A 57671-nucleotide genomic window follows, 5' to 3' on the forward strand; every position below is an offset into this window, starting at 1 on the left:
CCTCGACCCGCGCAGCCGCAACAACCTCTGGAACGAGGTGCGCCTGCTCGTGGCGCAGGGCACGAGTGTGCTGCTGACGACCCAGTACATGGAGGAAGCGGAGGCGCTGGCGGACTCGATCGCGGTGATCGACAGCGGTCAGATCGTCGCCACGGGCACCCCCACCGAGCTACGGGCGGCCGTCGGTGGCCAGGTGCTGCAGGTGCGGCCGGCGGATCCGGCGGACCTGGCCGCGGTGGCCGCCGTGCTGTCGACCATCGGCTCGGGCACTCCGCTGACCTTGGCCGACGACGGCCTGGTGGCGCTGCCCATCGGTGGGGAATCGGAGTTGACCGCGGCGATACACGCCCTGGCCGCGGCGGGCGTTCGGCTAGCCGGCATCGACACCCATCTGCCCAGTCTTGACGAGGTGTTCCTGTCCTTGACCAGCGACGTTCCGGATCGGACAAGCGCATGACACTGACCGCGAACGACTCGTCGCGAGCGTTGCCCGACATGGCGGTGCCGTCAGCCCGGATCGGGCCGGGCGCGACCCTGCGCCACTCGCTGGCGCTCGCCCGACGCAACCTCATCCAGCTCCGCAACGACCCCGAGCAGCTGCTCGACGCGATGCTGATGCCGTTGGTGATCACGCTCATTTTCGTCTATGTGTTCGGCGGGGCGATCGGCAACGGTTCCGCGGACTACCAGCGGTTCCTCATCCCCGGGATCATGGTGCAGATCGTCACGTTCGCCGCCCGATCCACCGGGATCGGACTGTCGTTCGACTTCTCCAACGGCCTGATGGACAGATTCATGGCCCTGCCCATCGCCCGGTCCGCGGTGCTCACCGGCCGCATCCTCTCGGACATGTGCCGCATGCTGCTCGGACTCATGGTGATGTTCCTCTTCGCCCTGATCATGGGCTTCCGGGTCGAAACCGATCCGCTCTCCGCCCTCGCGGCCGTCGCCCTGCTCATGCTCTACGGAATGGCATTCTGCTGGGTCTCCGCATTCATCGGCTTGACGATCCGGAATCCGGAGACCGTCCAGTCGATCGGGTTCCTCTGGACGCTGCCGCTGCAGTTCGGCAGCTCCATGTTCGTCGATCCGGCCACGATGCCGACCTGGTTGCGGATCTTCAGCGAGATCAATCCCACGACCTCTATCGTCGACGCGTCCCGGGCTCTGCTCACCGGCGGTCCGGCGACCGAGCCCGTGCTGCACAGCCTGGCCTGGACGGCGGGACTCGTCATCCTGTTCGCCCCGCTGTCGATCGTCCGGTATCGCCGCCGCGCCGGGTGACCCGGCGCGAGGCACTGATCTAACGGCCCGGGACCACGAGGCCGGTCTCGTACGCCAGGACGGTGGCCTGGGTGCGGTCCCGCAGGTGCAGTTTCATCAGGATGCGGCTCACGTGGGTCTTGACGGTCTGCTCGGCGACGGTCAAATGGACGGCGATCTCCGCGTTGGACATGCCGCGCGCGACCAGCCCGAGGACCTTGATCTCCTGGTTGGTCAGTGCGGCCAGGCGGCCGGACGTCGACGTGGGTGGCGCCGACCGCTGGGAGAAGTCTTCCATCAGCCGTTTCGTCACCAGCGGTGCCAGCACGGCGCCGCCGGACATGGTGGTGCGGATGGCGTCGGCGAGCTGGTGTGCCGACGAGTCCTTGAGCAGGAAGCCTTTCGCTCCGGCGCGGATCGCCTCGTGCACGTACTCGTCCTCGTCGAAGGTCGTCAGCACCAGCACGTTGATGTCGGGGGCGTGCGCCAGGATTCGCCGGGTCGCCTCCAGGCCGTCGAGGACCGGCATCCGCACGTCCATCAGCACGACGTCCGGGTGCAGGTCCCATGCCTGCCGGACGGCCTCCTCCCCGTTCGAGGCCTCGCCGACGACCTCGATATCCGGCTGGACGTTGAGCAGGACGGCGAAGCTCTCCCGCAGCATGCGTCGGTCGTCGACGACCAACACCCGGATCGGCATCGTGCTCATCCCTCCGCCACAGCCACCGACATGGTGACCTCGTACCATCCGTCGTCGCGGTGTCCGGCCCGCAGTCTTGCCCCGAGGACCGCCGCGCGTTCCCGCATGCCCGTCAGGCCGTGGCCGGTGCCGGTCAACGGCCGGCCGGCGGCGGGGGAGGGGCTGTTGGACACCCGCAGGCGCAGGTCCGCCGGACCGTATGCGACGTCGACCTCGACGTCGGCGCCGGGGGCGTGGCGGATCGCGTTGCTCAGCGCCTCCTGGATCACCCGGTAGGCGATCAGCTCGACCTGCTCCGGTAAGACTCGCACGTTTCCGTGGATGCCGGTCTTCAGGGTCAGTCCGGCGCTGCGGCAGTTGTCGAACAGCTGCTCCAGGTCGGCCAGCGTCGGCTGTGGAGCGTACCGGGTCTCGTCGGCCTGGCCGGAGCGCAGCATGCCGAGGATGTGCCGCATCTCCGTCAGCGCGGCCAGCGCGTTCTGCCGGATCGAGGCGAAGCTCTCGACCGCGGCCGGATCGAGCCCGCTGACCCGGTAGGGCGCGGCCTCCGCCTGGACCGCGATCACCGACATGTGGTGGGCGACAACGTCGTGCAGTTCGCGGGCGATCCGGGTGCGTTCTTCCAGCGCCGTCCGCTGGAGGCGTTCCCGCTCGGTGAGGTCGACCTGATGGCGGAGGTCCCGCCGGACGTCGCGCAGCCAGCGGGCGATCGCGATGCCGGCGAGCCCGACGGCGTAGAAGCCGGACAGCACCGGGCCGTTGTTGACCTGCGCCCGCTCCGGGAAGATCAGCTCCGCGGCGCCGGCCACGGCGCCCGTGATCAGCCACTGGGCCAGGTAGACCGGGGGCGGCACCTGGTAGGCCACCACCAGCCCGACGAACAGGTGCGCGACGATTCCGGCGGCGCTCCACGGCCAGAGTGTGCTGTTCGCGGCCGGATCGGTCGAGAAGCCGAGCAGGATCAGATAGGGCAGCGCGGCGAGCAGCGAGAGCCACCATGCCGCGATTGGCCGGTAGATCACCAGCACGACCGGTGCGGCCTGCGCTACCGCCAGGGTGCCGATCACCGGTGGGCTCAGCGGCAGGCTTTCGGCGAGCATGCCGGTGCCGATGACCGCCGCGTACAGGGCCACCAGCGACACCCCGATGATCCGCAGCCCCCGCAGCAGCGCGGGACGGGCCGGGGTGGCGGTGCGTTCCGGCCTGGCCGACAGAGCGAACAGCTGACGGCCGGCCCCGCGCGCGGCGCGGAGGAAAGGCGCCACCCGTACCTCCTGATCGTGGTTCGTCCTGCCGCCAGGACGCCACCAGGCATACCACCGTACCGGCCACGGCGGTGCGTGCGTCGGCCGCTGTCCGTCGAAATGGAGGAGATAACGAGAGAAAAAGGCGGCTCCCTAGCGTGTCGTCAGCCGTGCGGGATCGGCACGGCGGCGAGCGGAGGACACCTTGAGCGGTCTACTGAGGGCGGCCGATGACGAGAGTCGCCGGTTCTGGGCCGAGCTGGAGGCCGAGGGCGGCGGCATGACGCGTATTCCGGCCTGGGTGTCGGACAGGTCGGCGCAGCCGACCGGCGAGCATGTCGAACCGCTCGGGCTGACGCTGCCGGAGATCGCGCGTGGCCTTGCCGTGCAGACGTACGCCCCGTTGCTCGCCGCGCACGCCAAACTGCTGGCGATCCTCGACGGCGAGCAGTCGGTCGCGGCCGTGTTCCAGCCCGGGGCGCACGAGCCCGGCCTTCCGTTCCGGCTGACGGTCGGGGAAGGCACCTGGCGGGACCTGGTCACCGCGGCCGATCAATACCTGGCGACCGCCACCCGGTACCGCGCGGAAGCGCCGGCGGCCAGCCGGAACAGCGGGACGGTGGTCGGAGCCGAGCCGCCGGCCGATGGCCTTCCCGCTGATGTGGATCTCTGGGTGTGGTGCGACCGGGACGTCCTGCGGGTGCGATACGACACCTCGGTCGTGGACCACGGTCACGCCGCGCGGATCGGCGGCTACCTCCGGCGCGCCGTGGCCCTGATGACCACGGATGCCGACAGCGACCATCGGGACACCAACCTGCTCGGTGCCGAGGAGGTCCGGTACCAGTTGGACGGCTTGGCCGGGCGCCGCCGCAGCGTGCCGGACCTGCGATTCCACGAGCTGTTCGAGCAACGGGCCCGGGCGTTTCCCGATGAGATCGCCGCGGTCCGGGGAAGCCGGCAGTGGACCTATGGCGAACTGAACCGGCGTGCGAACGCGATCGCGCACACGTTGCTCGACTCGGGTCTCGTACCCGAGGACGTGGTCGCTGTCGTCACCGAGCGCTCACTCGAGTGGATGGCCTGCGTCATCGGGGTGCTGAAGGCCGGTGGCGTCTATCTGCCGATCGAGCCGTCCTTCCCGGCCGACCGGATGACAACCATGCTTCGCCGAAGTGACTGCCGGTTCGTGCTGGCGGAGCCGGCGATTCCGGTGACCCTGCCCGACGGTGGCCGGGTGTTGCGTACCGATGAGATTCGGGTTGGCGCGCGGGAGACCGACCCGGGTGTCGAGGTGGGTCCGCACCAGCTCGCCTACATCTACTTCACCTCCGGCTCGACCGGCGAGCCCAAGGGTGCGATGTGCGAGCACGCCGGAATGCTCAACCATCTCTTCGCGAAGATCGACGATCTGGAGATCGGCGCCGGCGACGTCGTGGCCCAGACGGCTCCGCAATGCTTCGACATCTCCCTCTGGCAGCTGCTGGCCGGTCTCGTGGTGGGTGGTCGCACCCTGTTGGTCGAGCAGGAGGTCATCCTCGACGTCGAGCGGTGTGTCCGACTCCTCGCGAGCGCCGGGGTCACCGTCGTCCAGTTCGTGCCGTCCTATCTCGACGTCGTCCTGGCCTATCTGCACCGCCACTCGACCACGCTGCCCGCCCTGCGATGCGTGTCGGCGACAGGCGAGGCGCTGAAGAAGGACCTGGTGGAGCGCTTCTTCGCGGAGGTGGCCGGGGTACGGCTGGTCAACGCGTACGGGCTCACGGAGACCTCGGACGACACCAACCACGAGGTGATGCACCGACCGCCGGAGGGCGAACGGGTGCCGCTGGGCCGCGCCGTCAACAACGTGCGGGTCTACCTCGTCGACGACCAGTTGCGCCTGGTGCCTCTGGGCTCCAGCGGTGAGATCGTCTTCTCCGGTGTGTGCGTCGGGCGCGGGTACATCAACGACGAGGCTCGGACGCGCCAGGCCTTCCTCTCGGATCCCTATCACGAGGGGGAGCGGCTCTACCGGTCCGGCGATATCGGTCGATGGTCGCCCGACGGCAAGCTCGAATTCCTGGGGCGCCGGGACGCCCAGGTCAAGATCCGTGGATTCCGCATCGAAATCGGTGAGATCGAGAATCGGATGCTGGCGGTGCCCGGCGTGCTGGAAAGCGCGGTGGTGGTCACGGAACGCACCGACGGAAGCAAGCACCTCATCGGCTTCTTCCGGGCCGCCCCCGACGTCCCGGTCGAGTCGGTGCGGGAGGAACTGGCCAAGGCGTTACCCGATTACATGGTGCCGGCGGCCCTGTACCGGCGGGACGAACTGCCACTGACCGCGAACGGCAAGGTAGACAAGAAGTCCCTCACCCGGCTGGCCGCGGTGGTCAGCGAGGACCAGGCGGGTACGGCGGCCCCGCGGACACCCACCGAGCGGCGGATCGCGGAGGCGTGGGCCGAGGTGCTCGGCCTGTCCGTGCGGCAGATCAGCCGTACGGACAACTTCTTCGACCGGGGCGGCACCTCGCTGTCGGCGGTACGACTCGCCGTCAAGCTGGACCGGGCCTTCTCCCTGGGCGACCTCACCCGGCATCCGGTGCTCGCGGACCTAGCCGGCGTGATCGACACCCCCACCGGATCCAGCGACGACCTGTTGCAGCCGCTCGCCCAACCCGCCGACCCGCGAGCGACCCTCGTCTGCTTTCCCTACGCCGGAGGCAACGCGGTCAACTTCCAGGCGATGGCCCGGGCGCTGGGCGGGCACGGCGTCGCCGTCTACGCCGTCGAGCTTCCCGGCCATGACCTGACCCGCAGCCGCACGCCTTTCCTGCCGCCGGCGGAGGTGGCCGAGCGCGTCGTCCAGGAGATCGTCCGGCTCGGAATCACCGAGGCGATGCTGTGGGGCCACTCTTCGGGGGCCGCGGTCGCGGTGGAGACGGCACACCAGCTGCGGGCGGCCGGCATCGCGGTCCGGCGGATCTTTGTGGCCGCGCAACTGCTCGGGACCGAGACCGCGCGCCGAGAGCAGTTGGCCAGGCTCGATCGGCGTACCGATCGGCAGCTCGCCATGGAGCTGGCAGCGGAGGATCACGTCTCGCTGCGCGAACTGGACGCCGAACACGCCGAGCATCTCGGCGCGGCCTACCGCCACGATTGCGGCAGCGCGCACGAGTACCTCATCGCGGCCCGATCGGCGCCGGGCCCTCGGCTCTCCGTTCCGCTGACCGTCGTCGTCGCCGAGGACAACGCCACGACCTCGGGTTATCCGACCGGCTACGCCGCCTGGCGCGAGCTGGCCGAGGAGGTCGAGCTCGTGACGCTCGCCGACGGCGGACACCACTTCTTGCGTACCTGTCCCGACGAGACGACTCAGGTCGTGCTGCGGGCAGTCGGCGCGACGGTTGCCTGAAACCTACGGAGGACTCATACGATGCCGCTGCACGTTTCCGCCGCCTTACCCATTCTCGAAGTTTCGGCACCTGACGTCACTTCCTGGCTCGCGGAACGGCGCACTGAGCTGCGCGAAGCCGTGCGCGAGCACGGTGCTCTGCTGATTCGTGGCCTCGGCCTGGACTCCGCCGACGCGGTGGCCGCTGCCTTCCGCGTGCTCGTCGACGAACTGATGCCGCACTATGAGGCATTCGCCACCCGGTCAACCTACGAGGACGGTGTCTATTCGTCCTCGAAGTGGCCGGCGGACCAGCCGATGTGTATGCATCACGAGCTCAGCTACGCGCTGCGGGTGCCCACGCTGCTGCTGTTCGCCTGCCTCACCGCGCCGCGGTCGGGCGGCGTCACGGGATTGGCCGATGCGCGGGCGGTCGCCGCGGCGCTGCCGGCCGAGCTGGTCGAGCGATTCGAGCGCGAGGGCTGGCTGCTGACCCGCAGCTACAACGGCGAGATCGGCGTGAGCTGGACGGAAGCCTTCGGCACCAGTGACCGCGCGGAGGTGGAGCGGTACTGCCGCGCCAATGACATCGAGAGCGAATGGTTGCCGGACGGCACACTACGCACGCGGCAACGCCGCCGGGCGCTGATCCCGCATCCGGCCAGCGGTGAGCGCTGCTGGTTCAACCAGGTGGCCTTCCTCAACGAGTGGACGATGGCGCCCGAAATTCGGGAGTACCTGGTCGAGGTGTACGGCCGCGAGGCGCTGCCCTTCAACACCGCGTACGGCAGCGGCGACCCGATCGGTGAAGACGTCATCCAACTGCTGAACGACGTCTACGAGGCCCACACGGTTCGTGAGCCGTGGCTGCGTGGCGACTTGATGATCGTGGACAACGTTCGTACCGCGCACAGTCGCGAGGCCTATGAGGGCACCCGTGAAGTTCTGGTGGCGATGGGCGACCCGATGCCGATGGTCGACGTCGCCCGCTGACACCGATCCCGCCGTACCCGGTGCGGGAATTCCTGCGATCCGATCATGGAGTCAACATGTCCTCTCCCGTTCAAGTGCCTTCGTTCTCAGTGGTGCCCGGTTTGCAGGTGGACGAGGTTTGCCGAGGCCGGGAGAAGGAGATCGTCGACCTCGTCGCCGCGACATACCGGCTGCACGGCGCCGGCGACTCGGTGAATCCGCCGTCCTACTTCCTGCGCTTCCCCGACCGGCCCAACGCGCGCATCATCGCGCTGCCGGCCTCGCTCGGCGGCGAGGTCCGGACCGACGGCCTCAAATGGATTTCCAGCTTCCCGGACAACATCAAGGCCGGGATCCCGAGGGCCTCGGCGGTGCTGATCCTGAACGACCACGACACCGGCTATCCCATGGCGTGCATGGAGAGCTCGATCATCAGCGCGGTGCGGACCGCGGCCTCAGCCGCTCTCGCCGCGGCCGTCCTGGGCCGCGATCGGCCCCGACCGGTGCGAGTGGGCTTCCTGGGTGTCGGACTGATCGCGCGCTACCTGCACACCTATCTCGCCGCCACGGGGCAGGACTTCGAGCGCGTCGGCATCTACGACCTCTCCGCGGAGTCGGCGCAAGGTTTCCGCTCCTACGTGGAACAAGCCGCCCCGCACAGTGAGATCGTCGTGCACGACGATCCCGGAACGCTCCTGCGCGACAGCGATCTCATCGTCCTGGCGACCGTCGCCGGTTCCCCCCACCTTTCGGACCCGGCCGCGTTCGCCCACCACCCCTTGGTCCTGCACGTGTCTCTGCGAGACATCGACCCGGCCATCATTCTGGAATCCGTGAACGTGGTCGACGACGTCGAGCACTGCCTCAAGGCCGACACGTCCGTGCACCTCGCGGAGCAACGGACCGGCAACCGCGACTTCATTACCGGCACCCTGGACGATGTGATCTCCCGCGGGCTCGAACTGCCCGGGGACCAGACCATCATCTTCTCGCCCTTCGGGCTCGGCGTGCTGGATCTCGCGGTGGCGAGATTCGTCTACGACACGCTCGCCGAGGCGGATCGACTCGCCACCGTCGACAACTTCTTCCATGAGCTGCGGCGATTCGGCTAGCCGCCGGCGCGGAATCTGCCCGGCGCCGCTCAACAGTTGGGATTGCGATGGCGGTGATTTCCGCTCCTCATGAATACAACGAGGAGCAGTTGTTCGTGGACCTGGAACCGATCATGCACCGATCCCTCTATCTAAAATGCGAGGGCTTCAATTTCGCCGGCTCCATCAAGCTCAAGCCCGCCGCCGAAATGGTCGCCGCCGCGGAGCGGGAGGGCCTGATCTCCTCTCGGTCGATACTCGTCGAGTCGTCGTCGGGCAACCTCGGTGTGGCGCTCAGCACCATCGCCGCCAGTAAGGGATACGAGTTCCTCTGCGTGACGGACTCCCGGTGCAACCTTTCCACCCGACGCCTGATGGAGTCGCTGGGCAGTCGGGTGCACGTCATCACCGACCCCCTGGCCGACGGAGGGTTGCTGGGTGCCCGGATAGCGCACATCCGGGCTCTCTGCGCGGCGGACGATCGCTACGTCTGGCTGAACCAGTATCAGAACGCGAACAACTGGATCGCGCACTACCGCAGCACCGCGCCGGCGATTGCTCGGGAATTCCCCGAGCTGGACGTGGTGTTCGTCGGCGCGGGTACGACCGGAACCCTGATGGGCTGCGCGCGATACTTCCGGGAATATCCGCGTCCCGTCCGCGTCGTCGCGGTCGACAGCGTCGGCTCCGTCACGTTCGGCGCGCCCGCCGGCCGTCGCATGATCCCGGGCCTGGGCACCAGCGTCCGCCCCGCGATTCTCGAGCCGTCATATGTGGACGCGGTGGTGCACGTCGATGAGGCCGACGCCGTCCGGGCATGTCACCGGCTCGCGCGGCGCGGATTTCTCGTCGGCGGATCCACCGGCACGGTCGTCACCGGTGCGCTGCGGTGGCTGTCGGAGAACGATCCAGACGGAAATCTGACCGCGGTAGCGATATCTCCGGACCTGGGTGAGCGATACCTGGACACCGTCTACCAGGACAGCTGGGCCCGTGATCTGTACGGCGACGACGTTCTCGACTTCCCAGAGGTCGTCGGCAACACGGCGGTGTGATGGCCCCGGCGCTCGATGTCAGCGCCGCGGGCCGCCGCGGGCCCCCGCCCGGGCGGACCGCGGCGCTCGTGATCGGTCAGTCAGCGTCCATGAGCAGCCGCTCGATGTTGCTGATGCTGTGCATGGCCTCGTCCATCCGATGCTGCAGGACGGCGTGCTGAACCTCGTTCTGCTTGATCACGTAATGCTGCATGGTCGAGATGATTCGCCGCTGCCGCGTCCGCGCGATGATCCACACCCAGGCGGTGACGGCGGTCAGCACCATAGCCGTCGACAGGAGAGCGGTGATCTCGTTTCCCATGCTCACTCCTTCGTCACACAAATTTCGTCATCCCAACGGTGGGGGCGTGATCGACGCGGATGCCAAGGCGATCAGGCTCTGCCCGCTCCCAGCCGTACCCGCGAAGGTGAGACCGACCGGCAGATCGGGGGCGAAGCCCGCGGGCGCCGTGAACGCGGGCGAGTTCGACATGCCGCCGAACGTAGTTCCCGGCAGTTTCGGGCCGTTATCGAGCGACGGATAACAGCAGCGAGGATCCGGCGGAGCGGATCGCGTGGTGGTGTCCGGCCGGGGAAGTGACCTCGGTTCGACGCCACCGGCGCGAGACGCGATCGGCAGTGGTGCCAACCACACCGACGATCCGAATCGGGTTGATAACTCGGCGATAAGTCAAATCCATAGCCTCGGCGCAGGGTTTGAGTCGAGAAGTCGAGGAGTCGAGTGATGACCAATCCGTTCGAGGACGAGAATGGCAATTACCTGGTGCTGGTCAACGATGAGGGTCAGCGCTCGCTGTGGCCGTCCTTTGTCGACGTGCCGGCCGGTTGGACGGCCAGCCACGGCCCGGACACCCGCCAGGCATGCCTGGACTACATCGAGCGCACCTGGACCGATATGCGTCCGGCGAGCCTGGTGTCGTTCATGGAATCGGCCGCGCGCAGCTGAGTCGTGTTTGTCGATGGTCCGTGGTCGGTGGTCGGCGGACGCACCGCCGAGACGAAGTAGGAGTCAGCGGCATGGAAGGTCAGGCGACATCTCCGTCACCTGCGGAACTGCGGCTGATGGTGGCCGCGTGGAATGACACGGACCGGGCTGGTCCGGCCGAGCCACTGATCGAGCTGTTCGAGCGGCACGCCGCGGAGCGTCCGGACGCCCCCGCGGTGAGCGGGCCGGTCCAGCTGAGCTACGGCGACCTCAATGCCCGGGCGAACCGCCTGGCGCGCCACCTGGTGTCGCTGGGAGTCGGCCCGGAGCAGGTGGTGGCCGTGCTGCTGCCGCACTCCGCGCAGATCATCCCGGCGCTGCTCGCGGTTCTCAAGACCGGCGCCGCCTACCTGCCGATCGACTCGGACTATCCGCCGGGCCGGACGGCGTTCATGCTCGACGACGCGGAACCGGTCGTGGTGCTGAGCGAGTCCGATGTGGCGCGGCGGTTCGACATCACCGCGCGGCTGATTCTGCTGGACGAGCCGGGCACCTCGCGTGCGCTGGCCGCCCACCCGGCGACGGACCTGTCCGACGCGGACCGGACCGCCCCGGTGTCGCCCCGCCATCCCGCGCACGTCATCTACACCTCGGGGTCGACCGGCCGGCCGAAGGCGGTGGTCATCGAGCGCGGGTCCCTCGACGACCATCTGCGCACCGCCCGCGAGCGCCACCCGAGCCTCGGCGGCACCGCGCTGTGGCACACGTCGGTGGCGTACTCGCTGTCGGTGACGGCGCTGTTCGGGCCGCTGACAGCGGGCGGTTGCGTCCGGGTCGCGGAGGATCTGGCGGGCGCCACCGAGGCTGTCGACTGCACGTTCGTCAAGGCCACCCCGAGCCACCTGCCGCTGCTGGGTGCGTTGCCGGCCGGATCCGGTCCCAGCGACGAACTGGTGCTGGGCGGTGAGGCGCTTCTCGGTGACGCGTTGTCCCGCTGGCGGAAAGAACATCCCACAACCACGGTGACCAACGGGTACGGGCCGACCGAGGTGACCATCCACTGTGCCGAGTTTCGGCTGGAGCCCGGCGCGCCCGACCCGTTCGGGGTGGTGCCGCTGGGCCGGCTGCTGCCCAACTCGCGGGCCCATGTGCTGGACGGGCAACTGCGCCCCGTCGCGCCGGGCGTGGCCGGCGAGCTGTATCTGGCCGGCAGCGGCCTGGCCCGTGGCTACCTCCGGCGGCCGGGCTACACCTCGGCGCGATTCGTCGCCAATCCGTTCGACCGGCCGGGCAGCCGGATGTACCGGACCGGCGATGTGGCCCGGTGGACCGTCGACGGCGTGCTGGAGTTCGTCGGCCGGGCCGACGACCAGGTGCAGATCCGCGGCCACCGCGTCGAGCTCGGCGAGGTCGCCGCCGCGGTGCTGGCCCAGGACACGGTGGCCGATGCCGCGGTGGTGGTCCGCGAGGACCGGCCGGGCGACGTGCGGATCGTGTGTTACGTGGTGAGCGCCGAACCGGGCCGTCCGGACCCGGTCGAGGTGCGGACGCTGCGCGACCGGCTGCCCGAGTTCATGGTGCCGGCCGCGTTCGTGGTGCTCGACGCCCTGCCGCTGACCCGGCACGGCAAGGTCGACCGGGCCGCGTTGCCGGAACCGGAGGTCGCGCGGGCCGCGGGTGGCCGGACCCCGCGTACGGTGCGGGAAACGCTGTTGTGCGAGCTGTTCGCGGATGTGCTCGGCGTGCCGGCCGTCAGTATCGACGACGACTTCTTCGCTTTGGGCGGGCATTCGCTGCTGGCCGTCCAGTTGGCCAGCCGGGTCCGTGCGGCGCTGGACGCGGAGCTCACTCCCCGCACGGTGTTCGACGCGCCGACCGTAGCCGCGTTGGCCGAACGGATCGACCCCGCGAAGGGCGTTCGTCCGGCGCTGGTCCCGGCCCCGCGACCCGAGCTGATTCCGCTCTCACCGGCCCAGCGCAGGCTGTGGTTCCTGCAACAGATCGACGGGGTCAGCTCGACCTACAACGTCGTGTGGGCGGCGCGGATCACCGGCGAGCTCAACCGCGGTGCGCTCGCCGACGCCCTCGGCGATGTGATCGCGCGGCACGAGTCGCTGCGTACCGTGTTCCCTGAGCGGGAGGGTGAGCCGCACCAGCTGGTGCTGTCCGCCGACGGAACCGGGCCCGGGATGCCGATCGTGGACATCACGGAGGACCGGCTGGAGGAGGCCGTCGCGACGGCCGCCCGGCACGCCTTCGACCTCGCCGCCGACATCCCCGTGCGGCCGACGCTGTTCCGGTTGTCCGACGACGAGCACGTGCTGTTGGTCGTGACGCACCACATCGTCGCGGACGGCGGCTCGACCGTGCCGTTGGCGCGTGACTTGTCGGTGGCGTACCAGGCGCGGTGCGACGGCCACGCGCCGGGCTGGGCCCCGCTTCCCGTGCAGTACGCGGATTTCGCGCTGTGGCAACGACAGACGCAGGACAGGGACCGGCTCGACGCGCAGGTGGAGCACTGGCGCCAGCGGCTGGCGGGGGCCCCGGAGCTGTTGGAGCTGCCCACCGACCGACCGCGGCCGATGGAGGCGAGCTATCGCGGTGACCGCGTTCGCTTCCGGGTCGACCCGGACACCCATCGCCGGCTGGCCGAGCTGGTCAGGGGCACCGGCACGACGGTGTTCATGGTGCTCCACGCCGCCCTGGCCGTGCTGCTGACGAGGATGGGCGCGGGCACCGACGTACCGGTGGGCGCGGTCACCGCGGGCCGCGACGAGGAGGCGCTGGAAGATCTGGTCGGCCTGTTCGTGAACACCCTGGTGCTGCGCACCGACACGTCGGGCGACCCCAGCTTCCGGGAGTTGCTGTCCCGGGTGCGTGAGGTCGACCTGGACGCCTACGACCACCAGGATGTGCCGTTCGAACGGCTGGTGGAGGCGCTGAACCCGGCCCGGTCGCTGGCGCACAATCCGTTGTTCCAGGTGGTGCTGACCTACGAGAACGGGGTGGACGCGCAGCTCACCGCGCCGGGGTTGGCCAGCGAGACGTACTTCGTCAGCGCGGGCTCGGCGAAGTTCGACCTGTCCTTCTTCGTCTGGGAGGTCCGGGCCGGCGCCGAGCCGGCCGGGATCGAGGGCTACCTCGATTACGCGACCGACCTGTTCGACCGGCCCACCGCCGAGTTCCTGGCCGCCGGCCTGGTCCGGTTGTTGCGGGGCGTGGCGGCCGAGCCGGATCTGCCGATCAGCGGCATCGAGCTGCTCTCCGGCGCCGAACGGCGCGAACTGCTGGCGCTGGGCAACGAATCGGTCGTCCCGGTGGCCGGCACGATGGTGCCCGAGCTGTTCGCCGAGCACGTACGGCGGGCTCCGGCCGCGCTAGCCGTGGTGTTCGGGCCGGAGCGCCTCAGCTACGCCGAACTTGACGCCAGGGCGAACAAGCTGGCCCGCGCGTTGGTGCGGTGCGGCGTCGGCCCCGAGCGGTTCGTGTGCGTGGCTCTGCCCAAGTCGGTCGACCTCGTGGTGGCCATGCTGGCGGTGCTCAAGGCCGGCGCGGCCTACCTCGCGGTCGACCTGACCTACCCGGCCGAGCGCATCGCGCTCATGATCGACGACGCCGACCCGGTCATGGTGCTGACCAGCGCCGAGGGCCGGTCCCGGTTGCCGGAGCGCGGAAACCATTTCGTACTGGACGATCCCGACACCCTGGCCGACCTCGAACGACTGCCCGCCCACGAGGTCACCGACGAGGAGCGGACCCACCCGCTGCATCCGCACCACCCGGCGTTCGTGATCTACACCTCGGGGTCGACCGGCCGGCCGAAGGGCGTCGTGGTGGAGCACTACTCGCTCAACCACTACCTGGCCTGGTCCCGACACGTCTATCCGGGCGTGGCCGGGCGCGCGCTCGTGCACTCCTCGGTGTCGTTCGACCTGACCGTCACCGGGCTGTACGCGCCGCTGACCGCGGGCGGCACGGTGGACCTGATCGAGCTCGACACCGCGTCCACGGCCAGAACGGACCCGGCGCGATCCACGTTCGTGAAGGCCACGCCCAGCCACCTGCCGTTGCTGACGAACCTGCCCGCCGGGTTCTCGCCGACCGAGCAGCTCGTTCTCGGCGGGGAGCCGCTGGTCGGCGAGGTGCTCGACGAGTGGCGGGCCAGACACCCGGGGGTGACCGTGTTCAACGAATACGGTCCCACCGAAACGACGGTCGGGTGCATGGAATGCCGCATCGAGCCGGGTCAGCGGATCCCGCCCGGCGTGCTGACCCTGGGCAAGCCGGCCTGGAACACCCAGATGTTCGTGCTGGACGCCGCCCTGCGGCCGGTGCCGTTCGGCGTGGCGGGTGAGATCTACATCGCCGGTGACCTGGTGACGCGTGGTTACCACGGCCGGCCGGGGCTGACCGCCACGCGGTTCGTGGCCAACCCGTTCGGCCCGCCCGGCTCGCGGATGTACCGGTCCGGCGATCTCGGCCGGCGCCGCCGGGACGGCGAGTACGAGTTCCTGGCCCGGGTGGACGATCAGGTGAAGGTCCGGGGCTTCCGCGTCGAGCTCGGTGAGATCGAGGCGGTCATCGGCCAGCATCCCGGGATCGACCAGGTCGCGGTGATCGTGCGCGAGGACCAGCCGGGCGACAAGCGCCTGGTCGCCTACTTCGTGCCGACCTTCGTGCCGGCCGGAGAGACCACGCCGGATACCGAGGCGCTGCACTCGCGGTGCGCGGAATTCCTTCCTGAGTACATGGTCCCCTCGGCGTTCGTGTCGCTGGACACGTTGCCGCTCACGCCGAATCTCAAACTGGACAAGCGGGCACTGCCCGCCCCCGTCTACGCGGCGGACTCGCAGGGCCGGGGTCCCCGGTCAGCCCGCGAGGAGATCCTCTGCGAGCTGTTCGCGGAGGCGCTGGGCGTCCCGCGGGTCACCATCGACGACAACTTCTTCTCGCTCGGCGGCCACTCGCTGCTCGCGGTCCGGCTGATCAGCCGGATCCGCGCGACTCTCGGCGTCGAGCTTCCGCTGCGCTCCCTGTTCGAATCGGCAACCGTCGCGACCCTCGTCGGCCAGTTGGCCAACGCCGGGTCCGCTCGACCGGCACTGCGCCGGATGCCAAGGCCCGAGGAGGTCTCATGATCCCGCTGTCCTTCGCCCAGCAGCGGCTGTGGTTCCTGAGCCGCCTGGAGGGACCGAGCTCGACCTACAACGTGCCGCTGGCGGTGCGGATGTCCGGCCCGCTGGACTCCGAGGCGCTGTTGGCCGCGCTGGGCGACGTGGTCGCGCGGCACGAGTCGTTGCGCACGATGTTCCCCGAGCGCGACGGCGAGCCCTACCAGCGAGTGCTGGCCCCCGCCGACGCGCCGGTGGCCCTTGAGGTGGTCGAGATTCCACCGGACGGCCTGGACGCGGCCATCGCCGAGGCCGTCGCGCGGCCTTTCCACCTCGATGCCGGCGCCCCCATGCGGAGCAGCCTGCTCGCGCTCGGCGCGCAGGAGCACGTGCTGCTGATCGTGACGCACCACATCATCGCCGACGGTTGGTCCACCCGGCCGTTGCTGCGGGACCTTTCCACCGCGTACGCGGCCCGCTGCCGGCGGGAGAATCCGCAGTGGAGCGAGCTGCCCGTTCAGTACACGGACTACGCGCTGTGGCAGCGCGAAGTGCTGGGCAGCGAGGCCGATCCCGACAGCGTCATCAGCCAGCAGTTGACCCACTGGCGTACGGCTCTGCGGGGCGCGCCGGAACTGCTGGAGCTGCCCGCCGACCGGCCGCGTCCCGCCGTCGCCTCCTATCGCGGTGACAAGGTCCCGCTTTGGCTGGACGGCGCGGCGCACCGTGCGGCGGTGCGGCTGGCCGGGGACACCGGAACCACGGTGTTTATGGTCGTCCAGGCGGCCCTCGCCGTGCTGTTGACCCGGCTGGGTGCCGGCACCGACATCCCGATCGGCACCGCGGTCGCCGGTCGATCGGACGAGGCCGCGGAGGACCTGGTCGGGTTCTTCGTGAACACCCTGGTGCTGCGCACCGACACGTCGGCCGATCCCAGCTTCCGCGAGGTGCTGGCCCGGGTCCGCACCGTCGACCTCGACGCCTACGCCAACCAGGACCTGCCGTTCGAGCGGGTCGTCGAGGTGCTGAACCCGACCCGCAGCCTCGCCAGCCACCCGCTGTTCCAGGTGATGCTGGTCCTGCAGAACGCCAGCGCCGACCGGGTCGAGCTGCGCGGGTTGCGCACCGAGGTCCTGCCGACCCCGGTGTCCGGCATAGCCAAGTTCGACCTGTCCTTCAGCATCGCGGAGACGCTGGCGGACGGGGAACCGGCCGGCATCGAGGGCACGCTGGAATACACCGAGGATCTGTTCGACCGGGCCACCGCGCAGGACCTGGCGAACCGGTTGACGCTCGTGCTGGCATCGGCCGTCGCCGAGCCGGACCGGGCCATCGGCGAACTCGACCTGCTCGAGCCGGCCGAACGGCAGCGGATTCTCGTCGACTGGAACGGCGCCGAGAGCCCGGTTCCCGCCGGTGACCTCGCGACCCTGTTCGAACAGCAGGTGCGGCGTACCCCGCACGCGCCCGCCTTGGCCTGCCGCGACATCACCGTGTCCTACGCCGAGCTCAACACCCGCGCGAACCGGTTCGCCCGCCGGCTTGTCGACCTCGGCGTCGGTCCCGAGGTCCCGGTGGCGGTGCTGATGGAACGGTCCGTCGATCTCGTGGTCGCCATGGTCGCGGTCGTCAAGGCCGGTGGTGCCTATGTGCCACTGCACGCGAGCTATCCGCGGGACCGGATCGGTTGGATGCTGCGGGAAACCGGCGCGCCCGTGCTGATCACCGACAGCGGCCTGGCCGATCGCGGGTCCGACCACGACGCCGCCGTGCTGGTGGTGGACGAAGAACCGCTCGACGAACTGCCCGGTACGGACCTGGGCCTGCGGCTGAGCGGCGAACACCTCGCTTATGTCATGTACACCTCGGGTTCGACCGGTAACCCCAAGGGGGTTGCCGTCACCCATGCCGACGTGGTCGCTCTGGCGTCAGACCGCGATCTGAGCAGCCAGGCCCATCGCCGGGTGCTTTTCCACTCGTCGCATGCCTTCGACGCCGCCACCTACGAGATCTGGGCGCCGTTGCTGGCCGGCCATGAGGTGATCGTGGCGCCGGAGGCCGACATCGACGTCAGCGCGATGGCGGCCGTGTTCGTCGAGCACCAGGTCACCGCCGTGTTCCTGACCACCCCTCTCTTCACGCTGCTGGCCGAGGAATCGCCGGAATGCTTCGCGTCGCTCACCGAGGTCTGGTGCGGCGGCGAGGTCGTCTCCTCGGCGGCGATGTTGCGGGTGCTGCGGCACTGCCCGGCGACGCGGGTGCTGAATGTCTACGGCCCGACCGAGACCACCACCTTCGCGACCCGGTTCGAGCTGAACGCGTCGGTGCGGGACGAGAGCGCCGTGCCGATCGGCCGGGCCATGGACAACGTGCTGGCCTACGTGCTGGACGAGAAGCTGCGTCTGGTGGCGCCCGGTGTGCCCGGAGAGCTGTACCTCGCCGGCCTCGGCGTGGCCCGTGGCTACGTCCGCCGGCAGGCCCTGACCGCGGAACGCTTCGTCGCCGCCCCGTACGGCCGCCCGGGCGAGCGGATGTACCGGACCGGCGACCTGGTGCGCTGGAACAGCGCCGGCCAGCTGGAGTACCTGGGCCGGGCCGATCAGCAGGTCAAGATGCGCGGATTCCGCATCGAGCCCGGTGAGATCGAGGTGGCGCTGGTCGCTCACCCCGATATCGCGCAGGCGACAGTGGTGGCCCGGGAGGACCGACCCGGTGACCGCATGCTGGTGGCCTACCTGGTGGCCGCCGGCGACCGGATCCCGGACGTGGCCGAGGTACGCCGGTACATCGCGCGCGGCCTGCCCGAATACATGGTCCCCACGGCGCTGGTGTTCCTGCCCGCGCTGCCGCTGAACTCCAACGGAAAACTCGACCGCGCCGCACTGCCGGCACCGACGCTCGGCACCGGATCGGCCGGTCGTACGGACACCAGCGCGCGCGAGGAGATCCTGTGCGGACTGTTCGCCGAGGTGCTGGGGCTGGACTCGGTGGGGGTCGATGACGGCTTCTTCGAGTTGGGCGGGCACTCGCTGCTGGTGACCCGGCTGATCAGCCGGGTCCGGTCGGTCCTGGGTGTGGAACTCAGGGTGCGTGAGGTGTTCGAGGTTCCGACGGTGGCCGGACTGGCCGCACGCATCGAGGCCGCCGCCGCACCGGCGCAGCGCGCGCTGGAGCCGGTGCCGCGCACCGACGTGGTGCCCCTGTCCTTCGCGCAACGGCGGCTGTGGTTCCTGCACCGGATGGAGGGGCCGAGCCCGACCTACAACATCTCCTTCGGGCTACGGCTGCGCGGCGTGCTGGATCGCGACGCGCTGGCGTCGGCACTGGGAGATGTGGTCGCACGACACGAAATCCTGCGCACGATCTATCCCGAGGTCGACGGCGTCGCCCGCCAGCACGTGCTGGAGCAGACTTCGGTCGATCTGGTGACGTCCGCCGTGAGCGAGGCCGAGCTCGACGACGCGGTCGAGCGCGCGGCCCGGTATCCGTTCGATCTGGCGACCGAGAGTCCCCTGCGGGCCGAGCTGTTCGTCGCGCGGCCGGACGATGCCGCCCTGGTGCTGGTGCTGCACCACATCGCCGCCGACGGTTCGTCGCTCAAACCCCTGGTGCGCGATCTGGCTTCGGCGTACGAGGCGCGGTGCGCCGGGAAGGCGCCGGCGTGGGAGCCGTTGCCGGTCCAGTACGCCGACTACACGTTGTGGCAACGGGAGCTGCTGGGCGAGGAGTCCGACGAGTCGAGCGCGGCCAGCGCCTACGTGAACTTCTGGCGTACGGCGTTGAAGGGCATCCCGGAACAGCTGGATCTTCCGTACGACCGGCCGCGGCCGAGCGTGGCTTCGTATCGCGGTGGCCGTGTCGAGGTGGCGCTGTCGGCGGAGGTGCATCGCGCCGCGATAACCGTGGCGCGCTCGAGCAACGTCACCGTCTTCATGGTCCTGCACGCCGCCTTGGCGTCCCTGTTGACGCGGCTCGGAGCCGGCACGGATGTTCCGTTGGGCACGCCGGTCGCCGGGCGAAACGATGACGCGCTGACCGACCTGGTCGGGTTCTTCGTGAACAGCCTGGTGCTGCGTACGGACACGTCCGGCGAGCCGAGCTTCCGGGAACTGCTCGATCGGGTACGAGCCACGGACCTCGCCGCCTACGCACACCAGGATCTGCCGTTCGAGCGCCTGGTGGAGATCCTCAACCCCGCCCGCTCCGCGGCGCATCACCCGCTGTTCCAGGTCATGCTCGGATTCTTCGCGTACTCGAGCACGAATTTCGAACTTCCCGGCCTGAACGTCACCACCTCGGACATCAACACGGGTACGGCCAAGTTCGACCTGTTCTTCCTGCTGAACGAGCAGCGGAACGCGCAGGGCGCCCCCGACGGCATCACCGGCGTGATCGAGTACAGCACCGACGTGTTCGACCAGGCGACGGTGGAGTGGCTCGGGGGCCGTTGGACCCGCTGGCTGAACGCGCTGCTGGCCGATCCCGATCGATCGATCGCGGCGCACGACGTCCTCCTGCCGGTCGAGCGCGACCAGTTGCTGGCCTGGAACGACACGGCCGCCGAGATCCCGCCCGTGACCATGACGGAAATGATCGAGGCTCAGGTCCGCCGCGATCCCGCCGCGATCGCGCTCGCCTGTGACGAGGTGGAGCTGTCCTACGAGGAACTGAACGCCCGGGCGAACCGGCTGGCGCGGACGCTGATCGAGGACGGAGTCGGGCCCGAGTCGATCGTGGCCGTCCTGATGCCGCGCTCACCCGAGTTGCTGATCAGCCTGCTGGCCGTGCTGAAGGCCGGCGGAACGTACCTGCCGCTCGACCCCGACTATCCGGCCGACCGCCTCGAATACATCCTCGGCGACGCCGGCTCCGTCCTGACGGTCACCACCACGGCTACCGCCGGCGTGCTGCCGGAACTGCCGGGGGCCCGCCTGGTGCTGGACGACCCGGGCACCATCGCGCGACTGGCGGGACAGCCGGCCACGACCATCGGCGACGCCGATCGTGTCCAGCCGTTGCACGCCCACCACCCGGCCTACGTGATCTACACCTCCGGATCGACCGGCGTACCCAAGGGCGTCGTGGTTACGCACGAGAACCTGACGAACTTCCTCACCGCGATGCGGGAGCAGTGCGCGCTGACTCCTCGGGATCGCTGGCTGGCGGTGACCACGGTCTCGTTCGACATCGCGGCACTGGAGCTCTACATGCCGCTGGTCCACGGCGCCCGGGTGGTGCTCGCGCGGGAGAAGACGGTCCACGATCCGACGGCGCTGGCCGCGCTCGCCGCCGCGCGCGGCTGCACGATCATGCAGGCCACGCCGACGATGTGGCAGGTGCTGCTGAGCACGGGGACCGACGCCTTCTCCGGCGTACGGATGCTGGTCGGTGGCGAAGCCCTGCCCGCCGGGCTGGCCACCCGGATGCGCGAGCGTTCGGCCGTGGTCATCAACCAGTTTGGCCCGACGGAGACCACGATCTGGTCCACGACGGCGTCGGTGCCCGGCGACGACCGCGTGCCGCCGATCGGTCGCCCGATCGCCAACACCCAGGTGCACATCCTCGACGGCGAACTGCGCGCGGTGCCGGTCGGCGTCGCCGGCGAGCTCTACATCGCGGGCGACGGCCTGGCCCGTGGCTATCACCGACAGCCCAGGCGCAGTGCCGAGCGGTTTGTCGCGAACCCCCATGGCGAGCCCGGCACGCGGATGTACCGCACCGGTGACGTGGCTCGATGGAATCGGAAGGGTGAGCTGGAGTTCCTCGGCCGGGTCGACCATCAGATCAAACTGCGCGGGTTCCGCGTGGAGCTCGGCGAGATCGAGAGCGTCCTGTCCCGGCATCCCGAGGTCGCGCAGTCCGCCGTCGTCGCCCGCGAGAACGAACAGCTGATCGCCTACGTCACCCCGCTCGCCCAGCCGCAGTCCGCTGACGACGGCCACGACGACGCCGTCGAGCGACAGCAGGTCGACGACTGGCAGCAGGTCTACGACTCCGCGTACGAGGAGGAGGCGAAGTCCGGCGACTTCAGTGAGAGCTTCTCGGTGTGGCGCAGCAGCTACGACGACGCCCCCATTCCGCTTCCCGAGATGCGCGTGTGGCGGGACACGACGGTGGCGCGGATCCGGGAACTGCGGCCCCGGCGCGTACTCGAGATCGGTGTGGGATCCGGTCTGCTGATGGCCCAGCTGGCTCCGGACAGCGAGGCCTACTGGGCGACGGACTTCTCGGACATCGCCGTGACCGCGCTGCGGGACATCGTCGCCGGGAAGCCGGAGCTGGCCGACCGGGTCGTGCTGCGGACCCAGCCGGCCGACAGCTTCGACGGTCTGCCGGAGGGGTTCTTCGACACCGTCGTCATCAACTCGGTGGTGCAGTACTTCCCGAACGTCGACTATCTCGTGTCCGTGCTGCGCCAGGCGCTGAGCCTGGTGGTCCCGGGCGGCGCGGTGTTCGTGGGCGACGTGCGGAACCGCCGGCTGCTCCGGTGCTTCCGGGCGGCCGTCGAGGTGATCCGTCACCCCCACGACGAGCCGGCGCGATGGCGTCGATCCGTGGCACAGGCCGTTCGGCGGGAAAAGGAACTGCTGATCGATCCGGAGTTCTTCCCGGCCCTGGGCCACGCGCTCGACGGGGCGCCCGCGGTGGAGATCGGTGTCAAGCGCGGTGCGGCCCACAACGAGTTGAGCCGCTACCGGTACGACGTCGTGTTGCGCAGAACCGCCGAGCCGGTGAGCGAGCCTCGGGAACTGCGGTGGGGCGCGGACGTGGCCGATCTCGCGGCGCTGGAAGCCCAGCTGGCCGGGTCCGGCGCGGCGGCGGTCCGGGTGACCGGCATGCCCAACGCCCGCCTGCTGTCCGAGCTGGCGGCGCTGTCGACCGTCGACGAGGAGACGCCGGCGTCGCCGACGGAGCCGGTCGACCCGGAGACGCTGTACGACCTGGGTGACCGCAACGGATTCCGTACGGGAGTGGCCTGGTCGTTCGACGCCGCCGACGGCAGCATCGACGCCGTTTTCACCCGGGACTCGTCGAGCGGCGTGGGCGCCGTCGGGATCGTGTATCCCGCCGTCGCGCACGGCCGGCCGCTGGCCGAGTACGGCAACGATCCGACCAGGCCGTACGAGGCCGACGCGCTGGGCCGGTCACTGCGGTCCTACCTGCGTCGCTGGCTGCCGGACTACATGGTGCCGGCCATGGTGACGGTGCTGGACGAGCTGCCGCTGACGAGCAACGGGAAGATCGACCGGAAGGCCCTGCCCGCTCCCGCGGTGGCCGCGTCGGCCGCGTTCCGAGGTCCACGGTCCGTACGGGAAGAGATCCTGTGCGAGTTGTTCGCCGAGGTGCTGGAGCTGGACTCGGTCGGGATCGACGACGGGTTCTTCGACCTCGGTGGGCATTCCATCCTGGCGATCAGGCTGGCCAGCAGGATCCGTACGGTGTTCGGGCGCGAGATGCCGGTGTGGGAGATCTTCGACGCCGCGACGGTGGCGCGACTGGCGGCTCGGCTGGATGACGCCGACGCCGGTCGTGCCGCGCTGGTGCCCGTCGAGCGGCCCCGGTACGTGCCGTTGTCGTTCGCCCAGCGCCGACTGTGGTTCCTGTTCAAGCTGGAGGGTCCGAGCCCGACCTACAACATGCCGATCGCGCTGCGGCTGTCCGGGGATCTGGACCGGGCGGCACTCGAGGCGGCGTTGAGCGATGTCGTGCACCGGCACGAGGCGCTGCGGACGGTGTTCCCCGAACATGACGGGGTTCCGTACCAGAGCGTTCTCGACGTCGGCCGTGCGCGTCCGGAGCTGTCGGTCGTCGATGTCGACGCGGCGGGACTCTCGGCCGCCGTGCGCGAGGCCGGAGGCTACGGCTTCGATCTGGCCACCGAGATTCCGATCAAGGCGGTCCTGTTCCCGCTCGGCGGGGCAGAGTACGTGTTGCTGCTGCTCATCCACCACATCGCCGCTGACGGTCTGTCGTTGGGACCGCTGCGCCGGGACCTCGCCCGCGCCTACGCCGCCCGGCGAGCCGGCGCCGCACCACAGTGGCCCGATCTGCCCGTGCAGTACGTCGACTACACCCTGTGGCAGCGGGAGCTCCTGGGCGCGGAGGACGACCCGGACAGCACCATCGGGCGGCAGCTGGAGTTCTGGCGGCAGGCCCTGGTCGACCTGCCCGAGCCGATCACCCTGCCGGTCGACCGTCCGCATCCGGCGACGCCGACGCACCGGGGCGACGACGTGCGCTTCATGGTGGACGCCGCGACCCACGCCGCGATGGTGGAGGTGGCGCGCCGCCACGACGTCACCATGTTCATGGTCTGGCAGGCCGCGATCGCGACCCTGCTGACCAGACTGGGTGCCGGCACCGACATCCTGATCGGCACCTCGACCGCCGGCCGGGCCGACCCCGCGCTGGATGATCTCGTCGGCTTCTTCGCCAACAACCTGGTGCTGCGCAACGACACCTCGGGCGATCCCACCTTCGGTGAGCTGCTGGCCCGGGTGCGGCAGGCCAGCATGGCCGCCTACGCCCACCAGGAGGTGCCGTTCGACCGGCTCGTCGGCGCGATCGCACCGAAGCACTCGCTGGGCCAGCACCCGCTGTTCCAGATCACCATGTCCCACTCCAGCGGCACGGACGGGCGCTGGGAGCTGGAGGGCCTCCAGGTCGACAGCGCCGACTTCGGCGCCGGCGCGGCCAAACTGGATCTCCACTTCGGCATGGCGGAGATCTTCACCGAGCAGGGGCGCCCCGCCGGACTCGACGGCGTCCTCGAGTTCGCCGTGGACGTGTTCGACCGCGAGTCGGTCGAGCTGATCGCCGCACAACTGACCGGCCTGTTGTCGGAGGTCGTCGCGGCCGCCGACCGCCCGTTGAGCGCGGTGCCCCTGCTACCCGGCCGAGACCGTCAGCGGTCGCCGATGAACAACAACTTGATGGATGGAGCGGTACCGATGGCGACTATTCCGAACTTGTTCGCCCAGCAGGTCGCGCGGGCACCGGATGCGCCCGCGGTGGTGTTCGAGGACCAGACCGTGTCCTACCGGGAACTGGACGCGCGTGCCAATCGGCTGGCGCGCTACCTGGTGGGATGCGGGGTCGGCCCCGAACGGTTGGTGGCGGTGGCCCTGCCGCGGTCGGTGGAGCTGATCGTGGCCCTGCTGGCGGTGCACAAGGCCGGCGGAGCGTACGTGCCGCTGGATCCGAACTATCCGGTCGACCGGCTCGAGTTCATGGTCGCCGACTCCGCGTCGGTGTGCCTGGTGACGACGCGGGAACTGGCCGACCGGCTGCCGGAGATCGGCGGGGCCGCGCCGCCCGTGGTGGTCGACGACCCGGTCGTGTCCAAGGAGGTGGCCGACCTCTCGGACGCGCCCGTCCTGGACAGCGAGCGGCTGGCGCCGCTGAGCCTGGACTCGCCGGCGTGGGTGATCTACACGTCGGGATCGACGGGCCGGCCCAAGGGCGTGGTGGTCACCCACCGCGGCGTCGAGAACCTGGTCGCCGGGCAGAGCGAGCGGTTCGCCATGGACCGCGGCAGCCGGATGCTGCAGTTCGCCGCGCTGAGCTTCGACGTGGCGGCCGGCGAGATCTTCGGAACCCTGCTGTGCGGGGCGTGTCTGGTGCTGGCGGACGTGAGCCTGGCCGTGCTGCCCGACCTGGTGGCGCGGCACAAGGTGACCCACCTGATGATCCCGCCGGTGGCGTTGGGCACGTTGCCCGCGGACGCGCTGCCCGCCGGCATCACGCTGGTGGTCGGCGGCGACGCGTCCGCGCCGGAGTTGGTGGCGCGGTGGGCTCCCGGCCGGCGGATGGTCAACGCGTACGGCCCGACGGAGGCGACGGTGTGCGTGACGGCGAGCGAGCCGTTGTCGCCGGACGTCGCGGAGATCCCGATCGGCCGGCCGATCGTGGGCGCGCGGGTGTGCGTACTGGACGAGCGGTTGAATCCGGTGCCGCCCGGCGTCGTCGGCGAGTTGTATCTGGCGGGCGTGGGTCTGGCCCGCGGCTATCTGGGACGGGCGGCGCTGACCGCGCAGCGGTTCGTGGCGTCCCCGTTCGGCCCGCCCGGCACGCGGCTGTATCGCACCGGGGACCTGGCGCGGTGGAACGCGTGGGGCGAGCTGGTGTTCGCCGGGCGGGTGGACGACCAGGTGAAGGTGCGCGGATTCCGCATCGAGCTGGGCGAGATCGAGGCGGTCCTGCTGCGGCATGCCGCGGTGAAGCAGGTCGTGGTGATCGTGCGGGAGGACCGGCCGGGCGACCGCAGGCTGGTGGCGTACGTGGTGCCCAGCGGCGAGCCGGCTCCGGCGGACGAGCTGCGCGGGCATGTCGCCGGCCAGCTCCCCGAGTACATGGTGCCGTCGGCGTTCGTGACGCTGGACGCGTTGCCGGTGACCCCCAACGGCAAGCTGAACCGGGCCGGGCTGCCCGCGCCGGTCAACGAGGTCGAGCAGGAGGTGGCCGCCGGCCCGCGCGACGCCCGCGAGGACATCCTCTGCGGCCTGTTCGCCGAGGTGCTCGGCCTGTCCCACGTCAATCCCGACCAGGACTTCTTCACCCTCGGCGGAGACAGCATCATCTCCATCGAGCTGGTCGCCGCCGCCCGCCGCGCGGGCCTCGCCATGACGGTGCGGGACGTGTTCGAGCAGCGCACCGTCACCGCGCTGGCCGCGGTGGCCACCTGGGACGAGGCACCGGTGGCCACGCCGGACGACGACGACGATGCCGGTGCCGAGTTCGGGCCGCTGCCGATCATGGGCTGGCTGCGCGAGCTCACCGACCACTACGACGGCTTCAACCAGTCCGTCGCGGTGCGCCTGCCGCGCGGCATCCGGCGGGAAGACCTCGAAACGGCGCTGCGGGCGGTGGTCGACCACCACGAGTCGCTGCGCCAGCGGCTTCACATCGCGCCGGACGGCCAATGGTCCTTCACCGTCCAGCCGGTCGGTGAGCCCGCGATCGGTGACCTGCTGAGCCGGGTCGACCTCGCCGGGGCGACCGACGAACAGATCGCCGCGACGACCGCGACACAGGCTCTGGCCGCTCGCGACGGGCTGGCTCCGCAGGACGGCCTCTCGCTCCAGGTGGTGTGGTTCGACTTCGGCCCGGACCGGGACGGGCGACTGCTGCTGGTGGTGCATCACCTCTCCACCGACGTGGTGTCCTGGCGGATCCTGTTGCCGGACCTGGCATTGGCCTGGCGGCACGCGGCGGCCGGCAACACGCCGCTGCTGGATCCGGTGCGGACCCCGGCGCGGACCTGGGCCCGAGGGCTGGCCGAGGAGGCCTACCGCCCGGAGCGGGTGGCCGAGCTCGACATCTGGCAGGGGTTGCTGGCCGACACCGAACCGCTCGTGGGCAAGCGGGCGCTCGATCCGGCCGTGGACGTCGCCGACACCCTGTGCTACCTGTGCACCACGCTGCCGGTGGAGCACACCGAGCCGCTGTTGACGACGGTGCCCGCGGCCTTCAACGCCGGAGTCAACGACGTGCTGCTCACCGGGCTGGCCCTCGCGATCAACAAGTGGCGGGACCGGACGGGCGGCGCGGTACTGCTCGACCTGGAGGGCCACGGCCGCCAGGACGTGGTGCCCGGAGCCGACCTGTCCCGCACGGTGGGCTGGTTCACCAGCATGTACCCGGTGCGGCTGGACCCTGGCCCGGCCGACTGGCAGGAGGTCAGCGCGGGCGGGCCCGCGATCGGCCGCGCGCTCAAGGCGGTCAAGGAACAGCTGCGCGTCATTCCCGGCCAGGGCATCGGGTTCGGCCTGCTGCGTCATCTGAACACGGAGACCGCGCCGGCACTCGCCGGCCTGCCCGCCCCGCAGTTGGGGTTCAACTACATCGGCCGGTTCGGGGTCGGCTCCGGTGACGCCGCCGCCGCCGACTGGGGCCAGGTCGATGACATCGCCAAGCCGCCGGCTCTCGACGCCGCCCAGGCGGTGCCCCACGTCCTGGAGATCAACGCCGCGGCGGTGGACGGGCCGGACGGGCCCAGCCTGTCGGTGACCTGGGCGTGGCCCGAGGCGCTGCTTGCCAAGCCGGACGTGGCCGAGTTGGCCGAGGCCTGGTTCGACGCGCTGCGGGCGTTGGTCCGGCACGCGGTGGATCCGAGCGCCGGAGGCCTCACACCGTCCGACCTGTCGATCAACCTCGCGCAGGCCGAGATCGACGAGCTGGAAGCCGAACTGGAAGCCGAACTGGGGGCCCTGGATTGAGCAAGCTTGAGGACATCCTGCCGCTCACGCCGCTGCAGGAGGGCATGTTCTTCCACGCCGCCTACGACGACGACGGGGTCGACGTCTACCAGGCGCAGGGCGTGCTCGCACTGGCCGGCCGGCTGGAGCCCGAGGTGCTTCGCACTGCCGCGGCGAGCCTGGTCCGCAGGTATCCGGTGCTGCGATCCGGTTTCCGGCTGCGCAAGACGGGCGAGCCCATCCAGGTGATCTACCGCGAGGTGCCGCTCAACTTCTCCGAGGTCGACCTGTCCGACCTTGACGACCAGGTGCGGGAGCGGAAACTCGCCGAGCTGGTGGCCGCCGACTGGGTAGCCCGGTTCGACCTGGGGCGGCCACCGCTGCTGCGGTTCACCCTGATCAAGCTCGCCGCCGACGAGTACCGGCTGGTGCTGACCAACCACCACATCCTGGTGGACGGCTGGTCCCTGGCGGTGCTGATCGACGACCTGTTCGCGCTCTACGCCAGCGGTGGCGATGCCGCCGGGCTGCCGCCGATCACCCCCTATCGCAACTTCGTGACCTGGATGTCCGAACAGGACAGCGCCGCGTCGTCGCAAGCGTGGCAGGTGGCGCTGGCCGGAGTCGACCGGCCGACCCTGGTGGCTTCGGACGCGGCGCTCGGTGCCGAGCTGCCCGCGCAGCTCGACATCCGGCCGGATCCGGAGGTGGGCACGCAACTGCGGCGGCTCGTCCAGTCCACCGGCCTGACCGCGAACACCCTGGTGCAGGCGGCGTGGGCCAGCGTGCTCACGGCCGTCACCGGGCGCGACGACGTGGTGTTCGGCACCCTCGTGTCCGGCCGGCCGCCGGAGATCGACGGCGTGCGGAAGATGGTCGGGATGTTCATCAACACGGTGCCCGTGCGGGTCCGGCTGCGGCCCGAGGTGAGCGCCGCGGACAACCTGGCCCGGCTCGCCGACGAGCAGTCCCGGCTGATGGCGCACCAGCACCTCCGGCTGACCGACGTCACCCGGGACACCGGCCTGACCACCCTGTTCGACACGTTCGTGGTGTTCGAGAACTACCCGGTCGACACGTCCGCGCGGGAGATCGCGCCGGGCGTACGACTGACCGAGATCACCGGCGATGACGCCGCGCACTACCCGTTGCGGTTGGTGGTCAGGTTGACCGGCGAGCGCCTGCAGATCGTGCTGGAGTACCGGCGGGACCTGTTCGACGAGGCCGCGGCGCACTGGGTCGCGGACGCGTTCACGGTCGCGTTGCGCTGCCTGATCCTCCTCGGGGAGCGCCCGCTGGGCCGACCGGTCACCCTGGACGACGCTGACCGGGCCACGCTCTTCGGTGACCTGCTCGCCGGGTCCGCCCCCGCCGCGACCGAGGACGCGGCGACACCCGCGCGCCGGCTCCGGGATCCGCGCGAGGAGATCCTGTGCGGCCTGGTGGCCGATGTGCTGCGCCGTGACCGGGTCGGGCCGGACGAGAACTTCTTTGCCATCGGCGGGCACTCGCTGAGCGCCATTCAGTTGCTCTCCCGTACCCGGGCCGTTTTCGGGGTGGAGTTGCCGGTCCGGACGGTCTTCGAGGCTCCGACCGTCGCCGCACTGGTGGCACGGCTGGACGACGCCGGCATGGCCCGGCCCGCGCTGCGGCGCACGGCGAGGCCGGACCGGATCCCGTTGTCCTTCGCCCAGCAGCGGCTGTGGTTCACCTGCCAGCTCGAAGGCCCCAGCGCCACCTACAACCTGCCGATGTCGATGCGGCTGACCGGAGAGCTCGACCGGGCGGCACTGGTGGCCGCGCTCGGCGACGTGGTGGGCAGGCACGAGAGCCTGCGCACGCTGTTCGTCGAGGTGGAGGGCATGCCCTACCAACGGGTGCTGCCGCAGGCGCAGGCGCGCCCGGTGGTCGAGTTCGTCGAGGTGGCGCCCGATGAGCTGGCCGACACGATGCTGCGGGCGGCGACCACCACGTTCGACCTGGCCACCGAGTTGCCGGTGCGGGCCTGGCTGTTCGCCACCGGCGAGCACGAGCACGTGCTGTTGATGCTGACCCACCATATCGCCAGCGACGGCTGGTCCGCGGGGCCGCTGGGCCGGGACCTGGTCGCCGCGTACACCGCGCGTCGCGCCGGGCGGCGTCCTGAGTGGCCGGACCTGCCGGTGCAGTACGCGGATTACACGCTGTGGCAACGGGAACTGCTGGGATCGGAGTCGGACCCGCGCAGCCTGGTCAGCACCCAACTGGAGTTCTGGCGACACAACCTGGCAGATCTGCCCAGCCAGCTCGAACTGCCGACCGACCGGCCGCGTCCGGCAAAGCCGAGCCACCGGGGCGACGTGGTGGCCTTCGAGGTGGACGCCGCGGTGCACCGCGGGCTGGCCGACCTCGCGCGCGCCAGCCAGTCCAGCATGTTCATGGTGGTGCACGCGGCGACCGCCGCCCTGCTCACCTGGCTGGGCGCGGGCACCGACGTGCGGCTGTGCACCGTTGTCGCCGGCCGCAACGACCAGGTGTTGGAGGACCTGGTCGGGTTCTTCGTGAACACCCTGGTGCTGCGCACGGACACCTCGGGCGAGCCCAGCTTCCGTGACCTGGTCGGCCGGGTCCGCAAGGCCGACCTGGCGGCGTTCGCCCACCAGGATGTGCCGTTCCAGCGCGTGGTGGCGATGGCCAACCCGACGCGGTCCGCCGCGCAGCACTCGCTGTTCCAGGTGATGCTCGTGTTCCAGAACAACGCGGGGCCGACCCTGGACCTGCCCGGCCTGAAGGTGGCGGCCGAGGACTTCGGCATCGGCGCCTCCCGCATCGATCTGTCCTTCAGCGTGGCCGAGCGCTTCGCGGACGGGGCACCGAACGGGATTCACGGCACGCTGGACTACGCGATGGACCTGTTCGACGCCGACACCGCGCAGGCCATCGCGGACCGGCTCGCGCGGCTGCTGACGCAGGTCGCCGGCGACCCGGACATCCGCCTCGGCGCGCTCGACCTGCTGTCCGCGTCGGAGCGAGACCACTTGGTGGCCGCGGGCGTCGACGTCGAGGCCGAGCCGCCGGCCACCCTGCCCGCCCTGTTCACCGCCCAGGCCGAGAAGACCCCGGACCGCCCGGCGGTCGAGGACGGGGGAGTGACAGTCAGCTACGCCGAGCTGGACGCGCGCGCCAATCGGTTGGCGCACCACCTGATCGGCCTGGGCGTCGGGCCGGAACAGGTGGTCGCGCTCGCCCTGCGACGGTCCGTGGAATTCGTGGTGGCCGTCCTGGCAGTCACCAAGGCCGGGGCCGCGTACGCGCTGGTCGACCCGGACGATCTCGCCGCGCGGTCCGAATACCTGGACCTCGCTCCGACGGCGGTGGTGACCACCCGGTCGGTCGACGGGCCCGCTCCCGGCGGCGCCAGGGTCGTCGAGTTGGACGACCTCGAACTGACCGGACTGCCCGCCACCGAACCGACCGACGCGGATCGCGTCGCGCCACTGAGTCCGGCACACCCCGCCTATGTGACCTCCGCGTCCGGGAGCCCGCGCGGGGTCGTGGTCACCCACGCCGGACTGGCCAGTCTCGCTGTCACCTCCGATTCCAGGGTGTTCCCCTTCGTCTCGCCCGGCTTCGACGTGTTCGTCGCCGAGCTGACCCTCGCCCTGCTCTTCGGTGACTGCCTCGTGGTGTCGCCGCGCCAGCCGGCCGGCGAGGGAATCGGCACGCCCATCCACGGCGTACGGACCTATGTGCTCGACCCGGCCTTGCGGCCCGTGCCGCCAGGCGTGACCGGCGAGCTGTACGTCGCGGGCGCCGCCCTGGCCCGGGGCTATCACGGCAGGCCCGCGCTGACCGCCGAACGCTTCGTGGCCAACCCGTTCGGTCCGCCGGGGGCACGGCTGTACCGCACCGGGGAACTCGCCCGATGGCGACGCGACGTCGGGGCCGGAGGATGGCGACTGGACCTCCTCGGTCGCGGCGCAAATGAGGATCCGGCCCGGCTGTCCGCCCCGCCGTCCGAAGCGCGGTCGCGCCGCCAGGCGCCGAGGAACCTGCGGGAATACGTGTTGTGCCGGCTGTTCGCCGAGGTCCTCGGCGTGCCCGGGACCGCACCGGAGGACGACTTCTTCGAGCTGGGGGGAAATCCCCAGCTGTGCGCCAGGTTGGCCGCGCGGATCCGCTCGGTGCTCGGGGTCGACCTGACCGTCCGCGCGGTGTCCGACGCGCCGACCCCGGCCGGCGTCGACGCGCTGCTGAGTGAGGCGGGCAGCGAACTGGACCCGTTCGCCCGGGTGCTGCCGCTGCGCGCCGAAGGCGACCTGCCGCCGGTGTTCTGCCTGCCCCAGAACACCGGGATGAGCTGGCGGTACGTCAACCTGCTGAGCGCGCTCAACCCCCGGGTCCCGGTGTACGCGATCCAGTCCCAGGGACTCACCGGGGACGGGCCGCTGTCGAACGACCTCGCCGAGATCGCCGCCGAGCTCGCCGACGTCATCCGCGGTATCCGGCCGGAAGGCCCCTACCACCTGCTCGGCTGGTCGTTCGGGGGCAACCTCGTGCAGCCGGTCGCCGTGCAGCTGCAACGGGCCGGCGATCAGGTGGGCCTGGTCGGGATCATGGACTCGTACCCGTCGGACGACCCCGAGTCCAGGGTTCCGGCCGAGGACTTCCCCATGCTGTCCGCCATGGTGGCCGGCTACGCCAAGTTCTACGACGGCATCGACGACGTGCAAACGGCGACCGACCCCGCGGCCCTGCGTGCGCAGTGCCTGAGCTACCTCGGCCGGGGAACCAGCGAGCTGCGCTTCCTGACCGTTGCGCAACGCTCCCGGGTCCTGGACCTCATGCTCAGCAACGTGCAGGCCATGCTGCTCGACGAGGAGCCGGACCGTTACAGCGGCGACGTGCTGCTGGTAGCCGCCCTTCGGGATCGCCAGCCCTGGATGACCCCGGAGAGCTGGAAGTCCCGGGTGGACGGATCGATCCAGGTCGTCGAGGTGGACTGCCGGCACCACGAACTGATCGACCCGGGCCCGGTGGCCGAGGTCTGCGCCGCGTTGGCGCCGATCCTGGCGGAGGACTGATCACCCGCGCCCGTCTTCGGCCGAGCACCGGCCGGAGGCGGGCGCGCTGCTCATCGGCATCGCAGGACCCATTCCAGGGATGAAGCGAGCATGATGAGCCGCGCGGTGCGGCCCGTGAGGCAGAGCACCGCGAAGGCGCCGGCCGGCATTTGGGTGCGACCGGCGTACATGGTCGTGAACAGCAGCGGCGGGAGGCCGGCGAACGCGCTGACGAGGACGACCAGCGCCGCTCGCCACGGTGAGCGTGCCGCGTCCAGGACGCGTCGCACCCGGTTCGTCACCGCGGCGCCCCACCGCGCGGCCGTTCCACCGCCGGTGGAGGAGCCGCGGCGCTTGGCAGCCAACGCCGCGGCGCTGACCCGGCGGAGCACCCACTTCGGCATCAGCCGGCTCGACGCGCCCCGGGCGGCGTAGAACAGCACGAGCTTGCCCGCTGTCTGACCGACCGCCGCCGAGGCGCCGAGGGCGATCGCGTACTCCGGGGCCGTGGCCGCGGCCGCGACCACGTAGGGCTCGGCCGGCAGCAAAGGCACGTACGCGGATAAAAGACCGACGCCGGCCGCGCTCAGCAGGGCGGTCAGCACGGCGGCGCCGTCATCCCGTCGGTCGGCATTGCCACGCAACGCGGTCGCATACCAGCCTCCAGCCTTGCCCATACGGGCCTGGTTTCGACTCTAGGAAGCGGGACCGCGGGTGTCGTCACGCTTGAGTACCATGCGACCGCACCCCACATATGCAGGGAAAACGCGGGCGGCGGTGTAGATTCTCGAAACCCCTAGCTCCGAAGTACTACGGGAGGAGTCCCGCTGCGGATTGACGACGCCGTAACACCCCGTCCCGTACTTTCAGCTGGCATCACCGGAACACCAGGAAAGGGGAGCGGGGGAGTGCTCAGCAGGCCTCGTCGGCTGGTCGGAATCGTGGCGTCGGCGATCGTCGCCGCGGCCGTCGGTGTGCCCGGCGCGTGGCTCTTCGGCACCACCGAGCCGACCCAGGCCATGCCGCCCACCAACCTGACCGGGTGGACGGCCGACCCGCTGCGACCCCCGGACCCGGTGACCGCCACCGTCGAGCAGGTGTCCGGCTTCTTCGCCGGCCTGTCCGCGGCCGACGCGACCGCGCTCACGCTGCGCCACCCGCAGCTGGTCGGCAACCTGGACGGCGCGCCGCTGGCACTGCGCTACGCAGCCAACCGCGTGCAGCGCCCGGCGTGGGCCGACCGGACGATCCTTGCCCTGGACACCCGAGGGGACGGCCGGGTCGCCGAGGTTCTCGGTGACCTGTCCACGGCCGAGCGGGTCGCCGTGCTGGTCCCCGGGGTCGACGACGACCTGGAGAACTTCGACTCCGGCCACGGCGGCGTGCTGCGCCGGGCGCAATCCTGGCAGGCCCGCCAGCTCCACGCCGAGATGCTTCGGCTCGAGCCCGGTGCGCGCGTCGCGGTGATCGCGTGGCTGGGCTACGACCCACCCGAGGGGGTACGCCGCGACGCGTTCCGCGAGGACCGGGCGGCCGCCGGCGCGATCGCGCTGGAGCGCTTCGTCGACGGGCTCGTGCTGGGCCGTCCGGGGCTCGCCGTCACGGTGATCGGGCACAGCTACGGCTCCACGGTCGCCGGGCTGGCCGCACCGCGCCTGAGCCCGCAGATCACCGACCTCGTCGCGATCGGCAGCCCGGGAGTGGGTGTCGACCACCGCGAGGATCTGCGGACGGCGGCGACGGTGTGGGCGGGCAGCGCGCCGAACGACTGGACGCGGCGGGTGCCGGGGCTGCAACTGTTCGGCGTCGGCCATGGAACCCAGCCGGCAGACCCCGACTTCGGGGCGCTCTCGCTGCCGTGCGGCGACGTGGACGGTCACGACGGCTACTTCCTGTCGGGTACGTCGTCGCTGCGGGCGATGGCGCAGATCGGGCTGGGGGGTGACCCGCGATGACGGTCGCGGAGATGTCCTGGACCCGCCGGCTGGCCGAGGCGACGCCGGCTTACCGCGACCGTACGGTCGACGCGCTGCGCGCCCTGGCGATGATCGGCGTGGTTACCGGGCACTGGATGGTCACCGCGCTCGTGGTGGACCCGGACGGCTCGCTGCATCAGCGCAGTCCCCTGAGCTCGATGCCGTGGTTCATCCCGGTCACCTGGGTGCTGCAGACGCTGGGGCTGTTCTTCTTCGTTTCGGGCTACTCGACCGGCAGAGGGCTGAGCCGGTGGCGGGAGTCCGGCCGCTCGACGGGATCCTGGCTCGCGTCGCGGATCCGCCGGCTGCTGCCCCCGGTCGCGGTGTTCCTCGGCGTGTGGCTGCTGGTCCACACGTCGCTGACCGGCTCACAGATGGACCCGTGGACGGTGCACACCGTCAGCAAGCTGATGATCAGTCCGTTGTGGTTCGTCGGGGTCCTTGTCCTCCTGCTGCCGTTGACCCCGCTGGTCGTCGCGGCCGAGCGGCGTTTCGGGGCGGCGGCCGCCCTCGGCCCGCTGGTCGCGGTCGCCGTGGTCGACCTCGCGCGCTACCGGATCTGGCCGGAGCTGCCGGGCGAGGTCGCGTACCTCAACGCGGTCACCGCCTGGCTGGTGCCGTACGTCCTCGGCGTCGCCATGAGCCGCGGCAGCCTCGACCGCCGGTGGGGTCTCCCGTTGGTCGTGGCGGGGGCGCTGGCCGGCGCGTTCCTGGTCCTCGGCGCGCATTACCCGGCCAGCGTGGTCGGGGTGCCCGGCGACGACCGCTCGAACCTTTCACCGCCGTCGCTGGTCGCCGTCGCCCTCGCCCTCGTGCAGATCGGCCTCGCCCTGCACTGGTGGGACCGGCTGGCCGCTCTGATGCGGAGGCCGGGCTGGTGGGCGACCGTGGTCGCGCTCAACCTGTCCGCCATGACGGTATTCCTCTGGCACCAGAGCGCGTTGCTGGTCGTCAGCGCCGCCGGGCACGTGTCGCTGGGCGATCCGTCCGGGCTCATCGGGGCACCGGACGGGCTCGGCTGGGTGGCCGACCGCCTGTTCTGGCTCCCGGTGTTCGGCGCGGTCCTGGCGCTGTTCTGGCTGATCTTCCGGCGCGTCGAGGCCCTCGGGACCGACCGCGCCGCTCGCCGCCGTTGACCGGCCTCGGTCCCCCGTCCGAGGTCCGGTCCGGCGTCGGCCGGCCGGGCGTCCTCCACACGCCCGGTCGGCCAGTCAACGGCGGCGCTACTCAGTGCGTCGTCGCGGCGACGCTGGCCGGCGCGTCGCGGTCGCTCAGCAACCGCCGCATGACCGGTTTCGTCACGGCCGTGGTAACCACCGCCACCAGGACGAGAACGGTGAAAGCCAGTTCGTTGATGACTCCCGCCTGCAGCCCGATGCTGGCGACGACGATCTCGGTCACCCCGCGACAGTTCATCAACGCACCGAGTTGCAGCGCCTCTTGCCGCGGCAGGCCGACCCCCCGGGCGGCGACCCACGTGCCGACGACCTTGGTCACCAACGCGACCGCCAGCACGGCGAGGAAGAGCAGCCAGTGACCGATATCGGAGCCGAGCAGACCGATGGACATGCTGAGCCCGACGCTGGTGAAGAGCAGCGGCAGCAGGACCATGAGGGTGAATCCCTGCAGCTGCTGGCTGACGCGCTCGATGATCGGCGAGTCACGCGGGACGGCGACTCCGAAGAGGAACGCCCCGACCACCGGATGCAGATGCATCAGCTGTGTCAGGCCGGCGAAGGCGATGGCCCCGGTCACCAGAATCATCATCAGCGGGCGCTCCGCGTGGACCCTCGACACCACCGCTGCCAGCGCCGGACGCACACACACCATCATGAAAGCCACCAGGGCCACCGCATAGCCGATGCTCTGCGCCATGGAACCGCTTCGGTCGGCCAGGATCAGCGTCAGCAGGATCCAGGCCACTCCGTCGGCGGCGGCCGCGGACGACAGCGCCAGCACCCCGACGCGGGTGTGCTCCATTTCCAGGTCGACGAGGATCCGGGCGAGCACCGGCACGGCCGTGATCGCCAGCGCGAGCCCGAAATAGAGGACAAAGGTCGCCGAGGAGGACGTTCCCTGGAACTGGGACCGGGTGAGGAACGCGATACCCACACCGGCGACGAGCGGCAAGATCGTTCCACCCGCCACCAGGGCCGCGACGGTGCCGCGCCGCTCGATGCGATCGGTGCGCAGTTCGCAACCCAGCAGGAACATGAACACGACCAGGCCCAGTTGCGCGACCTTGTTCAGGCTGTCCAGCACCGCGGGCTGGAACACCCAGGCTCCGGCCTCCGGCCACAGGAGACCGAAGACGGACTTGCCGATGATGATCCCGCCGATGATCTCGCCGAGCACCGGTGGCTGCCCGATCCGGCGCATCAGCTCACCGAGGACGTGACTGACGACCAGGATGAGGGCGACAGCGAGCAGGAAGCGCGTGATCGGATCGACCGTGATCCCCGCGTCGCCCTGCCGGATCGCCGCCGACACACCCACCAGAAGCCCTCCAGCCAGGGCCGCGAGCCCGAGCAGCAAAGTCCACCTGACGCGGCCGGGAGCCGCTCCGGGCGCGGTCATGAGGGGCCGATCGACTGGCGGGGCGTGTGGAACGTGCGGGCGCCGTACAGCAACGGGTTGCCGTCGTCCACCACCACGTTCTCGACCGTGCCGCAGATGATCACGTGATCACCGACGATCGCCGAGTCCGTCACCCGGCACTCGGCCATGGCGAAGGCATCGTGCGCCAGCCAGGGCAGGCCGGTGAGCGGCGCGGGCCGCCAACGGACGTGCGAGAACCGGTCGGGTTCCGGTGAGGCGAAACGCTCCGCGGCGGCCTGCCCACTGTGATGCAGCAGGTTGACGACGAACGCACGCCGTTCCTGTATCGCCGCCAAGGTGCCGCTGCCGACCTGCAGGCAGACGAGCAGGGTGGGTGGATCCAGCGCGACGCTCGACAGCGACGTGCAGGTCAGCCCGTGTGGCCGGTCGTCAGCACCGGCCGAGGTGACGATGGCGACGCCGGTGAACCAGGAGCTCATGAACAGCCGGAAATGGTCCGCCGGATCGTCCTGCGCGGTCGACTCGGGCGGTATAGCAACGACTCTCATGGTCGTCCTCAGCCGTTGATGGAGGCTAGGTATTCGTAACAGGACGGCAGCGTGGCGACCATCTCGTCGGCTTCCTTCTGCAGCTGGGTCAGAGCCACCCGGGCAGCGTCGGCGTCGAGGTGCTTGAGCGCCGGGGAAGCCGGCGGCTGGCCGCCGAGCCCGAGATTCATGGCGTTCCAGGAGTAGCTCTCGAACCCGTGGTAGTACGGGTAGATCGTCTCCTCGTCCAGGAGCCGGTTCGCGGCGATGTCGAGCCGCTCCGCCAGGCCGTCCGGCATCGGCCGCAGCTTCGCCGCCTTCCAGTACGGCGTGTCCTCGCGCCGGGCGGCCTTGTAGTGGAACACCAGGAATTCCTTGACCCCGTCGACCGCCCGGTTGATGCGGTTGTTGTAGTCGCGGGCCAGCGCCGGGTTCCAGTTCTCGTCCGGGAAGTGCTTCACCAGCTGCTCGATCGCATGCTGGATGAAGAAGATGCCGGTCGACTCGAGCGGCTCGACGAAGGCGCTGGACAGCCCGATCGCCACACAGTTCTTCACCCAGGAGTCGGTGTTACGACCGATCCGCATGCGGATGTGGTTGGCTTGCAGATCGTCGCGACCGGGTGCGACGGCGGCACGGAGCTCCCGCTCCGCCTCCTCCGGGCTGATGAACTCGTCGGAGTAGACGTAGCCGTTGCCGTTCCGCTCGAAGAGCGGGATCGTCCACATCCAGCCCGCGCTCATCGCGGTGGCCGTGGTGTACGGCTCCATCTGCGTCACGTCCGCACGAGGCACCCGCAGAGCCACCGCCCGGTTGTTCGGCAGCACGTCCTCAAACGACAGGAACGTCGTTTCTAGCGCCTTGTTGATCAGCAGGCCGCGGAAGCCGGTGCAGTCGATGAAGAGGTCGCCCGCGATGTCGCCGTGCTCGGCGGTCCGGATGTCCGCGATGAAGCCACGCTCGTTCAGGCGGACGTTCTCCACGCTGTCGATGACCCGCCGCACGCCGCGCCGGACGGCGTACTCGGCCAGGTAGGCAGCTACCTTGTCGGCGTCGAAGTGGTAGGCGTAGGGGAACTGTGCCCGCTGGTCGTCGAGCGTCGACCGGCCGAGTGACCCGTCGATGCCGGAGGCGAACAGCGCGCCGCCCAGCATCCGCGGCGAACGCTTCGCGTCGCACAGGGCCGTGGTGATGAAACATTCGCGGTCGAAGGGCTGGCTGTGATCACCCAGCTCCAGCCACCAGTCGGCCAGGGAGAAGCCGTCCACGGACCGCAGCCGCTCGAACGGGTGGTAGAAGTGCTGGCCGGGGACGCTCCAATCCTGGAACCGGATGCCCAACTTGTAGCCACCGGCGCACTTGGGCAACCAGTCCGCCTCGTCCAGGCCGAGGTAGTCGAAGAAATGCCGGACGGTGCTGAAAGTCGCTTCACCGACGCCGATGCGTGACACCTGCGCGGACTCGACGAGCGTGACGTCGATGCGGTCGGCGAACGCCGCCTTGAGATAGCTGGCCGTCATCCAGCCGGCGGTTCCGCCGCCCACGATGACTACGGATCGGATCATGAATGGTCCTTCCTTGGAATGCGTCTCACTGCCAGGCCACGCTCGACCTGGTTGAATTTCCCGCGGAACTAGCCGGCGGTGTGACCCGGCGGGACCGGGCACTTGCCACGACCCCGCAGGCTGGCCTGCTCATCCAGGTGAAAGCCGGGACTCAGCTCGGCCTCGTCGTAGTACCGGTGGAACACCGGCGTAATACCGCCCGAGATCGGCGGGACGATCCAGCTCCAGTCGGCGGGCACGATCCGGCCCCGGCTCTCCTCCTTCGCCAGGTGCAGGAGGAACCGTCGCGACTCGGTGTGATGGTCGGAGATCTTCACGCCCGCGGACTCGAAGGAGTGCAGCACCGCGATATTGATCTCCACGAGGGCGCGGTCGCGCCACAGCGTGCTCTCGCTCCCGGTGTCCAGGCCCAGCTGTTGAGCCACGTCCGGCAGCAGGTTGTAGCGGTCGACGTCGACGAGGTTGCGGGCGCCGATCTCGGTGCCCATGTACCAGCCGTTGAACGGCGCGAGCGGATAGTCGAGGCCACCGATCCGCAGCCGCATGTTCGCGATGGCCGGCACCGCGTACCAGCGCAGCCCCAGGTCGGCGAACCACGGATACTCCGGATGGGTGAGCGGCACCTCGAGCACGATGTCGCGGGGCACCTCGAAGAACTCGGGCCGCCGGCCGGAGGCCTCGATGACCAGCGGAAGAAGGTCGTGCGGGCCGCCGGAGGGCTGCCAGCCCATCGACCGCACCAGGTCGGTGAAGTCCAGGTAGGCAGGGTCGCCGATCACCGCGCCGTCCGGACTGCGGTGGCCGGCGTACCGGACCAGCTGGTCGTTCCACACGCGGGGAGCCGGGCTGCCGGGCGCGTCCGGAGCGAAAATGGAGATCATCGGCCGGATCCGCCCGCCGTTGGTGGCCAGCCGCAGATGCTCACAGAGCTCTCGGTGGATCTCCTCGGCCGACCGCACCTGTCGCAGATCACGAACCTGCAGGTTGTTCCAGTAGAGGCGGCCGATGCACCGAGACGCGTTGCGCCAGGCCACCCGGGCGCCGAACGTCAGTTCCTCGAACGTCTGCGTGTAGGTGCCGGTCGCCGCGATCTCGGCGCGGACCTCGGCGACCCGGTCGGGCAGCGCCGGGCTGAGACCGGGATTCTCGGCGTGGAAGAGGCTCAGGAAATCGACGGCCTCCGACTCGAGATCGATGACTTCGGTCGACAGTGCCAGCGAATGGGGACAGACGTCCCGGGGGGAGATTTCGGATTGCATCGTCGTTCCTCACGGATGCTCGTAATCCGGCTCTGCCGCCGGCGCCGGACGCAGGGCCGTCCGGCGCTGGCAACGGCCCGGGTGCCGTTACCGGGTCGATCAGGCGAGCCGCAACGGAAGCGACCGCAGCGACCGGAACTCCAGGTTCTGGTTCCAGACCGGCTCGCCGGCCAGGCTGATGCGGGAGTAGCGCTCGAAGAGCTTGGCGAAGAACCACTTCAGCTCGAGCGAGGCGATCTGCCGGCCCAGGCAGGAGTGCGGGCCGAGACCGAAGGTCAGGTGCTTGTTGCTGTTGGGCCGGTCCAGGTCGAAGACGTCCGGCCGGTCGAACACCCGCCAGTCGCGGTTCGCCGCGCCGAGGAAGATCGCGACGTTCTGCCCTTCCTCGATCTTCGTGCCGTCGATCTCCAGGGTCTCGCCGGCCACCCGCCAGGTGAACTGGTTGGAGGCGTTGAACCGGACCACCTCGTTGGTCGCGTTCTCGGCACATCGCGGGTCGTTGCGGTACCGGTCGATCTGCTCCGGGTGGGTGGCGAACGCCAGCATGCCGCTGCTGGTCGAGCCCGGGGTGGTCGGCGCGAACAGCGCGATCAGCAGCAGGACGAGCTGGTGGATGGTCTGGTCGAGCGACACGTCGGGCGACGAGCCCTGCGCCGCCGCGAGCCGGGCGATCACCGTGTCGGCGACGACCGCGCCACGCTTGCCCTGCACCAGCTCCAGCGAGTAGGTGTGCAGGTCGGACAGGTTGTCCAGCAGCACATCCAGCTCCACCGGCTGATCCTGCGGGCCGGACCAGTACGTCATCAGGGCGTCCACCCGCGGGGTGACGAAGGCCAGGTCCTCCTGCGGGACGCCGAAGGCCCGAACCGCCGCGTTGACCGGCAGCTTGGCGGCCAGCTCCGGAACCGCGTCCAGATATTCCGTCCCGGCGGGGATCGAGGCGACCAGCTCCGCCGCGACCTCCTCGATCACCTTGCTGTAGTGCTCGTGGGCGATGCGGGTGAACGCCGACTGCGTCGACCGGCGCAGCGCGGTGTGCTTGGGCGCGTCGGTGTACATCATGACGTTGCTGGTGAACTGGTGGTAGATGTTGTCCTTGGCCAGCGAACGGCCCTCGAACTTGGTGCTGAGCACCTCGGTCATGCGCTCCGCCTTGAGGCGGGTGTCCTTGAGCGCGGCCGCGCAGTCGGCGTACCGGGTGAGAGCCCAGCCGTCGAGACCCGCACACCAGTGCACCGGGTCACGATCCGCCAGCTCGGCGTAGACCGGATACGGGTCCGGGATGATGTCGGGATTCGAAAGGGGGGATGAGTCGCCCATCGTAGCTCTCCTCCGGCTCAGGCCTGCCATCGTCGTGGGCAGATTTCTTGTGCGGCGATGAGATCCGCCTGGCAGAGGAAGCTACGGCGAGGGGGTATCCCTGCCTTATCAGCGATTTATCTGGCCGGAATGAACCCGTCTCCGCCCGGCGCCTGGCGGGCGTGCGGTGCCAGCACGAAGGAGCATCGCGCGGTTATCTCGTGCGTTTCACCGCCGGGCGTCCGCCGGCATCCCGTGGAGCCGCCGCTGAATGTCGGCGAGAAGCTGCGCCTCCTGGCCGACCAGATAGAAGTGGTCGCCGTCGAAGGGCACCACGGTGAAGTCGCAGGTCGTGACGTCCGCCCACTGCCGCACATCCGCCAGCGGCGTCGTCACATCCGAGGTTCCGGTGTACGCCACGACGGGAACGTCGAGCACGGCGGGCGTCTCCCGGCGATGCGTCTCGACCAGCCGAAGGTCGGCCCGGATCGACGGCATGACGAGTTCCCGCAGGCCCCGGTCCTCCAGCGCGCCCACGTCGAGCTGGCCGAGCCCCCTGAGCTCGGCGAGCAGCGCCTCGTCGTCGAGCGCATGGATCTGTCGACGCCGAGGACGATGCGGTGGCGTCTGACCGGAGACGAGCAGGGCCCGTACGTCCACGTCGTGCCGCTGGCGCAACGAAAGCGCTGTTTCGTACGCGACGGAGGCGCCCATGCTGTGGCCGAACAGCACCAGCGGATCCTCCAGGAACGGCTCGAGTGCGCCTACCAGCTGGTGCACCAGTTCCGGCATCGAGGTGAGGCACGGCTCCAGGAACCGGTCCTGACGGCCGGGGTAGCGGACCGCCAGCAGGTCGACGTCCGACGCGAGTCGCCGGGGCCAGGACCGGAACAGGCTGGCGCCGCCGCCGGCATGCGGCAGGCAGACGAGCCGGACGCCGGGGTGGGCCACGGCAGCGCCGAAGCGCCGGAACCAGGGCTCGATCGGACTGGTCACATCGTTCTCCCGACTTCGACGAGGCTGGGCGGCTGGCAACCTCCACGAGGGACGGACGCTGCTGCTGTGGACACATCTCCCCGGCCCTGCGCCGGCGCCAGTTCGACGACGGAGGCGGCGAGCGCGTCCAGCCGTAGCGCACCGGCGGGGCGGACCAGGGCGGGAATCGACGGCAGTTCGCGCTTCAGCCACGCCGCCGGATCGCGCAACTGGTCAGCGACCAGATTGCCGTCCAGCATCGGGGAGCTCGTCACCGACTTCACAGCCCGGAGCCCGTCAAGCCCGCAACGCTGACGGGCCTCCCTCGCGAGGGCGAGCCACAAGGTCAGGAAGCGTTCGTACGCATCGCGGCGCTCGTCGTCGTCCTCCAGCCGGGACCGCTCCAGCGCGTACAGCCGGAACAGGCTCGGAAACCGGAAGCGGACGCGACCGGGCCGGCTGCCTCGGCTGACCGTCAGCAGTTGGGCGTCGACCAGTTCCTCGATGAGGTCCTCGGCGTTGACGGCGTCGATGTCGAGCATCGCCGCGCCGGGCCAGGCCGCGAAGTCCTCCGTCTCGAGCATCGCCAGCCGCCTGCACATGCGGGCGATGTTGCCGTCCAACGCCTCGTACGCGGAGGCGAAGCTGTCGCGGACGCTGAGCGAGCCGTGGCTCAGCTCGTCCAGCCGTCGGGCCGGGTCCACCATCCGTTGCATCAGATTCTGCACGGTCCAATGCGGCTTGCTCGCCAGCTTGGCGCCCGCGACGGACAGGGCGATGGGCAGGCGGCCACACAGGGCGGCGAGGCGCCTGAGGGGCACCGGCTCCTGCGCCGAGCGTTGCACCCCGGCGAGGGTGCCCAGCAGGGTCGTCGCATCCCGATCCGAGAGCGGCTGAAGCCCGACCCGTACGGTCCGGTGGGAAATATCCAGCTCGTGCAGGCCGCGACGAGCCGTCATGACGACCACCGAGTGCCCATCTCCCGGCAGGAGCGGCCGCACCTGCGACAGCTCCTCCACTCCGTCGAAGACGAGCAGGATCCGGCGGCGCCGCAGCAGCTCCCGGTACATGGTCAGGCCTTCGGCCGGATCGTGGGGCACCGCGTCGGGTGCCACGCCGAGATCGCGCAGAAACCTGTTGAGCAGTGTCCGCAGCGAGACCGCACCCTCCGACCCGTGGGATCGGTGCACCTCGGCGAAGAGCTGACCGTCGGGGAAACGCGCCGCCGACCGGCGCGCCCACTGGACGGCGAGACTGGTCTTGCCGACGCCGGGCGGTCCGACGACGAGGCCGACAGCGGGCAGTTCGCCGTCGTCGGTGTCGGACTTGTCGAGCAGCTGATCGAGTTGGGACAGGGCGTCCTCGCGGGCCAGGATGGTCGGGGCGTCGAACGGCAGCTGCGCTGGTGTCGTACCCGACGAAGGTTGTGGATCGGCCGACCGGTTGCCGAGCAGGGCGGGATCGTCCCGCAGGATGGCGAGATGCAGATCCTGCAGCTCCGGCCCGGGCTCGATGCCGAAGTCGTCGATGGAGCGGCTGCGTCCCTCGTGGAAGGTCTGTAGCGACTCGACCCGGTGTCCGGACCGATACTGGGCGAGCATCAGATGCGCACGCGCTCTCTCCCGCAAGGGGTGCTCGTTGACGTGCGCGGTGAGGCCGCCGATCAGTTGCCTGTGTTCCCCCATCTCGAGCCGCAGCCCGGTGAGCAACTCGTAGGCGCTGAGCCGGCGCTCCGCTATCTGCGCGGCCTCGGTCTCGACGAAGTATCCGGAGATGCCGTCCAGCGCGGGGCCATGCCACAGCGCCAACGAGCTGGTGAGCAGGGCGGCAGCGTCCGCCGGGCGGTTGTCGCGGATCAGCTGCCGAGCTTGCAGGACGCCGTCGTCGAACCGGCAGACATCGATGGCGGACTCGTCGATGCTCAGGATGTAACCGGGTTGCCTGGTGAGGATGAGCTCCTCGTCGCACCCGGCCTCCTTGAAGGCTTTGCGGATGCCGGCCACGCAGATCGCGATCTGCGTGCGGGCCGTGGTGGGCGGCCGACCCTGCCAGATGTCCTCCGACAGCGTGTCGATGGAGACGACCCGGTTGGGCGTGAGGGCGAGCACGGCCAGCGTGGTGCACTGCCGGCGTCCCCCCATTCGCACTGGTCGGTCACCGACCAGTGCCTCTATCGGTCCAAGTAAAGAAAGACGCAACGACACTTTTCTTCCCCCGTGTTAGATATATTGGACGTCAGCCGGCGCCAGCGCTGTCCTTTCTCAAGTCGGATAGCTGATAGGTTGTCTTTGCGTGCAAGGCTTACTGAAATGCGCGTTCCACGTGTGTCTCGGGCCTTGGGTCCAGCGGCGTCGCGGAAAGCCGTTCGAATACGCGGAGCGGTTCGTGCATGCCGTTATTCCTGGGAGATCATCGAGCTGATTCGGCCGCTAGGCACGAACGGTTGTATCTGCGGTCGGCTTTCCGTCGGGGCAGACGGTCCGCGACCACTTCAATCAGTTCAACGAGCGGGGCATTGCCGAGCTGTGCGAACAGGCCTGTATCGGCTGGCAGGCCTCGGAGTTGACCGTGGTCATCATTGACACGCAGAGCGTCGCGGGTGCTGACGTCGTTGGTGCGGGCGCCCGTAGGTGCGACACGGGCAGGCTGGTCAGCTGGGTGGCCGAGCGCCCGCAGGCTGCGGTGGAGTTCGTCCGCAAGCCTTCTGAGCAGCAAGGATTCGCCGTGCGTCGCAGTGAGAGAACGCTCTCCCGGCTTACCGCGCACGGCCGCCACGGCCGCCGTGCCGGCCGGCACGGTCGCTGCATGACCGTCACGCATTGAGCTGAAGAGCCTGCTGAGTGGAGCCCGTTCGGCATGCGAATTCGCTATCCGCGCAGTAGCGGATAGCACATCGGTGATGTGCACAGAAATTGCTTTCCCCCGTGTAGCAAAGCCATTATCGGCACATGAATGCATCTGGTCGGAGCCCACTGGGCCGGCACGCGTGCATCCGTTGGAACGCCCAACACGCTTCCATCCGGTGCAACAAGGTGCAAGTCTGGCGTGAGATGCATCACACGACGCTCTTCGATGTGATAAGGATTGCCGCGCGATATCCCTGGTCAACTGCAGATTGATCGATCCTGTGAGTTCACTGACCAACTGGATAAGCTGCCCGGGGTCGCCGTTGTCTGTTGTGGATGGTGCTAGGTTTGCGGGCCGTGTCCACTCAGGTGCGTGCCACGGCCGTCGCGATGGACGCTGCGATGGCCGTTGCGATGGCCGTGAGGCACCGCGCCGCGCGACTCTCCGGATCGCGTCCTTGTCCCGGCGGGCCGGTGAGGGCGCCCGAGGCGGCGCGGTTCGATCGTGAGTCGGTCGTTGCCGACCCCGTGCCCTTCGGTGTCGAAATAGCCAGTGGCAACGCGATGCAAATCGCCGCTCTGTCACCCTTCTATGGACTTAAGCCCATAGGAGGGGCGCCATTCCCGAGACGGCCGAAAAGCGACCTACAGTCCTGCGGGGTCCGGCTACGTCCGGATTCGTCCGGGTGAATACAACGGTGTGCTTCGCCGGTCTTCTTGGAGGTGGCCGAGCCCGATGCCGCGCAGTGGCTGTTCGACTACCTACCCGCGACTTCCGGCTGCCCGTTCGACCTAATCCACGGGGGTGAACCTGTCGCCGGTTTTCGGCCGCCCCCGTCGCCGCGCCCCCGATCGGCGCCTCTGACCTGCGGCTTCTCGGTTCGTCACCCGTCCGGGAGGCCGGTGGGCCACCGCATACTCGCCGGAACCGCGTGGGAGGAGACTCGGTGACGGCGGAGAAGAACGGAAACACGCACCACGGTCCGGTATTCGGCGACCACGCGACGTTCATCATGGGCGACGGCAACGGCGTCGGTGGGCGCAACGACCCGGCGGCCCCGACACGCACCGGGCGGTGGACGCAGCACGGCAAGACCGTCGTCGGCCTCGCCACCGTGGTCGGAACGGCCTTCACCGTCGCGGCGTTCTGGGTGGCGCTCAAGAGCCAGGACTCCCCGAAGGCCGAGACGTCCAAGGTCGTCGCGCCGCCGGCCACGACTGCCGCCACCCAACAGCCGCCTTCTCCGCAGCCGACCTCTGACCCGCCGGGCGGGATCGCTCCGGTGGAGGCGGCCGCCGGCACCGAGTTCAGCGACGTGGTCACCATCGACTTCGGCACCGGCTACGACCTCGACGGTGGGAAGGCGCGCAAGCAGTACAAGCTGGACGCCGACACCGACATGTCCGTCTCGTCGTACTCACTCTCGTCGAGCGCCCGGCACAGCGCCATGCACTCAGATACCAGCGCCGGCGACGAGAGCGGGGCGTATGGCCGCTGCCGCACCTACCGCCTCTCCGGACGGCCGACGATGCCCGGAGCCCTCATCTACCCCGGCGCCCAGTACTGCTTCACGAGCTCCGAAAACCACCCGGGCTGGTTCCAGGTGGTCAACCAGCGCGACAACGCCTTCATCATCAAAGTCGTCATCTGGTCCGAGACCGCCGACCAGTGAGCATGCTGCGGTGACCGGTCACCCGCCTCCGCATCTCTGCCCTGCCTGGCGCGGGTCCGTGGTGACCAGTTGATCAACCAGCCGCGCCACCTCGTCCGCGGGATCGCCATGCCCTACCGGCAAGTTCAGCTTGAACTGCTGCCAAGGCCAGCTCTCGCCCGCCGCCGGTAGACCTGGGTGAAAGAACAACACGGTGACATCGTCACGCTGCCACGGCCAGGCGACCACGGCGTGCAGTTCGCAGTCCCACCGAGCCAGAAGCCCGGGTTCCTCGCGCAGCCGCTGTCCGAGCAGACGGGCCACCGTTCGAGCCGGCCACTCCCAGCTGGTGTCCGCCCCGGCATCCCGCAGCTCGCGGTCGTACTCGGCAGCATCGAAGCGGAACTCCGGCAGTTCAAGCGCCTCGTCGTCGGGGTTGCGCCATGCTCCCCACACGACCTGGTCTCCGTCCCGACGAATGCTCACGTAGAGCGCACCACAGCACTCCTCGGTGCACTTCGCGGTCGCGAGACACACTTCGTGCGGCTGCGCGGCTGCCGTAAGGGGACCATCCGGTGCCAGCAGCTTCTCCGGCTGAGCGCCCGGCCCTTCAGGAAAGACCTCCAGGATGTCCCGCCCGTCGATCACCGGGCGCACCTGCACGGTGCCGCCACGGTGTTGCAGGTCGGGAACCACTATGCGTAGCTGGAGCCGGCTCGTCATTGAGGCATTGTGCAGGTTCAACGACGGCACCGCCCACTGTCCCGTTGCCCGCAGATCGTGATGCTCGGGCCGACGGTTGGGCGCCCGTCCGCTTGATGATGCGGGCTACGATCCCAGTCGATCGATTCACGCCATCTTGCTCGGGAGTCTGAATGTTCCTGCCGTACTACCGCAAGGCGCTGGCAGGTATCGGCCTTGCCGTCGTGGCGGTTGCCTCCGCCATGGCTTTCTCGTCGCCCGCCTCCGCGCACGGAACGGTGAGTTGCGGGGCCTGCGCAAGCATCGTGGCCACCCCGTAGCTCCTCAACGCGCCGGCGGTCTCGTCGCACGCGCTCGCCCGCGTTCCACAGCACGGCCCGAGGCAGACCGCTGCTGCCACGCGCGGTAGCGCCGCTCATCCCGCACGAGCACCACAAACCTTGGACAGGCGCTCAACCGCCCGAAAGCTGAGTGGCGCCGCCATGCGGGCGGGTATCGCTTAGGATTACGTGCTTCGTCCAGGTACCCTGGCCGTCGCGGGCCGCTAGCTCAATGGCAGAGCTGAAGACTTTTAATCTTTAGGTTCGGGGTTCGAGTCCCCGGCGGCCCACTGCCCCCTACCTGCGGATATTCGCAACTTTCGACTCCCTGGTGGACGACGTGAGTCACGTGTGAGTCACGTTCAAGACTCACCTCTGAGCCCCCAAATCCGCACCGCGACCTGCGGATTTGATCTTCACTGGTGTTGTACTTGCACGAGCATCACCTCCTTCGCTTCCTGTCCGATTTCGCCGTAATCCAGGGCGAAGTCTGCTTGGTTCGTTTCGCTGCAGGTGGTAGGAATTACCGCGTTTTTGATCAAGTCACAGTGAGCGGATGTACGAGTCGGTGAGAGAAGCGGTGGCTGGCCGCGTGTATCGGCGCTGCGGTTGCCGGTCTGCTGAGACCGGCCGCCAGTGGGGTGCCCGGTGTCCGCTGCTGAAAAGAGGGCGTGGTCACGGCCGCTGGTACTTCTCGCTTCAGATCACTGGCCCTGCCGGGCGGCGGAACAGGGTCCGTCGGGGTGGGTTCGACTCGCGGGCGATCGCCGAACGGGAACTCGCGGCGACACTCGATCAGCCTGCGCCGGAGCAGTTGCGTCAGACGTGGACGATGCGCCGCTGGTTGGAATACTGGCTGTCGGTGGTGGAGGAGCGCATGCGTCCGTCATCTGGCCGCGGGTATCGGTCCATCGTCCGCCGACATCTGATTCCCCATTTGGGCTCGCTTCGGCTTGCGGACGTCGACGCGCGCACCGTGCAGCGGGTACTCGACCTTATCTGCGCTCAGCGCGTACCCCGCAGTGGTCGCCCGCTCAGCCCGGGACGGTCCATCGGATCTGGGCGGTGCTGCGTAGCTGTTTGAACGAGGCGTACCGACAAGGCATGCTCGGCCCGATAGGGCGGATGCGTCTACCTGCCGGCGGCCGGCCGACAGCGGCCCTATGGACGGCCGAGCGGGAGGCGCTGTGGCGGGAGACCGGGCTGCGTCCGACGGTCGCGGTCTGGGACGTGCACCATGTTGCCCGCTTCCTCGAAGCCGTCCAGGACGACCCGTTGTTCCCGCTGTGGTGGCTGATCGCGCTGCGCGGCCTGCGCCGTGGCGAGGTCGCCGCCCTACGCGGTGAAGATCTCGACATCTCTGGGCAGTGCCTGCACGTTCGAGAGCAGATCGTCCTCGTCGACGGCGTCTACCACGCCGGCCCGCCGAAATCGATGGCCGGTGTGCGGCTGCTCGCCCTCGACGCGTTCACCACCGACCTGCTGAATCGGTATTGGGCACAACGGGGAACACCTACCGGCAATCCCTGCAGGCCGCTGTTCACCCACCCTGACGGGCGCCCGGTGCGGCCGGACTGGCTCACCCATCGCTTCGCGGAACTGGTTGAACAGCTCGACCTGCCACCGATCCGGTTTCACGACCTACGCCACGGCGCGGCCAGCCTCGCCGGCACCGCGAACGTGCCGCTGAAGGTCATCCAGCACGACCTGGGCCACTCCAGCTCCGTCACTACCTCTGACACATACTGGACCGTTCTGATGGAACTCGCCCGCGCGGGCGCAGCGGCCACCGCGCGGCTGATCCTGTCGCACGCTAAGATCCGCATGAACTTGCTCGCCGCATCCCAGGCCTGACAGTCCATGGTGGCTATCAACTTCAGTGGTCGTAAGTTGATGCCCACGCTTGCACGCGCTGGGCGGGACCCTCTCGACGCGGAGACGCTACGCCGGGTCGAAGGGCGCGCCAGGCTCGCATCAGCCCTCTGCGCCGACCTGCTCGACACTGCTGAACGAGTCGTTGTGACAGTCGCGCGCATTGTCATGCCGATGAGAATGCGTTGGAGTCTCTGCTCAAAAGAGCATCGCGTTGACCTATCCCGGTCGAAGACCTCCTCCCTGCGGCAAATTCAGCATCCAGGAACTGCGCCGGGTTCAGACGTCGGCCGCCGGATCCGCGGAATCCTCCAATGGCTAGAGCCAGGCAACTCTGGGAGCAGGAGCTGACTGCTGGCGGCTTCCTCCTGCTTCTGGCTTGCCAGGCCAATGATGGCCCCGCGAAGCGGCAGACCGACAAGCGCTTCGATGACGGCTGGCGCCTGCACCGGCAACTGGTTCAGCACTATCTCTCGCAAGGCCGGAGCAGATCGGATGGAGCGCAGCTCTGTCAGGCGCTTGAGCCCATGAAGCTCTAGGCGCTCCAGCCGAGACAGCCGGGCCAATCCGGGCAGGCGGGTCAACGCCGGCAGATGGTCCAGGACAAGACACTCGAGGTGCCGCAGATCACCGACCGCCTCGACGTCGGTCAACTTGGTGTTGCGCTCTAGCTCCAGGAAGCGCAGCCCCCGCAGGCTCTGCGGTAGTTCCAGCCGGGTCTGCTGTATGGGGCCGAAGACGGACAGCGCTTCGATCGCGCCTTGGAACGGCATGCTGAACAGGTCCGCGAGCGGCACACGAGCGAGGTCGAGTTCCCTCAGCGAAGGCAACGCGGCGACCGCATCGATGTCGATATGGGAGTTCTCGACCCATGCGAGGTCCTCCAGGGCGGTCAGCTGGCGTAGCGGCTCGAATGAGGTCTTGCGCTTCGGCATGCCCAGGCGCAGTTCCACCAGGCTGTCCGCGACCGCGGCCAGGCCATGTAGATCGCGGACGTCCGGCCAGTCGACATGTAGGGCGCGCAGGCCGGGCAGATGCTGGAGGAAGTCCAGGTCGAACGACGGCCCCGGCTCTCCGGAGTAGACGAATACGCGCAGGGCGACCGTCGGTGAGCCGCGCAGCAGATCGTTGAGGCGGGCGAACTCGGGGCCGGTCAGCGTGCCCTCCACCTGCACGACGATCGTCTCGGGCTCCAAGGGCCGAAGCATCTCGTCGGTGAGCGGATGCCACACGGTCCGCCGCAGCAGCTCAGCTCTCATTCCGGCCATTCTTCCTGGATGTCCGACGCCATCCTCGGCCCACCCACCCATACCCAGGAGGGACCCGCCAGAGCAACTCGCTTTGCTAACCCCAAACGCTACTCATTTGGCACCCCTCTGTGTCAATGCCCCGCACGAAGGGGTGTTCTAGGCTGGGGTCCGGCGGGTCCGGGAAGTGACTTCTCCGAAGTGTCGGCCATGGGGTTCAGGTCGACCGCGCTGGATTGCAGAGTCGCCCCCAGGTGTCCTCCCGGGCCCGTCGTAGCGGCTTTGGCGTCGGCCACCATCCGTCGGTAGACGATGTCGGACAGGCGGCGCTTCAACGCTCGCATCGCTTCCATCGGGGTTTTACCGGCGGCGAGTTTGCGCCGGTAGTAGCGGCGGCCTTCGGTGTCACGGCGGAGCTGGACCACGGCCATGATGTGCAGGACCCGGTTGATGCGCCGGTTCCCGGCTCGCGACAGGCGGTGCCGGTTCTGGTCGCCGGATGAGGCGTCGATGGGTGCGGTGCCGTTCCAGGAAGCGAAGTGCCCGCGGCTGGCGAAGCGGCTGATGTCGCCGATGTCACCGAGCAGACGAGCTGATCCGCACGGGCCGATCCCGGTGAGTTCCTGCAGCGTGCTGCCGGTGGTCTGCACCAGTTCGGTGAGCTCCGCGTCCGCGATCTTGATCTTCTTGTCGAGGACGGCGAGTTCGTGGATCAGCTCCGAGGCCAGCCAGCGGCGGGTCTTGCCGACCACGTCACGCGGCCGCACGGTGTTGAGCAACGCGCGGGCCTGCTGGGTCGACAGGAACTTCTTCGCCCCACCCGGCACCAACTCGAGCAGCAGGTGGTGCAGGCGGCTGACGGTCTCGGTGCGGGTCCGGCCCAGCAGTTCCCGGCGGTCGACGAGCAGCCGCAGCGCCACGGTCGTGTCGTCCACCGTGACCTGACGCAGGTTGTCGGTCCGCAACGCGGCCACGGCGACGCTATGCGCGTCGACCGGGTCGGTCTTACGGCCCTGGCCGGTGGCGAATACCCGGGCACGGGCCGAGAGTTTCGCAGGCACGTCGAGGACGGTTTCGCCGTCGGCGACCAGGCGCTGGGCAACGTGCCGGCCGATGCCGCTGGAGCCTTCGACCGCTCATACCCGGTCTTTGTGTTTGCGGCCGGCGGCGAGCATCGCCTGGTAGCCGTCGCGGTCGGTGCCGAAGCGGCCCTTGCCGACGGCCTTCTCACGGTGGTTCATGATTTCGATAGTCGCGGAGCGCTTATGCGGGTCCACGCCGATGACGACTCGGGCCATGGTTGTTCCTCCCCAGTTCCGACGATGCGTCGGCGGGAGGGCACCGCTACTTCGAGCTGGGCATACCCCTCTTGAGCCTCTCCGCGCCGCGGTGACCGGCGGGCGCACGCCAAATGAGAGTCACACCAAAGGGCGGTGGACAGCCGCCGACAGAGCGTTCCGCCGGTCACCTCGACCAAGCCTGGCCGGGCTGCGGTCGTACGACCAGTAAATAAGTAGGCCGCCGATAGCGCCCGCGACGCCGTCGACACGGCTCACCGTGCGGTAGGTTCACAGCGGTGACAGCTGATGCTGACCACCCGCTGGTCTTTCTCGACGTGGATGGGCCGCTGATCCCGTTTCGTGCCCGACCGGTCTCGTGCAGGCGTCCTTCTTGCGATGCCGTCGGCTTGTCGAACGATGCCTCGGGCAATCCCCTGGTTGACCGGCTCGACCCGGCGGACGGCCACAGGCTATTGGAGCTGGGATGCCAGCTCGTCTGGGCGACGACGTGGATGGCGGAGGCGAACGAAGTCATCTCTCCTCAGCTCGGGCTCCCGGAGTTGCCCGTCGTCGATTTCCCTGATGCTGACGATGAGCCGGAGCGTGGGCTGCATTGGAAAACGAGGTTCCTGACTCGGTGGGCAGCCGGCCGCTCATTCGTTTGGATTGACGACGAGGTGACGGATGCCGATCGGCGGTGGGTGAGGGGCAACCACCCGGGGAAGGCACTGGTGCACCGCGTTGACCCTTTCGTCGGCCTTACCGATGCGGACGTCTCATCGATCCGTCGCTGGCTCGCGGACTGCCAACCGAAATGATCCGGTTTACTCACATGGCGCTGACCGCGCGGCCACGAGCAGGGAAACCGCCTCGGCTTGACGGACGGCATGCGACACTCGCCCGGTCCCGACAACAGGCGCACCGGGCCCCGGGCCGGGCTGCGCGAGCCGTCCTCTTCTGGCCGCAGTCCGAGTACTGATAAGCGGCGCGGCCCGGCACCCCACCAAGCGCCGCCCGAGGCGACTCAGTCTGGGTCGTCGCATCGGATACCGACGCTCGTGATGTCTCCGGTGCGCACTAGTTCCCGGATTGCCGTGGTCATTGCCGCTACGCCCGGCTCTGGCACGATCAACTGGTCGACAGCCCAGAAGTAGCTGCCATTTGCCACCTCGCCAGTCTCCTTCCACCGTGCCAGCAGGCGCGCAACCTCGGCAACGGAGAAAATCGTCAGCGCCCACGTGGAGCCATCAGGAAGGTCGACGAACGCGTCGACGTTGGCCACCGTTTGCGTGGTGTCCGCGTAGGGATCGAGAAGGAACCGCGCAACGAACGTCGGCTCCATGACGGTCGTGTACGGATCGCTGGCACCCACGACGCCAATCGTGACGTACTGCCCTGACGCATCCGGATCTGGCGCCGATAACGCGTTGGCTGGCGGGTCCGTCCCGGTGGGACCGTTTGGCGGTTGCGAGCACAACGCCCCATCGGCTTCGATCACGGGTACGAGGCCAAGAGTCCACTGCTGGCAGAAGCAGTCGGATACCTACTGCGGTAAAGCAGGGTGTCAGCCGGACGAATGCCCCCACGGACGGGGGATCCATCGATTTTCGTCCAGGTAACCGGCGAGCCTGGGGAAGCGGCGTCGTACCTCGCCTTCGTTCGTCAGATCGGTCGACCTACCGTACGGCTCGTTCCGTCCTGGAAGGCCGTCGACCGCGAATGGAGCCCCGGTTGCGCTGATGTGCGCCTCCAAGGGAAGGCCGCAGAACCAATCGATCCGAGCGTTGTGCCTGTCGGACGCCAAGGCGACCAGGCTGTCCGGGTCATCCAGTACGTCACGCATGGTTTGCCGTCCGTGCGACACAATCCAGTCCTGGACCGCGAGTTCGTCGTCGAGGGGCCCGAGCAACAGGGTCGCGGCGTCGAGGACCGGCCAGCAGTAGAGCTCGTCCTGCGCTTGTTCCCACAACTCCTGGAACCGTTCGATGGCATTTGGCCGCAACGTGCGAAGACGGCGAAGCAACGCTTGAGCCACGCGCTCGGTGTCTACGCCGATCTCCGCGCGGGCGTCCTCGACCAGGTGCCAGAAGGATGCCTCGTCCACGGGCAGACCCTACGAGATCCCTGTACGCGCTGTCATGCCGCCGTCTGTGCGCGCAGCGCGGGCAGGGCGAGCTGCCACCCCTGCCGTCCCCGGAGTCCGACGTGGCTTGGACACTGCGGTCTTTACTGCTATCGATGTGTCCCATAGCCTTTGATAGCTGAGCGTACTTGCGGTCTCACCTGGAGTGATGGAATGGCTGCGAAGAAGTGGGGTTGGTGGACTCGGCACAAGCTGCAGATCTTGGAGAGCTACCTCGCCGAGTTCGGGAAGGCGGCCAAGAACGTCGAAGAGCGGATCTACCTTGACCTGTTCGCTGGCTGGCCTGAGAACCAGTCCCGCGAGACCGACGAAGTGATCCTCGGTTCCGCCCGGCGTGCCATCGAGGTGCAACCCCCATTCACCAAGATCGGCTTATTCGAGCTCGAAGGTAAAGCCGACCGCCTGGAGCAGGCGATCCGCCGGGAATACCCGAACCGGTCCGGTATCAAGGTCTTTCCCGGCGACTGCAACACCAGCGTTCCACAAGCTCTTGAGCAGCTGAGGCTTCAGAAGCTGGACTGGGCGCCTACCTTCGCCTTCGTCGACCAGTTCGATTCCGAGATCGAATGGGCCACGCTGCAGCAGATCGCCCAGTTCCGCAAGGCGAAGTACACCAAGGCCGAGATGTGGATCCTGTTCGCCACCGGCATGTACCCCCGTGGCCTCAAAGTTCGCGGCGACAACATGAACGCCCGCTACGGCGATACCATCACCGCGATGCTCGGCAGCGAGCAATGGGTCCCCATCGTCCGGGACACGCGGTCCGGCAAACTCAGCCCTGCCGAGGCTCGCGACGAGTGGGTCAACCTGTTCCGCTGGCGCCTGGAACATGACCTCGGCTACCGGAACACATACGGCTTCACGATGAGGAATACCGGCGGGCAGGAAATCTACGACATGGTGTTCGCCACCGACCATCCGGCCGGCGACAAGATCATGCGCCACCTCTATGGCAGGGCCATGACCGAGCATGAGGACATGCGCCAACATGCACTCGTCCTACGCCGCGACGAACGAGCCCGCAGCAAAGGGGTAGACGCCCTGTTCGGAGTCGGCGAGCAGATGGTGACGGCGACCCGACTCGCCAACGGTCGCATCTACCAGCCGGAACCAGCCCGCCCGCCCTACGGCTCTCACTGAGTCCTACGCGACCGGCACCAAGGCGGGGCCCACCGCGTGAGGCGTGGGCGGCTCGTCCCATGTGCGGCCATCCAGTACCCGACCGGCGGCCTTCTTGCCGACCCGTGCGATCACCTCGCGGCGCCCCGACCCGTCGAGCACGGGGCCGACCAGCTGCTGCCGCGCATCGGTGCCACCGGAGCTGTATTGCCCGGTCGGTGCCCATTCCCCGAACTGTTTGAAGTGGAAGCCGACGCCCGCACCGACGCATTGGTCGCGTAGTGCCCGTGCCCAGTTCGGATCCATCGGTCGCGCTTTCGGCCCGGACTCACCGCCGACGACAACCCACGCCAACCGGGCCGGGCCGTGTAGCCAGCCCGACGCCAACGAGACGGGGCCGAGCAATGGTTCGGCCGAAATCCAGTGCACCGCGGCCGGGGTTTCGAGCAGCGCGCGGATCCTGATGTCAGCCCATCGCTGGTTCTCGGCGGAGACGCCGATCCATACGTTCGGGAGATGGTGCGGGACGGCACCGGCCAGCGGGGGCTGCCCGCGGGCGGCGAGAGCGCCGTCGACGAGCAGCCAGAAGTGAGGCGAGTTGAGCAGCGCCCGGATCCGGGCATGCCGCTTAGTCAGCACCTGGAAGGTGTGGTGCCGGGCGAGGCTCATCACGGCGAACACGTCAGCGATGAACCGATCGGGCACTTCGTCCTGGAACAGGTCGGCCAAGCTGCACACGAAGATCATGCGAGGCTTCCGCCACGACAGCGGGATACCGAGCCGTTCGAAGTGCAGCTTGACGCCAGTGGTCGCCCCGACGTCCGGACCGTCGAACTTGCGATGGGCCATGCGAAACGGCGGCGTGCGATCGATGTAGCAGTTAGTGCAGCCCTCGGAGATTTTCGTGCATCCGGTGACTGGCGACCAGGTGGCGTCCGTCCAGGAGATGCTGGTGTTGTCGCTCATGGTCGAGTCTCCATTCCCGTAGCGTAGGGCATATCGAACATTTGTTCTACTTCGTGTAAGCCTTTCGTGACGGTCTGCTCAAAGACTGTCTGTAGCTGCTATCTGCGGTAGACGTCACCCGGCTATGGCGGTGGTGCGTACCGAGCCGGCCTCGACCCGCGCAGGCTAACTGGGACCAGCCGGCGTCCAAGGTGAACGACAGGACCTGCAGCGCGGGGTTCAACACAGCCGACGTCGGCTTCGTTCGATCGCGGTCTCACACCTGGCCGAGGTCAACCCTGGGCAAAGCGTTAAGTAAGAGCCACGCTGTCGACTCGACCGCGTCCTTCGCCTGGTCGGGGAACACGGTGGCGTAAGCGTCGGCCGTAAGAGGGCATCTGATCCTCGA

Annotated in this window: 36 protein-coding genes and 1 tRNA gene (1 of these 37 running past the window's edge); 19 read left to right on the forward strand and 18 right to left on the reverse strand. The window is 69.2% G+C overall.

Going from position 1 to position 57671, the window contains the following annotated elements:
- Both AB0M36_RS35365 and AB0M36_RS35370 read left to right on the forward strand, forming a co-directional pair.
- Window positions 1-457: the final stretch of an ATP-binding cassette domain-containing protein gene (locus AB0M36_RS35365; protein WP_364166708.1), read on the forward strand. 494 nt of this gene lie to the left of the window's left edge; only the last 457 of its 951 coding nucleotides appear in the window; its start codon lies beyond the left edge, outside the window; its stop codon occupies window positions 455-457.
- On the forward strand, window positions 454-1284 hold the full coding sequence (locus AB0M36_RS35370) for an ABC transporter permease (protein ID WP_364166710.1): 831 nt from the start codon (window positions 454-456) through the stop codon (window positions 1282-1284). Before AB0M36_RS35365 ends, AB0M36_RS35370 begins: the two co-directional genes overlap by 4 nt.
- Window positions 1285-1303: 19 nt before the next feature.
- Here AB0M36_RS35370 and AB0M36_RS35375 read toward each other — a convergent pair whose 3' ends face one another.
- Together AB0M36_RS35375 and AB0M36_RS35380 are read right to left on the reverse strand one after the other, a co-directional pair.
- Complete coding sequence (locus AB0M36_RS35375) at window positions 1304-1972, reverse strand: response regulator transcription factor (RefSeq protein ID WP_364166712.1); 669 nt, start codon at window positions 1970-1972, stop codon at window positions 1304-1306.
- The gene (locus AB0M36_RS35380; protein WP_364166714.1) at window positions 1969-3228 is read right to left on the reverse strand and encodes a histidine kinase; all 1260 of its coding nucleotides are present in this window, start codon (window positions 3226-3228) and stop codon (window positions 1969-1971) included. Before AB0M36_RS35380 ends, AB0M36_RS35375 begins: the two co-directional genes overlap by 4 nt.
- 184 nt (window positions 3229-3412) lie before the next feature.
- Between AB0M36_RS35380 and AB0M36_RS35385 the strand changes: the two genes are divergently transcribed.
- From AB0M36_RS35385 to sbnA, 4 genes are read left to right on the forward strand one after another with little or no spacing between them, the layout of a single operon-like run.
- Window positions 3413-6604 carry an amino acid adenylation domain-containing protein gene (locus AB0M36_RS35385; protein WP_364166716.1) on the forward strand — a complete coding sequence of 1064 codons (3192 nt, stop codon included), beginning with the start codon at window positions 3413-3415 and terminating at the stop codon, window positions 6602-6604.
- A gap of 21 nt (window positions 6605-6625) precedes the next feature.
- The gene (locus AB0M36_RS35390; RefSeq protein WP_364166718.1) at window positions 6626-7576 is read left to right on the forward strand and encodes a TauD/TfdA family dioxygenase; all 951 of its coding nucleotides are present in this window, start codon (window positions 6626-6628) and stop codon (window positions 7574-7576) included.
- 56 nt (window positions 7577-7632) lie between these two features.
- Window positions 7633-8667: a 2,3-diaminopropionate biosynthesis protein SbnB gene (gene sbnB / locus AB0M36_RS35395; RefSeq protein ID WP_364166720.1), complete on the forward strand. Its 1035-nt coding sequence runs from the start codon at window positions 7633-7635 to the stop codon at window positions 8665-8667.
- 47 nt (window positions 8668-8714) lie between these two features.
- Window positions 8715-9701: a 2,3-diaminopropionate biosynthesis protein SbnA gene (sbnA, locus tag AB0M36_RS35400; protein WP_364166722.1), complete on the forward strand. Its 987-nt coding sequence runs from the start codon at window positions 8715-8717 to the stop codon at window positions 9699-9701.
- 76 nt (window positions 9702-9777) lie between these two features.
- Here the strand turns inward: sbnA and AB0M36_RS35405 are convergent, their stop codons facing one another.
- The gene (locus tag AB0M36_RS35405; protein WP_364166724.1) at window positions 9778-10002 is read right to left on the reverse strand and encodes a hypothetical protein; all 225 of its coding nucleotides are present in this window, start codon (window positions 10000-10002) and stop codon (window positions 9778-9780) included.
- Window positions 10003-10029: 27 nt separating this feature from the next.
- Window positions 10030-10173 carry a hypothetical protein gene (locus AB0M36_RS35410; protein WP_364166725.1) on the reverse strand — a complete coding sequence of 48 codons (144 nt, stop codon included), beginning with the start codon at window positions 10171-10173 and terminating at the stop codon, window positions 10030-10032.
- 252 nt (window positions 10174-10425) lie between these two features.
- Here AB0M36_RS35410 and AB0M36_RS35415 point away from each other — a divergent pair, with 252 nt between their 5' ends.
- From AB0M36_RS35415 to AB0M36_RS35430, 4 genes are all read left to right on the forward strand, one after another.
- Complete coding sequence (locus AB0M36_RS35415; protein ID WP_364166726.1) at window positions 10426-10647, forward strand: MbtH family protein; 222 nt, start codon at window positions 10426-10428, stop codon at window positions 10645-10647.
- Window positions 10648-10718: 71 nt separating this feature from the next.
- On the forward strand, window positions 10719-15764 hold the full coding sequence (locus AB0M36_RS35420) for an amino acid adenylation domain-containing protein (RefSeq protein ID WP_364166728.1): 5046 nt from the start codon (window positions 10719-10721) through the stop codon (window positions 15762-15764).
- Window positions 15761-27955 carry an amino acid adenylation domain-containing protein gene (locus tag AB0M36_RS35425; RefSeq protein ID WP_364166729.1) on the forward strand — a complete coding sequence of 4065 codons (12195 nt, stop codon included), beginning with the start codon at window positions 15761-15763 and terminating at the stop codon, window positions 27953-27955. Before AB0M36_RS35420 ends, AB0M36_RS35425 begins: the two co-directional genes overlap by 4 nt.
- Complete coding sequence (locus AB0M36_RS35430; protein WP_364166730.1) at window positions 27952-32997, forward strand: alpha/beta fold hydrolase; 5046 nt, start codon at window positions 27952-27954, stop codon at window positions 32995-32997. Before AB0M36_RS35425 ends, AB0M36_RS35430 begins: the two co-directional genes overlap by 4 nt.
- A 50-nt stretch (window positions 32998-33047) precedes the next feature.
- On the opposite strand, the gene AB0M36_RS35435 is transcribed toward AB0M36_RS35430, so the two are convergent.
- Window positions 33048-33653 carry a hypothetical protein gene (locus tag AB0M36_RS35435; protein ID WP_364166732.1) on the reverse strand — a complete coding sequence of 202 codons (606 nt, stop codon included), beginning with the start codon at window positions 33651-33653 and terminating at the stop codon, window positions 33048-33050.
- A 231-nt stretch (window positions 33654-33884) separates the two neighbouring features.
- Here AB0M36_RS35435 and AB0M36_RS35440 point away from each other — a divergent pair, with 231 nt between their 5' ends.
- Both AB0M36_RS35440 and AB0M36_RS35445 read left to right on the forward strand, forming a co-directional pair.
- Complete coding sequence (locus AB0M36_RS35440; RefSeq protein WP_364166734.1) at window positions 33885-34931, forward strand: alpha/beta hydrolase; 1047 nt, start codon at window positions 33885-33887, stop codon at window positions 34929-34931.
- Window positions 34928-36088: an acyltransferase gene (locus AB0M36_RS35445; protein ID WP_364166736.1), complete on the forward strand. Its 1161-nt coding sequence runs from the start codon at window positions 34928-34930 to the stop codon at window positions 36086-36088. Before AB0M36_RS35440 ends, AB0M36_RS35445 begins: the two co-directional genes overlap by 4 nt.
- Window positions 36089-36179: 91 nt before the next feature.
- Here the strand turns inward: AB0M36_RS35445 and AB0M36_RS35450 are convergent, their stop codons facing one another.
- The 7 genes from AB0M36_RS35450 to AB0M36_RS35480 form a co-directional block, all read right to left on the reverse strand.
- On the reverse strand, window positions 36180-37529 hold the full coding sequence (locus AB0M36_RS35450) for a cation:proton antiporter (protein ID WP_364166738.1): 1350 nt from the start codon (window positions 37527-37529) through the stop codon (window positions 36180-36182).
- Window positions 37526-38059 (reverse strand): flavin reductase family protein, encoded by a 534-nt coding sequence (locus AB0M36_RS35455; protein WP_364166740.1) that lies wholly within the window; start codon window positions 38057-38059, stop codon window positions 37526-37528. The genes AB0M36_RS35450 and AB0M36_RS35455 overlap by 4 nt, the downstream gene beginning before the upstream one ends.
- Before the next feature lie 8 nt (window positions 38060-38067).
- Window positions 38068-39603, reverse strand: a complete 1536-nt coding sequence (locus AB0M36_RS35460; protein WP_364166742.1) for a tryptophan halogenase family protein — start codon at window positions 39601-39603, stop codon at window positions 38068-38070.
- Between the two features lie 68 nt (window positions 39604-39671).
- A complete protein-coding gene (locus AB0M36_RS35465; protein WP_364166744.1) occupies window positions 39672-40862 on the reverse strand; it encodes a nitric oxide synthase oxygenase in 1191 nt (396 codons plus the stop codon).
- Between the two features lie 99 nt (window positions 40863-40961).
- Window positions 40962-42182 carry a 4-nitrotryptophan synthase gene (txtE, locus tag AB0M36_RS35470; protein ID WP_364166747.1) on the reverse strand — a complete coding sequence of 407 codons (1221 nt, stop codon included), beginning with the start codon at window positions 42180-42182 and terminating at the stop codon, window positions 40962-40964.
- Window positions 42183-42389: 207 nt separating this feature from the next.
- Complete coding sequence (locus AB0M36_RS35475; protein WP_364166749.1) at window positions 42390-43157, reverse strand: alpha/beta fold hydrolase; 768 nt, start codon at window positions 43155-43157, stop codon at window positions 42390-42392.
- Window positions 43154-45277: a BTAD domain-containing putative transcriptional regulator gene (locus AB0M36_RS35480; protein ID WP_364166750.1), complete on the reverse strand. Its 2124-nt coding sequence runs from the start codon at window positions 45275-45277 to the stop codon at window positions 43154-43156. The genes AB0M36_RS35475 and AB0M36_RS35480 overlap by 4 nt, the downstream gene beginning before the upstream one ends.
- Before the next feature lie 1652 nt (window positions 45278-46929).
- Here AB0M36_RS35480 and AB0M36_RS35485 point away from each other — a divergent pair.
- On the forward strand, window positions 46930-47655 hold the full coding sequence (locus tag AB0M36_RS35485; RefSeq protein ID WP_364166752.1) for a hypothetical protein: 726 nt from the start codon (window positions 46930-46932) through the stop codon (window positions 47653-47655).
- A gap of 18 nt (window positions 47656-47673) precedes the next feature.
- Here the strand turns inward: AB0M36_RS35485 and AB0M36_RS35490 are convergent, their stop codons facing one another.
- Window positions 47674-48357: a hypothetical protein gene (locus AB0M36_RS35490; RefSeq protein ID WP_364166754.1), complete on the reverse strand. Its 684-nt coding sequence runs from the start codon at window positions 48355-48357 to the stop codon at window positions 47674-47676.
- Between the two features lie 152 nt (window positions 48358-48509).
- Between AB0M36_RS35490 and AB0M36_RS35495 the strand changes: the two genes are divergently transcribed.
- From AB0M36_RS35495 to AB0M36_RS35510, 4 genes are all read left to right on the forward strand, one after another.
- A complete protein-coding gene (locus AB0M36_RS35495; protein ID WP_364166755.1) occupies window positions 48510-48656 on the forward strand; it encodes a hypothetical protein in 147 nt (48 codons plus the stop codon).
- Window positions 48657-48874: 218 nt separating this feature from the next.
- Window positions 48875-48946 (forward strand) — tRNA-Lys (locus tag AB0M36_RS35500).
- A 587-nt stretch (window positions 48947-49533) separates the two neighbouring features.
- Complete coding sequence (locus AB0M36_RS35505; RefSeq protein ID WP_364166771.1) at window positions 49534-49740, forward strand: hypothetical protein; 207 nt, start codon at window positions 49534-49536, stop codon at window positions 49738-49740.
- Between the two features lie 41 nt (window positions 49741-49781).
- The gene (locus AB0M36_RS35510) at window positions 49782-50510 is read left to right on the forward strand and encodes a site-specific integrase (RefSeq protein ID WP_364166757.1); all 729 of its coding nucleotides are present in this window, start codon (window positions 49782-49784) and stop codon (window positions 50508-50510) included.
- Between the two features lie 272 nt (window positions 50511-50782).
- Here the strand turns inward: AB0M36_RS35510 and AB0M36_RS35515 are convergent, their stop codons facing one another.
- Window positions 50783-51787, reverse strand: a complete 1005-nt coding sequence (locus AB0M36_RS35515) for a hypothetical protein (protein ID WP_364166758.1) — start codon at window positions 51785-51787, stop codon at window positions 50783-50785.
- Between the two features lie 122 nt (window positions 51788-51909).
- Window positions 51910-52890, reverse strand: coding sequence for an IS110 family transposase (locus AB0M36_RS35520; protein ID WP_364166773.1), 981 nt, complete (start codon window positions 52888-52890; stop codon window positions 51910-51912).
- A 461-nt stretch (window positions 52891-53351) separates the two neighbouring features.
- Here AB0M36_RS35520 and AB0M36_RS35525 point away from each other — a divergent pair, with 461 nt between their 5' ends.
- Window positions 53352-53873: an HAD domain-containing protein gene (locus AB0M36_RS35525; RefSeq protein ID WP_364166760.1), complete on the forward strand. Its 522-nt coding sequence runs from the start codon at window positions 53352-53354 to the stop codon at window positions 53871-53873.
- Between the two features lie 206 nt (window positions 53874-54079).
- Here the strand turns inward: AB0M36_RS35525 and AB0M36_RS35530 are convergent, their stop codons facing one another.
- Window positions 54080-54427 (reverse strand): hypothetical protein, encoded by a 348-nt coding sequence (locus tag AB0M36_RS35530; RefSeq protein WP_364166762.1) that lies wholly within the window; start codon window positions 54425-54427, stop codon window positions 54080-54082.
- A 192-nt stretch (window positions 54428-54619) separates the two neighbouring features.
- Window positions 54620-55159 carry a DUF4240 domain-containing protein gene (locus AB0M36_RS35535; protein WP_364166763.1) on the reverse strand — a complete coding sequence of 180 codons (540 nt, stop codon included), beginning with the start codon at window positions 55157-55159 and terminating at the stop codon, window positions 54620-54622.
- 192 nt (window positions 55160-55351) lie between these two features.
- On the opposite strand from AB0M36_RS35535, the gene tcmP reads away from it, so the two are divergent.
- Window positions 55352-56338: a three-Cys-motif partner protein TcmP gene (gene tcmP, locus AB0M36_RS35540; RefSeq protein WP_364166765.1), complete on the forward strand. Its 987-nt coding sequence runs from the start codon at window positions 55352-55354 to the stop codon at window positions 56336-56338.
- Window positions 56339-56341: 3 nt separating this feature from the next.
- Here the strand turns inward: tcmP and AB0M36_RS35545 are convergent, their stop codons facing one another.
- On the reverse strand, window positions 56342-57283 hold the full coding sequence (locus AB0M36_RS35545) for a phage Gp37/Gp68 family protein (protein WP_364166767.1): 942 nt from the start codon (window positions 57281-57283) through the stop codon (window positions 56342-56344).
- Window positions 57284-57671: the final 388 nt, after the last annotated feature.

The organism is Actinoplanes sp. NPDC051346 (assembly GCF_040682215.1).
In the GTDB taxonomy this organism is placed as follows: domain Bacteria; phylum Actinomycetota; class Actinomycetes; order Mycobacteriales; family Micromonosporaceae; genus Actinoplanes.

What these genes read in the sequence shown, in the direction of transcription:
- AB0M36_RS35370 (WP_364166710.1), top strand. Translation starts at nt 454, where the DNA reads ATGACACTGACCGCGAACGACTCGTCGCGAGCGTTGCCCGACATGGCG.
- AB0M36_RS35375 (WP_364166712.1), bottom strand. Translation starts at nt 1,972, where the DNA reads ATGAGCACGATGCCGATCCGGGTGTTGGTCGTCGACGACCGACGCATG.
- AB0M36_RS35390 (WP_364166718.1), top strand. Translation starts at nt 6,626, where the DNA reads ATGCCGCTGCACGTTTCCGCCGCCTTACCCATTCTCGAAGTTTCGGCA.
- sbnB (WP_364166720.1), top strand. Translation starts at nt 7,633, where the DNA reads ATGTCCTCTCCCGTTCAAGTGCCTTCGTTCTCAGTGGTGCCCGGTTTG.
- sbnA (WP_364166722.1), top strand. Translation starts at nt 8,715, where the DNA reads ATGGCGGTGATTTCCGCTCCTCATGAATACAACGAGGAGCAGTTGTTC.
- AB0M36_RS35405 (WP_364166724.1), bottom strand. Translation starts at nt 10,002, where the DNA reads ATGGGAAACGAGATCACCGCTCTCCTGTCGACGGCTATGGTGCTGACC.
- AB0M36_RS35410 (WP_364166725.1), bottom strand. Translation starts at nt 10,173, where the DNA reads ATGTCGAACTCGCCCGCGTTCACGGCGCCCGCGGGCTTCGCCCCCGAT.
- AB0M36_RS35415 (WP_364166726.1), top strand. Translation starts at nt 10,426, where the DNA reads ATGACCAATCCGTTCGAGGACGAGAATGGCAATTACCTGGTGCTGGTC.
- AB0M36_RS35420 (WP_364166728.1), top strand. Translation starts at nt 10,719, where the DNA reads ATGGAAGGTCAGGCGACATCTCCGTCACCTGCGGAACTGCGGCTGATG.
- AB0M36_RS35425 (WP_364166729.1), top strand. Translation starts at nt 15,761, where the DNA reads ATGATCCCGCTGTCCTTCGCCCAGCAGCGGCTGTGGTTCCTGAGCCGC.
- AB0M36_RS35435 (WP_364166732.1), bottom strand. Translation starts at nt 33,653, where the DNA reads ATGGGCAAGGCTGGAGGCTGGTATGCGACCGCGTTGCGTGGCAATGCC.
- AB0M36_RS35445 (WP_364166736.1), top strand. Translation starts at nt 34,928, where the DNA reads ATGACGGTCGCGGAGATGTCCTGGACCCGCCGGCTGGCCGAGGCGACG.
- AB0M36_RS35450 (WP_364166738.1), bottom strand. Translation starts at nt 37,529, where the DNA reads ATGACCGCGCCCGGAGCGGCTCCCGGCCGCGTCAGGTGGACTTTGCTG.
- AB0M36_RS35455 (WP_364166740.1), bottom strand. Translation starts at nt 38,059, where the DNA reads ATGAGAGTCGTTGCTATACCGCCCGAGTCGACCGCGCAGGACGATCCG.
- AB0M36_RS35460 (WP_364166742.1), bottom strand. Translation starts at nt 39,603, where the DNA reads ATGATCCGATCCGTAGTCATCGTGGGCGGCGGAACCGCCGGCTGGATG.
- AB0M36_RS35465 (WP_364166744.1), bottom strand. Translation starts at nt 40,862, where the DNA reads ATGCAATCCGAAATCTCCCCCCGGGACGTCTGTCCCCATTCGCTGGCA.
- txtE (WP_364166747.1), bottom strand. Translation starts at nt 42,182, where the DNA reads ATGGGCGACTCATCCCCCCTTTCGAATCCCGACATCATCCCGGACCCG.
- AB0M36_RS35480 (WP_364166750.1), bottom strand. Translation starts at nt 45,277, where the DNA reads ATGGGGGGACGCCGGCAGTGCACCACGCTGGCCGTGCTCGCCCTCACG.
- AB0M36_RS35490 (WP_364166754.1), bottom strand. Translation starts at nt 48,357, where the DNA reads ATGACGAGCCGGCTCCAGCTACGCATAGTGGTTCCCGACCTGCAACAC.
- AB0M36_RS35495 (WP_364166755.1), top strand. Translation starts at nt 48,510, where the DNA reads ATGTTCCTGCCGTACTACCGCAAGGCGCTGGCAGGTATCGGCCTTGCC.
- AB0M36_RS35505 (WP_364166771.1), top strand. Translation starts at nt 49,534, where the DNA reads ATGCGTCCGTCATCTGGCCGCGGGTATCGGTCCATCGTCCGCCGACAT.
- AB0M36_RS35510 (WP_364166757.1), top strand. Translation starts at nt 49,782, where the DNA reads ATGCGTCTACCTGCCGGCGGCCGGCCGACAGCGGCCCTATGGACGGCC.
- AB0M36_RS35515 (WP_364166758.1), bottom strand. Translation starts at nt 51,787, where the DNA reads ATGAGAGCTGAGCTGCTGCGGCGGACCGTGTGGCATCCGCTCACCGAC.
- tcmP (WP_364166765.1), top strand. Translation starts at nt 55,352, where the DNA reads ATGGCTGCGAAGAAGTGGGGTTGGTGGACTCGGCACAAGCTGCAGATC.
- AB0M36_RS35545 (WP_364166767.1), bottom strand. Translation starts at nt 57,283, where the DNA reads ATGAGCGACAACACCAGCATCTCCTGGACGGACGCCACCTGGTCGCCA.